This window comes from Exiguobacterium sp. EA-TM-5 (genome assembly GCF_053878415.1).
Window position 1 is genome coordinate 1,365,898 of the sequence record NZ_CM132670.1, and the last position, 57,671, is coordinate 1,423,568.

At 45.9% G+C, this 57,671-nt stretch carries 55 protein-coding genes, 1 tRNA gene and 1 other annotated feature (2 of these 57 only partly in view); of the genes, 49 read left to right on the plus strand and 7 right to left on the minus strand.

The annotated features are described in order from the left end of the window. The 6 genes from ACV3PA_RS06995 to trxA form a co-directional block, all read left to right on the plus strand. Positions 1-157: the 3' end of a YitT family protein gene (locus tag ACV3PA_RS06995; RefSeq protein ID WP_053454001.1), read on the plus strand. 737 nt of this gene lie to the left of the window's left edge; the window shows 157 of its 894 coding nt (coding positions 738-894); the start codon falls outside the window, past its left edge; its stop codon occupies positions 155-157. A 195-nt stretch (positions 158-352) separates the two neighbouring features. Further along, positions 353-2,026 (plus strand): AMP-binding protein, encoded by a 1,674-nt coding sequence (locus ACV3PA_RS07000; RefSeq protein ID WP_456125874.1) that lies wholly within the window; start codon positions 353-355, stop codon positions 2,024-2,026. A gap of 71 nt (positions 2,027-2,097) precedes the next feature. Further along, positions 2,098-2,676, plus strand: a complete 579-nt coding sequence (locus ACV3PA_RS07005) for a fatty acid metabolism transcriptional regulator FadR (protein ID WP_456125875.1) — start codon at positions 2,098-2,100, stop codon at positions 2,674-2,676. Between the two features lie 74 nt (positions 2,677-2,750). Continuing rightward, on the plus strand, positions 2,751-3,524 hold the full coding sequence (locus ACV3PA_RS07010) for an electron transfer flavoprotein subunit beta/FixA family protein (protein ID WP_023468996.1): 774 nt from the start codon (positions 2,751-2,753) through the stop codon (positions 3,522-3,524). Positions 3,525-3,537: 13 nt separating this feature from the next. Next, entirely contained in the window at positions 3,538-4,503 is a 966-nt protein-coding gene (locus ACV3PA_RS07015; protein ID WP_456125876.1) for an electron transfer flavoprotein subunit alpha/FixB family protein, read from the plus strand. 161 nt (positions 4,504-4,664) lie between these two features. Next, the gene (gene trxA / locus ACV3PA_RS07020; protein ID WP_023468994.1) at positions 4,665-4,976 is read left to right on the plus strand and encodes a thioredoxin; all 312 of its coding nucleotides are present in this window, start codon (positions 4,665-4,667) and stop codon (positions 4,974-4,976) included. 58 nt (positions 4,977-5,034) lie between these two features. Here the strand turns inward: trxA and ACV3PA_RS07025 are convergent, their stop codons facing one another. Further along, on the minus strand, positions 5,035-5,412 hold the full coding sequence (locus tag ACV3PA_RS07025) for a VOC family protein (RefSeq protein WP_053453997.1): 378 nt from the start codon (positions 5,410-5,412) through the stop codon (positions 5,035-5,037). A gap of 14 nt (positions 5,413-5,426) precedes the next feature. After that, the gene (locus ACV3PA_RS07030) at positions 5,427-6,749 is read right to left on the minus strand and encodes a dihydrolipoyl dehydrogenase family protein (protein WP_456125877.1); all 1,323 of its coding nucleotides are present in this window, start codon (positions 6,747-6,749) and stop codon (positions 5,427-5,429) included. 82 nt (positions 6,750-6,831) lie between these two features. Here ACV3PA_RS07030 and uvrC point away from each other — a divergent pair, with 82 nt between their 5' ends. Beyond that, complete coding sequence (uvrC, locus tag ACV3PA_RS07035) at positions 6,832-8,616, plus strand: excinuclease ABC subunit UvrC (RefSeq protein ID WP_053453995.1); 1,785 nt, start codon at positions 6,832-6,834, stop codon at positions 8,614-8,616. A gap of 41 nt (positions 8,617-8,657) precedes the next feature. On the opposite strand, the gene ACV3PA_RS07040 is transcribed toward uvrC, so the two are convergent. Continuing rightward, the gene (locus tag ACV3PA_RS07040) at positions 8,658-9,272 is read right to left on the minus strand and encodes a PH domain-containing protein (protein ID WP_023468990.1); all 615 of its coding nucleotides are present in this window, start codon (positions 9,270-9,272) and stop codon (positions 8,658-8,660) included. Positions 9,273-9,389: 117 nt separating this feature from the next. Then, positions 9,390-9,812: a DUF2507 domain-containing protein gene (locus tag ACV3PA_RS07045; protein WP_456125878.1), complete on the minus strand. Its 423-nt coding sequence runs from the start codon at positions 9,810-9,812 to the stop codon at positions 9,390-9,392. A gap of 210 nt (positions 9,813-10,022) precedes the next feature. Here ACV3PA_RS07045 and ACV3PA_RS07050 point away from each other — a divergent pair, with 210 nt between their 5' ends. From ACV3PA_RS07050 to ACV3PA_RS07175, 26 genes are all read left to right on the plus strand, one after another. Then, positions 10,023-10,640, plus strand: a complete 618-nt coding sequence (locus ACV3PA_RS07050; RefSeq protein ID WP_053453993.1) for a succinate dehydrogenase cytochrome b558 subunit — start codon at positions 10,023-10,025, stop codon at positions 10,638-10,640. Positions 10,641-10,659: 19 nt separating this feature from the next. Beyond that, positions 10,660-12,423, plus strand: coding sequence for a succinate dehydrogenase flavoprotein subunit (sdhA, locus tag ACV3PA_RS07055; protein ID WP_456125879.1), 1,764 nt, complete (start codon positions 10,660-10,662; stop codon positions 12,421-12,423). Further along, positions 12,423-13,229, plus strand: a complete 807-nt coding sequence (sdhB, locus tag ACV3PA_RS07060) for a succinate dehydrogenase iron-sulfur subunit (protein ID WP_023468986.1) — start codon at positions 12,423-12,425, stop codon at positions 13,227-13,229. The genes sdhA and sdhB overlap by 1 nt, the downstream gene beginning before the upstream one ends. Positions 13,230-13,285: 56 nt before the next feature. Continuing rightward, the gene (locus tag ACV3PA_RS07065; protein WP_053453991.1) at positions 13,286-13,741 is read left to right on the plus strand and encodes an acyl-CoA thioesterase; all 456 of its coding nucleotides are present in this window, start codon (positions 13,286-13,288) and stop codon (positions 13,739-13,741) included. Between the two features lie 65 nt (positions 13,742-13,806). Continuing rightward, on the plus strand, positions 13,807-14,070 hold the full coding sequence (locus tag ACV3PA_RS07070) for a phosphocarrier protein HPr (protein WP_012371023.1): 264 nt from the start codon (positions 13,807-13,809) through the stop codon (positions 14,068-14,070). An 87-nt stretch (positions 14,071-14,157) separates the two neighbouring features. After that, positions 14,158-14,964 carry a glutamate racemase gene (racE, locus tag ACV3PA_RS07075; RefSeq protein WP_053453990.1) on the plus strand — a complete coding sequence of 269 codons (807 nt, stop codon included), beginning with the start codon at positions 14,158-14,160 and terminating at the stop codon, positions 14,962-14,964. After that, the gene (gene rph / locus ACV3PA_RS07080; RefSeq protein ID WP_053453989.1) at positions 14,965-15,720 is read left to right on the plus strand and encodes a ribonuclease PH; all 756 of its coding nucleotides are present in this window, start codon (positions 14,965-14,967) and stop codon (positions 15,718-15,720) included. It abuts the gene before it with no gap. After that, entirely contained in the window at positions 15,717-16,310 is a 594-nt protein-coding gene (locus ACV3PA_RS07085) for an XTP/dITP diphosphatase (RefSeq protein ID WP_053453988.1), read from the plus strand. Before rph ends, ACV3PA_RS07085 begins: the two co-directional genes overlap by 4 nt. 5 nt (positions 16,311-16,315) lie before the next feature. Continuing rightward, the gene (locus tag ACV3PA_RS07090) at positions 16,316-16,825 is read left to right on the plus strand and encodes a metallophosphoesterase family protein (protein WP_053453987.1); all 510 of its coding nucleotides are present in this window, start codon (positions 16,316-16,318) and stop codon (positions 16,823-16,825) included. 73 nt (positions 16,826-16,898) lie between these two features. Next, positions 16,899-16,972, plus strand: a tRNA-Arg gene (locus ACV3PA_RS07095). A gap of 102 nt (positions 16,973-17,074) precedes the next feature. Further along, the gene (locus tag ACV3PA_RS07100; protein ID WP_235504901.1) at positions 17,075-17,599 is read left to right on the plus strand and encodes a hypothetical protein; all 525 of its coding nucleotides are present in this window, start codon (positions 17,075-17,077) and stop codon (positions 17,597-17,599) included. 29 nt (positions 17,600-17,628) lie between these two features. Further along, positions 17,629-18,615, plus strand: coding sequence for a hypothetical protein (locus tag ACV3PA_RS07105; RefSeq protein WP_456125880.1), 987 nt, complete (start codon positions 17,629-17,631; stop codon positions 18,613-18,615). A gap of 110 nt (positions 18,616-18,725) precedes the next feature. Beyond that, positions 18,726-20,018 carry a trigger factor gene (gene tig, locus ACV3PA_RS07110; RefSeq protein ID WP_456125881.1) on the plus strand — a complete coding sequence of 431 codons (1,293 nt, stop codon included), beginning with the start codon at positions 18,726-18,728 and terminating at the stop codon, positions 20,016-20,018. A 234-nt stretch (positions 20,019-20,252) separates the two neighbouring features. Continuing rightward, positions 20,253-21,518: an ATP-dependent protease ATP-binding subunit ClpX gene (gene clpX / locus ACV3PA_RS07115; protein ID WP_456125882.1), complete on the plus strand. Its 1,266-nt coding sequence runs from the start codon at positions 20,253-20,255 to the stop codon at positions 21,516-21,518. A gap of 69 nt (positions 21,519-21,587) precedes the next feature. Continuing rightward, positions 21,588-23,897 carry an endopeptidase La gene (lon, locus tag ACV3PA_RS07120; RefSeq protein ID WP_053453983.1) on the plus strand — a complete coding sequence of 770 codons (2,310 nt, stop codon included), beginning with the start codon at positions 21,588-21,590 and terminating at the stop codon, positions 23,895-23,897. Between the two features lies 1 nt (position 23,898). Continuing rightward, positions 23,899-24,480, plus strand: a complete 582-nt coding sequence (gene yihA / locus ACV3PA_RS07125; RefSeq protein ID WP_053453982.1) for a ribosome biogenesis GTP-binding protein YihA/YsxC — start codon at positions 23,899-23,901, stop codon at positions 24,478-24,480. 147 nt (positions 24,481-24,627) lie between these two features. After that, positions 24,628-25,770: an AI-2E family transporter gene (locus ACV3PA_RS07130; RefSeq protein ID WP_456125883.1), complete on the plus strand. Its 1,143-nt coding sequence runs from the start codon at positions 24,628-24,630 to the stop codon at positions 25,768-25,770. 213 nt (positions 25,771-25,983) lie between these two features. Then, positions 25,984-27,324, plus strand: a complete 1,341-nt coding sequence (hemA, locus tag ACV3PA_RS07135) for a glutamyl-tRNA reductase (protein ID WP_456125884.1) — start codon at positions 25,984-25,986, stop codon at positions 27,322-27,324. 83 nt (positions 27,325-27,407) lie between these two features. Beyond that, positions 27,408-28,334, plus strand: a complete 927-nt coding sequence (gene hemC / locus ACV3PA_RS07140) for a hydroxymethylbilane synthase (protein WP_053453979.1) — start codon at positions 27,408-27,410, stop codon at positions 28,332-28,334. Further along, positions 28,324-29,004, plus strand: a complete 681-nt coding sequence (locus tag ACV3PA_RS07145; RefSeq protein WP_053453978.1) for a uroporphyrinogen-III synthase — start codon at positions 28,324-28,326, stop codon at positions 29,002-29,004. The genes hemC and ACV3PA_RS07145 overlap by 11 nt, the downstream gene beginning before the upstream one ends. After that, a complete protein-coding gene (gene hemB / locus ACV3PA_RS07150) occupies positions 29,001-29,990 on the plus strand; it encodes a porphobilinogen synthase (RefSeq protein WP_023468970.1) in 990 nt (329 codons plus the stop codon). Before ACV3PA_RS07145 ends, hemB begins: the two co-directional genes overlap by 4 nt. Then, positions 29,987-31,297, plus strand: coding sequence for a glutamate-1-semialdehyde 2,1-aminomutase (gene hemL / locus ACV3PA_RS07155; RefSeq protein ID WP_456125885.1), 1,311 nt, complete (start codon positions 29,987-29,989; stop codon positions 31,295-31,297). Before hemB ends, hemL begins: the two co-directional genes overlap by 4 nt. Positions 31,298-31,351: 54 nt before the next feature. Then, positions 31,352-31,581 (plus strand) — a binding site (T-box leader). A 50-nt stretch (positions 31,582-31,631) separates the two neighbouring features. Continuing rightward, positions 31,632-34,268 (plus strand): valine--tRNA ligase, encoded by a 2,637-nt coding sequence (locus tag ACV3PA_RS07160; protein WP_053453975.1) that lies wholly within the window; start codon positions 31,632-31,634, stop codon positions 34,266-34,268. 54 nt (positions 34,269-34,322) lie between these two features. After that, positions 34,323-35,555, plus strand: a complete 1,233-nt coding sequence (locus ACV3PA_RS07165; protein WP_456125886.1) for a bifunctional folylpolyglutamate synthase/dihydrofolate synthase — start codon at positions 34,323-34,325, stop codon at positions 35,553-35,555. A gap of 83 nt (positions 35,556-35,638) precedes the next feature. Further along, positions 35,639-39,238 carry a DUF5057 domain-containing protein gene (locus ACV3PA_RS07170; protein WP_456125887.1) on the plus strand — a complete coding sequence of 1,200 codons (3,600 nt, stop codon included), beginning with the start codon at positions 35,639-35,641 and terminating at the stop codon, positions 39,236-39,238. A gap of 18 nt (positions 39,239-39,256) precedes the next feature. Further along, the gene (locus ACV3PA_RS07175; protein ID WP_456125888.1) at positions 39,257-39,943 is read left to right on the plus strand and encodes an ankyrin repeat domain-containing protein; all 687 of its coding nucleotides are present in this window, start codon (positions 39,257-39,259) and stop codon (positions 39,941-39,943) included. A 46-nt stretch (positions 39,944-39,989) separates the two neighbouring features. Here the strand turns inward: ACV3PA_RS07175 and ACV3PA_RS07180 are convergent, their stop codons facing one another. Genes ACV3PA_RS07180 through ACV3PA_RS07190 form a run of 3 tightly spaced genes read right to left on the minus strand, consistent with a single transcriptional unit; the run spans position 39,990 to position 42,690 of the window. Next, positions 39,990-41,561 (minus strand): type II secretion system protein, encoded by a 1,572-nt coding sequence (locus tag ACV3PA_RS07180; RefSeq protein WP_456125889.1) that lies wholly within the window; start codon positions 41,559-41,561, stop codon positions 39,990-39,992. Between the two features lie 18 nt (positions 41,562-41,579). Further along, positions 41,580-42,200: a prepilin-type N-terminal cleavage/methylation domain-containing protein gene (locus ACV3PA_RS07185; RefSeq protein WP_053453970.1), complete on the minus strand. Its 621-nt coding sequence runs from the start codon at positions 42,198-42,200 to the stop codon at positions 41,580-41,582. After that, positions 42,163-42,690, minus strand: coding sequence for a type IV pilus modification PilV family protein (locus tag ACV3PA_RS07190; RefSeq protein ID WP_053453969.1), 528 nt, complete (start codon positions 42,688-42,690; stop codon positions 42,163-42,165). The genes ACV3PA_RS07185 and ACV3PA_RS07190 overlap by 38 nt, the downstream gene beginning before the upstream one ends. Before the next feature lie 175 nt (positions 42,691-42,865). On the opposite strand from ACV3PA_RS07190, the gene ACV3PA_RS07195 reads away from it, so the two are divergent. The 16 genes from ACV3PA_RS07195 to minD form a co-directional block, all read left to right on the plus strand. Further along, entirely contained in the window at positions 42,866-44,215 is a 1,350-nt protein-coding gene (locus ACV3PA_RS07195) for a G5 domain-containing protein (RefSeq protein WP_456125890.1), read from the plus strand. 16 nt (positions 44,216-44,231) lie between these two features. Next, entirely contained in the window at positions 44,232-44,546 is a 315-nt protein-coding gene (locus tag ACV3PA_RS07200; protein WP_053453967.1) for a hypothetical protein, read from the plus strand. Between the two features lie 8 nt (positions 44,547-44,554). Beyond that, on the plus strand, positions 44,555-46,219 hold the full coding sequence (locus ACV3PA_RS07205) for a GspE/PulE family protein (protein ID WP_053453966.1): 1,665 nt from the start codon (positions 44,555-44,557) through the stop codon (positions 46,217-46,219). Next, positions 46,216-47,262 (plus strand): type IV pilus twitching motility protein PilT, encoded by a 1,047-nt coding sequence (locus ACV3PA_RS07210; protein WP_053453965.1) that lies wholly within the window; start codon positions 46,216-46,218, stop codon positions 47,260-47,262. The genes ACV3PA_RS07205 and ACV3PA_RS07210 overlap by 4 nt, the downstream gene beginning before the upstream one ends. Positions 47,263-47,266: 4 nt before the next feature. After that, positions 47,267-48,484, plus strand: a complete 1,218-nt coding sequence (locus ACV3PA_RS07215) for a type II secretion system F family protein (protein WP_035396632.1) — start codon at positions 47,267-47,269, stop codon at positions 48,482-48,484. Positions 48,485-48,621: 137 nt separating this feature from the next. Then, a complete protein-coding gene (locus ACV3PA_RS07220; RefSeq protein WP_456125891.1) occupies positions 48,622-49,092 on the plus strand; it encodes a type II secretion system protein in 471 nt (156 codons plus the stop codon). Between the two features lie 56 nt (positions 49,093-49,148). Next, the gene (locus tag ACV3PA_RS07225; RefSeq protein ID WP_456125892.1) at positions 49,149-49,904 is read left to right on the plus strand and encodes a prepilin peptidase; all 756 of its coding nucleotides are present in this window, start codon (positions 49,149-49,151) and stop codon (positions 49,902-49,904) included. A gap of 18 nt (positions 49,905-49,922) precedes the next feature. Further along, positions 49,923-51,641 carry a fimbrial assembly protein gene (locus ACV3PA_RS07230; protein ID WP_456125893.1) on the plus strand — a complete coding sequence of 573 codons (1,719 nt, stop codon included), beginning with the start codon at positions 49,923-49,925 and terminating at the stop codon, positions 51,639-51,641. Continuing rightward, positions 51,638-52,360 carry a hypothetical protein gene (locus ACV3PA_RS07235; RefSeq protein ID WP_456125894.1) on the plus strand — a complete coding sequence of 241 codons (723 nt, stop codon included), beginning with the start codon at positions 51,638-51,640 and terminating at the stop codon, positions 52,358-52,360. The genes ACV3PA_RS07230 and ACV3PA_RS07235 overlap by 4 nt, the downstream gene beginning before the upstream one ends. Before the next feature lie 107 nt (positions 52,361-52,467). Next, positions 52,468-53,043 carry a Maf family protein gene (locus ACV3PA_RS07240; RefSeq protein ID WP_456125895.1) on the plus strand — a complete coding sequence of 192 codons (576 nt, stop codon included), beginning with the start codon at positions 52,468-52,470 and terminating at the stop codon, positions 53,041-53,043. Positions 53,044-53,089: 46 nt separating this feature from the next. After that, positions 53,090-53,722: a RadC family protein gene (gene radC, locus ACV3PA_RS07245; RefSeq protein WP_053454560.1), complete on the plus strand. Its 633-nt coding sequence runs from the start codon at positions 53,090-53,092 to the stop codon at positions 53,720-53,722. A 162-nt stretch (positions 53,723-53,884) separates the two neighbouring features. After that, the gene (locus tag ACV3PA_RS07250) at positions 53,885-54,919 is read left to right on the plus strand and encodes a rod shape-determining protein (protein WP_023468951.1); all 1,035 of its coding nucleotides are present in this window, start codon (positions 53,885-53,887) and stop codon (positions 54,917-54,919) included. 14 nt (positions 54,920-54,933) lie between these two features. Next, on the plus strand, positions 54,934-55,818 hold the full coding sequence (gene mreC / locus ACV3PA_RS07255) for a rod shape-determining protein MreC (RefSeq protein ID WP_053453959.1): 885 nt from the start codon (positions 54,934-54,936) through the stop codon (positions 55,816-55,818). Further along, on the plus strand, positions 55,811-56,314 hold the full coding sequence (mreD, locus tag ACV3PA_RS07260; protein WP_035406481.1) for a rod shape-determining protein MreD: 504 nt from the start codon (positions 55,811-55,813) through the stop codon (positions 56,312-56,314). The genes mreC and mreD overlap by 8 nt, the downstream gene beginning before the upstream one ends. Before the next feature lie 3 nt (positions 56,315-56,317). Continuing rightward, positions 56,318-56,992, plus strand: a complete 675-nt coding sequence (locus tag ACV3PA_RS07265; RefSeq protein ID WP_053453958.1) for a septum site-determining protein MinC — start codon at positions 56,318-56,320, stop codon at positions 56,990-56,992. Between the two features lie 50 nt (positions 56,993-57,042). Beyond that, positions 57,043-57,671, plus strand: partial view of a septum site-determining protein MinD gene (minD, locus tag ACV3PA_RS07270; protein ID WP_029342255.1) — the 5' portion only. 175 nt of this gene lie beyond the right edge of the window; only the first 629 of its 804 coding nucleotides appear in the window; the start codon lies at positions 57,043-57,045; its stop codon lies off the right edge, out of view.

The window sequence follows — 57,671 nt, forward strand, 5'->3', positions numbered from 1 at the left end:
CACGAAACAAAAGAATGATATGTTATATATGATCGTCGATAAACGACAACTTGCGCCTTTGAAGCAAATCGTCGAAGCAGCAGACCCGCGCGCCTTCGTCGTCATTCATAAAGTACGGGAAGTCATTGGGGAAGGATTTACGTATCCATCTCGTTAAATCATGCAAAATCAGTATTCGTCCTCTTTCGAAAAGGAGAAGGGCGAATACTGTTTTTTTTGTATCGTGAATTCTGGTTGAAAGAATCAAAAAACCAGCAAATTCAATTTCTTTTTTTGGATTTTACTGGCATGTCGAATTGAAATCAACGTATAATAAAAATGAATAGTAATTCATTATCAGGGAGGGAAACGTATGGAATCCGTTTGGTTATCTGATTATCCAGAGCAAGTACCCGCATCGATTGATTATCGAGAAGTACCGCTTTATCAGGCGCTTGATGAGGCAGCGACTGATTTTCCGGAACAACGTGCCTTGAGTTTCTTAGGAAAACGTATGACATTTCGTGAAGTACGTGATGAAGCGCGTACCTTTGGAAGTCTGCTACAGGAACAGGGACTTAAAAAGGGAGATCGCGTCGGACTGATGTTACCGAACTGTCCCCAGTATATGATTAGTTATTATGCTGTCCTCTACGCAGGGGGAATCGTCGTCCAAGTGAACCCGCTCTATACGGACCGCGAACTCGAACAGATTCTCGTTGATTCAGGGGCGCATATGCTCGTGACACTCGATCTACTTTATCCAAAAGCATCTCGCGTCAAAACAGCGACTGCACTGAATACGGTCGTGACGACAAGTATCGCGGATTACCTTCCCTTCCCTAAAAATAAACTGTATCCCATTAAAGCACGGAAAGATAACAACATCATCATCGATACGACAGGTTCGATTCCATTTTTATCACTACGTGGGTATGAACCGATCGCACCAGTCACGATTCAACCGAAAGAAGATGTCGCTGTTCTTCAATATACGGGTGGAACGACAGGGGCTCCAAAAGGTGTCATGTTGACGCACTTCAATTTGAGTGCGAACGTCGAACAGATCGACAAATGGTTCTATAAATACAATCGAGGAGATGGACGAAAGCTGTTAGCCGTCGTTCCTTATTTCCATGTCTACGGGATGACGTGTAACCTCAACTTTGGTATTTTTAATGCGTATGAACAGATCATCGTTCCAAAATTTGATATCGAACAAGTACTGAAGACGATTCATAAAGAAAAACCGAATCTGTTCCCAGGTGCTCCGACGATGTATGTTGGTTTATTGAATCATCCGAAGCTGAAGAAATATGATCTCTCTTCGATTGAAGCTTGTATTTCTGGTTCAGCCCCACTTCCAGTCGAAGTGCAGGAAAAATTTGAAGCGTTGACGGGGGGGCGAATCGTTGAAGGATACGGTTTGTCTGAAACAAGCCCGGTCACGCATACGAACTGTATTTGGGACCGCCGAATTCCTGGAACGGTCGGCATTCCGGTACCTGATACGCAAGCGAAGATCGTCCAAGCGGATGGTGAGACGCCGGCTGCACCAGGTGAAATCGGCGAAATCATCGTTACAGGACCGCAAGTCATGAAAGGGTACTGGAAGCGACCAGAAGATACCCAAGCTGTTTTACGAAACGGTTGGTTGCATACGGGAGACCTTGGCTATATCGGCGAGGATCACTACTTCCGAATCGTCGATCGAAAAAAAGACTTAATCATTGCTTCCGGGTTCAACATCTATCCACGAGAAGTCGAAGAAATCTTATATGAGCATCCGGCAGTCAAAGAAGCGGTCGTCATCGGTGTTCCCGATGTTTACCGTGGAGAGACCGTCAAGGCGTTCATCGTCGTCAAGGATGAGATGACGGTCACGGAAGAAGAACTCGACCAATTCTGTCGAAAACAGTTGGCTTCATTCAAAGTACCGAAGCAGTATGAATTCCGCCAAGAGTTACCAAAAACGTTCGTCGGGAAGATTCTCCGTCGTGTTCTCGTTGAAGAAGAGCGTGCCAAACAACTCGAAGAAAGCAGTTGACAGGATAAAATGGCATGATAGAATAAATATGAATGAACCATCATTCATTTTATGCGTTAGGAGATAGTGGAATGAAACGAACAATGTCAAAGAGTGACCGCATCATTGATGCCGCTGTAAAAGTCATCGCCAAAAACGGCTACCATGGAGCGAAGGTGACTGCCATCGCAAAAGAAGCCGGTGTTGCGGATGGAACGATTTATCTGTACTTCAAGAATAAGGAGCACCTCTTGATTTCGCTCTTCCAAGCGAAAATGGGGAGTTTCATCGAATATTCCGAAGGACAAATCGCGAATTATACGTCAGCGACGGAACAGTTGGCAGCATTGATTGAAGCGCACCTCGAGCAATTATCCGTCGACTATGATTTGGCGGTCGTCACGCAGATCGAGTTACGTCAATCGAACCAAGACATGCGCCAAAATATCGCTGCTGTCTTGAAACCTTACTTGCATCTGATTGATCGGGTCGTCAAGCACGGAATGATGACAGGTGAGTTTTCAAACGAACTCGATTATCGATTGGCACGTCAGATGATTTTCGGAACGATCGATGAGGTCGTGACGAGCTGGATGGCAAGTGGATTCAAATATGAGTTGCTTGAGACACGCGACGGGATTCATCGGATGTTGATCAAAGGGCTGAGTTAAGCCCTTTTCATGAAAACAATCATGTAAGCGGATACAAAGGATGATGGTGAATAGACGACAAGGGGGAGCATGAGATGGAAATCTATGTACTGTTGAAACGCACATTCGATACGGAAGAAGCAATCCAACTCGAGAATGGTCAAATCGATGAGGATGGCGCAGAGTTCATCATTAATCCATATGATGAATATGCTGTAGAAGAAGCAATCCGTGTCCGTGATGCACAAGGGGGAACGGTGACGGTCGTGACGGTCGGACCGGAAGATGCGGACAAGGAATTACGAACAGCACTCGCGATGGGAGCGGATCAAGCCGTTCGTATCTCCATTGAAGATGACATTGAAGAAGCAGATCATTTTACGATTTCTGAAGTGCTCGCTGGTTATTTGAAGGAACAAACGGTTGATCTCGTCATCGCCGGAAACGTCGCAGTCGATGGAGGAAGCGGTCAAGTGGCACCTCGTGTCGCAGAATTGCTTGATATTCCTTACGTGACGACAATTACGAAGCTAGAGCTCGACGGAACGAAAGCTGTCGTGACACGTGACGCTGAAGGGGACACGGAAACGATTGAAACAACACTTCCGTTACTCGTGACGGCGCAACAAGGATTGAACGAGCCACGTTATCCAAGTCTTCCGGGGATCATGAAAGCGAAGAAGAAACCACTTGAAGAACTCGAGCTCGATGATTTAGAACTCGATGAAGACGAACTCACACCACGTCTAGAGACGATTGAACGTTTCTTACCACCGAATAAAGCAGCCGGTAAGATTCTCGAAGGTGAACTGAACGAGCAAGTCGCACAGCTCGCATCATTACTACGTAACGAAGCAAAAGTGGTCTAAGGGGGAGAAACGAATGACAAAAGCATTAGTACTCGCAGAATCACGGGACGGCAGTTTACGGAATGTGTCGTTTGAGGCAATCGCAGCAGCGCGACGTGTCGCAGATGAAGTCATCGCTGTCCTGATTGGACACGATGTAGCAAAAGATGCGGAAGCATTAGCGTCACGCGGAGCAGATCAAGTCCTCGTCGTCGAAGATGAACGTCTGTTGCATTACACACCAGATGGTTATGGACAAGTCTTTCTCGAGTTGATGAACCGGACGTCACCAGACGTACTCGTCTTCGGTCATACGTCGCTCGGGAAGGATCTATCGCCGAAGATTGCAGCAAAACTACAAGCTGGGCTAATCAGTGACGTGACGGCGATCGAAGGAGAAGGCGCGGATGCGTCATTCATTCGCCCGATCTACTCGGGTAAAGCATTTGAAAAAGTTAAAGTCGCAGAGGGCAAAACACTCTTTACGGTTCGTCCGAACAACATCGATCCACTTGAAGCAGGTAGTTCACAAGGGACGGTTGAATCCGTTACGGTCGAACTAAAAGATTTACGTACGATTGTCTCAGACATCGTACGCAAAGCCACGGGTGGCGTTGATTTATCAGAAGCAAAAGTCATCGTCGCAGGTGGGCGTGGTGTCAAGAGCTCAGATGGATTCGCCCCGTTACAAGAACTAGCAGATGTCCTCGGAGGAGCAGTCGGTGCTTCGCGTGGTGCCTGTGATGCGGATTACTGTGACTACGCGCTGCAAATCGGTCAGACGGGTAAAGTCGTTACGCCGGATCTGTACATCGCTTGTGGGATCTCAGGTGCGATTCAACACTTAGCAGGAATGTCGAATGCAAAAGTGATTGTAGCCATCAATAAAGACCCGGAAGCGAACATCTTCTCGGTTGCTGACTACGGCATCGTTGGCGATTTGTTCGACGTCGTTCCGCTATTGACAGCTGAATTCAAAAAAATGCTCGTTCACGGATGAGTTTGAACACCGGTGCCATCGTCATGGCGCCGGTTGTTTTTGCGGATTTTTCGCGTGAGCAGTTTCGTTTGTTGGAAGAGACTGCTATGATATACTCGAATCAATAAAGAGATCACCCATTTTTTTACCGGGTTGATCTACTCATTAGGAGGTTATGATCAATGGCAATCGTACACGCAACTAGCCAATCATTTAAAGAAGAAACACAAGAAGGACTCGTCCTTGTTGATTTTTGGGCAACATGGTGTGGACCATGTCGTATGCTCGCACCAGTTCTTGAAGAACTCGATGCTGACATGCAAGATGTAAAAATCGTCAAAGTTGACGTGGATGCAAACCCAGAAGTCGCTGGAGCATTCCAAGTACAAAGTATCCCGACACTCGTTCTCTTCAAAGATGGACAACCTGTCAACAAAACAATGGGCTTCATGCCAAAAGACGCACTTAAAGAATTCGTTGAAACATCTAACTAATTCTTTTCTGCATATCAAAATGGACCGCTCTGCATAGGCAGAGCGGTCCATTTTTTAATTACATTGGTGAACAAAGTTCGATGAGGTGACCATCAGGATCAAGAACGTACGCAACGACTTGCCCCCATGGTTTTTCAACAGGAGCGAGTACGGTCTCGTATCCCGCCTCTGCGACATTTATATAAAGAGCAGGGACGTCATCCGTGACAAATCCGATCTCTAACGTCTGTTGTACATTTCCACTTGGTATCGCGTAACCCGGTATCAACTGTTGCACATCTTCGCGTGTATTAAAAGCGAGTGTCGTCTGACCGGTTTCGAACTCGATGTAACTACCATGCTCCGCTTTAACGGATAAACCAAGAACGTCTCGGTAAAATGTTAAGGTCCGTGAAGAATCTTCGCTATAAAGAATCGTGTAGCCATATTGAATCATTAAAAGACCTCCTATCAATCTTCAAATAACGAAGCGATGTCTGAAGCGGGCGTTGGGTAAGCGAATCCAGTCTGCTGCATCGAAGTACTTGGAATTCGGTGCTGCATGGCAAACGAGAAGTAGTTTGCTAGTTCCGCTGCATGTACACCGATGAAGTGTGCGCCGAGCACTTGATCATCTTCACCAACAAGGACTTTCGCTCGAGCAAAACTATCTTTGATCCGTGCGTTCGTTTGCCAGGAAGATGTATCAATCAATCGACCACTGTAAGGGATACCGGCCTTTTTCAAAGAGGCTTCCGTTTCGCCGACGAGGGCTAGGTTCGGAGCGGTGAACACGACACTCGGTACCGGAAGTAGCTCCAGTTTCCGATTGTTCCCTTCAAGCATGTTATCAGCGGCGAGCCGTCCTTCCGTTCCAGCGAACGGTGTTAAGGCAGGATTCCCGCTGACAGCGACGTCTCCTGCAGCATAGATATGTTCCACAGAAGATTGGAGATATTCATTGACGTGTATTCCTTTTTCGTTATGCTCAACGCCAATTGCTTCGAGACCAAGCTGGTCGATACTCGCAACACGTCCAGTTGCGTTCAAGACGACGTCGGTCTTCAACACGTCACCGTTAGACAACCGAAGTGAGTCCTCTTCATAGGCGACGACTTCCGCCTCTTTGATGATCGAGATGCCAAGTGCTCGCGTGGCATCGAGTAAAACATCGACCAATTCACTTTCGAATTGTTTTAAAGGGTGAGAACGTAAGACGATCGTGACGTCTGCTCCAGCAATCCGAGCAAGATGTGCGAACTCAAACGAGATATAACCGCCACCGACACAGACGAGTCGTCGGGGAAGTTCTTTCAGTTCAAGAAACTCATTACTAGTTATGAAACGTTCGCTACCGGGTACAGATAATTCGCGAGGACGCAATCCAGTTGCGATTAAAAACTGCTTCCCTTCGATTTCTTCTTCACCAATTCGGAGACGATGCGAAGACACGAAATGAGGTTCGCCGTGGAAATAGTCGATGTCTGTTTCGGCGTACCGTTTTCGTGTTTGCTCAGGAATAGCACGTGTGTATTCATTCTTTCGCTCCATCAATTGGCGCCAATCAATCGAAATCAATCCTTTAACACCATATCCGAGCAAGCGCTCGACAGCATCTTTCGTTTCACTACCTGTTAGTAAGATTTTTTTTGCGTCACATCCGCGTTGTGCGCAAGTACCACCCGGAGTGAAGTTTTCAACGATGGCAACACGTAGTCCTTTTTCAATGAATTTATAAGCCGCTTGATTTCCAGCGGAACCCGTTCCAATCACAATGCAATCATATGTACGCATTTTTCATCCTCCATATGTCATAATCAATGTATGGTATTTACCCGAACGAATAAAACTAAAAACGGTGAAAGGAGACATTTATTTGGGACATCAAGAACATATTAAAGCGAAACTATCCCTTTTACCTGATGAGCCGGGATGTTATCTACACAAAAACGAATTTGGCGAAGTCATCTATGTCGGAAAAGCAAAAAATCTAAAGAATCGTGTCCGCTCCTATTTCACGGGAGCACATGATATTAAGACGGAACGTCTCGTCGCGGAAGTCCGTGACTTCGAATACATCATCACAGCGAGTGAACTAGAAGCGTTATTGCTTGAGATGACATTGATTAAAAAGCATGATCCGAAATACAATATCATGTTGAAGGACGATAAATCTTACCCGTACTTGAAAATTACGAATGAGACCTATCCACGATTGATTACGACACGTAAGTTAAAAAAAGACGGCGGACATTACTTCGGTCCGTATCCGAATGCGTATGCAGCGAACGAAACAAAACGTCTGTTAGATCGTTTATATCCGTTACGCAAATGTCAGCCGATGCCGAAGAAACTCTGTCTGTATTATCATATCGGTCAATGTCTCGGTCCGTGTGAAATCCCGAATCTTGAGTCGGAACAAAAGGCACTCGTATCGGAAATCCGACGCTTCTTATCGGGCGACACGAAAGAACTCGTTGAAAGCTTGAAGCACAAGATGGCAGAAGCGGCCGAGACGATGGAATTCGAACGTGCAGGAGAATTGCGTGATCAAGTGCGAGCCATTGAGTCGATCATGAACAAACAAAATATGATCACGGCGGATTTGACATCACGTGATGTATTCGGGATTCACGTTGATAAAGGCTGGATGTGTGTCCAAGTATTTTTCCTTCGCGGGGGGAAAATGATCGAGCGCGATGTCTCGCTTTTCCCGATTTATGGTACGCCAGCCGAGGAACTGGAGAGTTTCATCGTTCAATTCTATGAAAAGAACATCAAGCCGAGTGAAGTCTATGTACCACCACTCGTCAATCAGCTTCTCCTCAAAGAGGCGCTTTCAATCAAAATTCACGTTCCGGTCCGAGGATCGAAGCGGAAATTACTTGATTTAGCGACGAAAAATGCTGAAAATGCGATATCTGAACGCTTTGAATTGTTAGCAAAAGATGAGAAACGCACCGTGCAGGCAGTCGAGGAGCTCGCGAATGCAATTGATGTCCATCCATTATCACGAATCGAGATCATCGATAATGCGAACATCCAAGGAGCAGACGCTGTTTCGGCGCTCGTCGTCTTTGAAGACGGTAAACCACTCAAAAAGGAATACCGGAAATTCAAGATTCGGACAGTCCAAGGACCGGACGACTATGAATCGATGCGTGAGATCGTTCGTCGCCGTTATCGGCGATTGTTACTTGAAGGAGCGCGCCTTCCGGACCTCGTCTTAATTGACGGAGGAGTTGGACAGTTGAATGCTGCTTTAGAAGTCATTCAAGATGAACTTGGCTTATCCCTTCCGGTCGGTTCATTAAAAAAAGATGACAAACACCGAACGAGTCAGTTGTTATTTGGAGAAGATGCTCGTCTCATCGAACTAAGTCCTCGTTCAAGTGCGTTTTATCTACTGCAGCGCATGCAAGATGAAGTGCATCGGTTTGCTATCACGTTCCATCGCTCCCTCCGTTCAAAAGGAATGACCCGTTCCTTGCTTGATGAGATACCAGGAGTCGGACCGAAACGACGGCAACAGTTGATCCGCCATTTCGGATCGATGCGTAGTCTGCGTCGTGCGACGATTGAGCAGTTGGCAGAGGCGGGATTGCCCGTGAAATTAGCGGAAACCGTTGCCGAATATTTAAGTCAAGCGAATGAAGAATAAAAAAATGCCGTCCTCTTGAAGAGGGCGGCATTTTCAAAAGATTAGTTATTGATGTACTTCTCGTAGTATGAACCGAAGTCGCGCTGGTTCCACTGATGGTAGTGACCTTGAAGCCACTCGAAGGATTGTTCAGACAGTTCCTTGAACGTTTGCGGTACGTTCATGTCACCTTGGCGAAGACCACCGAGAATCGTGACCGAATGATTCAGTGAACTGTTAGCGAACTCAAGCATTTTTTGTCCTTCATACTGTTTTTCAGCGATAGCAAGAAGTGTTTTATAAAGATCTTTCACATGTTCGAGTTGTTTCTTATCGACATCGATTGAATAATGTTTTCCACCGATTTCGAATTTGATTTCGACATCAAGGTCGACCGTTCCAGCCGTTTCGAACATGACATGACGGATCGGATAATGGGCATATGGATAACGATACAAAACGCGTTTCGAACTGACGGCACTTTCACCATCTAGATGAATTAAAGCCAAGTTCGTAAAGCAATACTCATCAGATTTAGATTTAATCAGGAAATAGATTTTTTCGCCGTCTTCATGTAAAACATAATCGTCAGCGGCTGCCTTGTCGAAATCATCAGGGTGAATGACTTGTCCGATATCACTGAATCCTGTTAAATCGGCTGCTAATTTTTTGAACATGTGAAGTTCCTCCTCGCGATTTGTGTACGAATGATTTTACGATCACTTACTGCAAAAGGTTTCAAGTTCTTTTTCGATGTGAGAAACAAGGATTCCTGTCTGGAACTATGTAATAAATCAACCGAGTGGTTCAAGTGGATCTTTTGGATCGATCTGGACCGTAATCTGGATGAGTTCCTTATTCACCTCAGCGTATCCTTCCGCAACACACGCATTAAAACGCGAATGTTGTTCAGCGAGAAAACCAGCTTCGAGTTGGAAATAACCTTGTGGACGTTCGTCTCTCGTCGTTTCAGGCGGAGAAAGAATATACGAAGTGACAGTACCTTTCTGTTTCTTGACCTCAAGCATTCCCCAACCTGCTTGTTCGAAGAACGAAGATAACTCGGATTCGTCGACGACAGGGAATTGACGAGCCAAACGCTTGCCTGCCCAGTAAATGACTTGCCGATAATCCGATCCTAAAAGATCGGTCAGCACATAATCTCGGATCAATTCGATACCGAAAAGTGGTGTTTGATTTGGTGTAGCGTCCATCATGATTCACTCCTATCTGAGAACCATTATACCGAGATGATTCTTGTCGGTCATTGTTTTCCTAAAAAAATTTGCAGTTAAATGCAACGCCTCGGGTTGTCTTCTAAAAAGGACAGGAGTAGAATAAGTGATGAAAAGACGAATTTCCTTATGAAAGCGCTTTTCTACCAAAATGCGCCAACGGTTGATTGGCAAACAAAAGGGGGGATTTGGATGGCGAATCATCGTGATTTCGTGAGTCGTAAAATACACTCACTGCTCGGCGTCATTCCAATCGGGTTATTTTTACTTTCGCACTTAACGACGAACTACTTCATCGTACGTGGTGAAGAGGACTTCAATAAGGCCGCGGAATTCGTGGGGAGCGTTCCGTATCGATTGTTCTTAGAGATCTTTGTCATCTTCATTCCGATCATCTTGCATGGTGTCTACGGTGTATACATCGCATTCACAGGTTCTGCGAACACAGGACGTTATACATACTTCCGGAACTGGATGTATGTACTGCAACGCTTCAGCGGAGTGTTCCTCGTCGTGTTCATCACATGGCACGTTTGGGAAACACGGATTGCCGCTGCGATGGGAACAGCAGTCGATGCAAGTATGATGCAGAACATCGTCGATAATGGATTCATGCTCGCGTTTTATATCGTCGGGATCTTGGCGACGACTTTCCACCTAGCAAACGGACTTTGGACGTTCTGCATCACGTGGGGAATCACGCAGTCACCAGCATCTCAACGAGCGATGTCTTACGTGGCAGCACTCGTATTCATCGGTTTATCGTTTGTAGGCGTACGCTCGATCTTAACGTTTGCAGGCGTGTTGTAAGGAAAGGGGAACTGACAACATGGCGAACAAGAATCTTGTCATCATCGGTGGAGGGCTTGCCGGATTGATGGCTACGATAAAAGCAGCAGAGCAAGGCGTACCAGTTAAGTTATTCTCACTCGTACCCGTCAAACGCTCACACTCTGTTTGTGCACAAGGTGGCATTAACGGAGCAGTCAATACGAAAGGGGAAGGCGACTCACCATACCAACATTTCGATGACACGGTATATGGGGGAGACTTCCTCGCAAATCAACCACCTGTTCAAAAAATGGCGGAAGCGGCACCGAAAATCATTCATATGTTCGACCGAATGGGTGTCATGTTCAACCGGACACCGGAAGGGTTGCTCGACTTCCGACGTTTCGGTGGAACATTGCATCACCGGACGGCATATGCTGGTGCGACGACAGGACAACAACTGTTGTACGCACTGGACGAGCAGGTTCGTAAGTTCGAAGCGCAAGGTTTGGTAGAAAAATATGAAGGATGGGAATTCCTTCGTGCAATCATCGATGACAACGGCATTTGTCGCGGAGCGGTCTGTCAAAATCTCCGGACGATGGAGATCGAAGCATTTGCGGCTGACTCCGTCATCCTCGCGACAGGTGGTCCTGGGGTCATCTTCGGAAAATCGACGAACTCGGTCATCAATACAGGACAAGCAGCAGCTGCTGTCTATCGTCAAGGTGCGATCTATGCGAACGGTGAGTTCATTCAGATTCACCCGACAGCGATTCCTGGAGACGATAAGTTGCGTCTCATGAGTGAATCAGCACGAGGCGAGGGCGGTCGTGTCTGGACGTATAAAGACGGTAAACCGTGGTACTTCCTCGAAGAAAAATATCCGGCATACGGAAACCTTGTTCCACGAGATATCGCAACGCGCGAAATCTTCGACGTCTGCGTTAACCAAAAACTCGGCGTCAACGGAGAGAACATGGTCTATCTCGATTTGTCGCATAAAGATGCGAAGGAACTCGACGTTAAACTTGGTGGGATTCTTGAAATCTACGAGAAGTTCGTCGGCGACGACCCACGAAAAGTACCGATGAAGATCTTCCCTGCCGTTCACTATTCGATGGGCGGATTATGGGTCGATTACGATCAAATGACGAACATCCCTGGATTGTTCGCAGCAGGTGAATGCGATTACTCGATGCACGGTGGTAACCGTCTTGGAGCGAACTCACTTCTTTCAGCCGTATACGGTGGAATGGTCGCTGGACCATCAGCAATCGCATATATGAACGAACTTGAGACATCGGTTCATGAGATGAACGAGGAAGTTGTCGAAGCGCATAAAATTGAAGAGATCAATCGTTTCAACGACATCTTATCGATGGAAGGTACGGAAAATGCGTATCAAATCCACCGTGAGCTTGGCGAGATCATGACAGATAACGTCACGGTCGTTCGTTATAACGATAAGCTTGAAGAAACCCTTACAAAAATTAAGGAACTCCGCGATCGTTTCACACGCATTTCGGCAACGGATACAGCACGTTGGAGTAACCAAGGGGCATCGTTCATCCGTCAGCTCGATCATATGCTTGACTTAGCAGAGGCAATCACACTCGGTGCGTTGAAACGCGACGAGAGCCGTGGAGCACACTACAAACCGGACTTCCCGGAACGTAATGATGAACAGTTCTTGAAGACGACGATGGCGCGTTATACGAATGGTCATCCGGAAATCTTCTACGAAGACGTCGACACGTCGTTGATTCCACCACGGAAACGCGACTACAGCAAGAAGTCGAAGAAAGAGGTGAAAGCATAATGGCGACACCACTCGAATCATCTACTACGCAAAAATCGGTTCAATTCATCGTCCAACGTCAAGATGGACCAGATGGTAAACCGTATGATGAGGCGTTTGAAATTCCTTACCGTCCAAACATGAACGTCATTTCCGCTTTAATGGAGATTCGTCGAAATCCTGTGAATGCTGCGGGTGAAAAAACAACACCAATCAACTGGGATATGGGTTGTTTAGAAGAAGTTTGTGGTGCTTGTTCCATGGTCATCAACGGTACACCACGTCAGTCGTGTACGGCGCTCGTTGATAAATTGGAACAGCCGATCCGCCTTCAACCAATGCAGACGTTCCCAATCGTTCGTGACCTCCAAGTTGACCGTCAGCGCATGTTTGATGCGTTGAAAAAAGTCAAAGCGTGGGTTCCGATTGATGGAACATATGATTTAGGTCCAGGACCACGGATGCCAGAAAACAAACGTCAATGGGCATATGAGTTATCAAAATGTATGACATGCGGTGTATGTCTCGAAGCATGTCCGAACGTTAACGATCGTTCGACATTCATCGGACCGGCATCGATCTCGCAAGTCCGTCTATTCAACTCGCATCCGACAGGAGCTTTCCACAAGGAAGAACGTCTTGAGGCGTTGATGGAAGACGGCGGGATCATGCAGTGTGGTAATGCTCAAAACTGTGTTGAAGTTTGTCCGAAGGGAATTCCGCTGACGACTTCGATTGCAGCAATGAACCGTCAGACAACACTTCACTCATTCAAGAAGTTCTTCGGTAGTGACGAAGGACGGACAGGTGAAGCAGTTAGTTCATGATTTATCAAAGAAGGAGCTTGCTCCTTCTTTTTTCATTCAGACAGGAGGAACTCATTGTGCGCGTACCAGCTTATATTCCAGAACTCGAGTCATGGCTTGAACAGATGAAACACGGAACGCGGCTTGACGTCGCCGTCCGGTTCGCGGAGACTGATGCCTACGGTCATATGAATAACCGAGTACCATTTGTCTATTTCGAGGACGTTCGGACATTGATGTTAGAAGAAACCGGGTATTCGCTTGCAGACGATGGGATCATCGTCGTTGCGGATGCCCAGTGTAACTACATTCGCCAAGTCTATCCACGGGCGCGTCTCTCTGTCTATGCATACCCGGTACACGTCGGCAGTGCATCGTGTGACGTACATTACGCAGCGTTTGATGAGCAGGAGGAACTGATGTTCACAGGACGGACATCAATGGTCCAAATCGACCGTTCCGGGAAAGCATTCCCATGGAGTGAAGCGTATAAAAATTCCTTGCAGAATCGATTCGAATCCGTTATCATTTGATAATGAGTTCACATATTCGAAAACGACTCACTAGTACGTTATTAGTGAAGGGAGATTTCTTAATCATGGAAAAAACATTCAAAGTCATCGCGGATTCAGGCATTCACGCTCGTCCGGCTACTCAGCTCGTCAACACAGCTTCTAAATTCCAATCAGACATCAACTTGGAATACAACGGGAAGACTGTCAACTTGAAGTCAATCATGGGTGTTCTTTCACTCGGAATCGCGAAAGATTCAGATATCAAAATCGTTGCAAACGGTGACGATGCTTCTGAAGCAATCACGACTCTTTCAGATATGCTGACAAGCGAAGGTCTTGCTCAGTAATCCTGTAATCGTACATTCTCGGACGCCGGTCTTGCACCGTCGTCCTTTTTTGTTACCATAAGAGTAGTGAGAAAGAGGTGGAGAAGAGTGAATCGAGCGATTGGAGTACTAGATTCCGGAGTCGGTGGTTTGACGGTCGCACGTGAGTTGATGCGACAGTTGCCCCATGAGCGAATCATTTATGTCGGGGATACTTTACGGTGTCCGTATGGTCCACGCCCTGAAGAAGAGATTCGTGAGTTTACGTGGGAGATGATTGATTATCTCGTACAACAAGATGTGAAATTGATCGTAATCGCCTGTAACACAGCAACGGCTGTTGTTTTAAAAGAAGCGCGAGAACGTTTAAATATACCTGTTATCGGTGTCATTGATCCGGGTGCGCGAGCAGCCGTCAAGGTGACGCGTACGAAACGAATTGGTGTCATCGGAACGAAGATGACGATTACAAGCAATTCCTACGAGAAGGCGTTACGCCACGTCGAAGGGCAAGTCGTCGTTGAATCGTTAGCTTGCCCACCGTTCGTTCCGCTCGTCGAGTCGATGCAAACGGATGGTGCTTACGTTGAGCGTGTCGTCGCCAATACGTTACGACCATTGATAAATTATGATATGGATACATTGATTCTCGGGTGTACGCATTATCCGCTTCTAGCAGATGTGATTGGACGGGTCATCGGACCAGGCGTCCAGCTGATTTCTTCGGGAGACGAGACGGCACTTGAGGTAGCAGCACTACTTGATTACAATACGATTTCAGCAGATGTGACACAAATACCGGAACATCGTTATTATGCAACAGGCGATATTCGTTCATTTGATCAGATTGCGACGGACTGGCTCGATCAGCCGATACACGCAGAACGCATCGTGCTTGGAACGGAGGAAGATTAAATGCGAATAGACCAACGAACGGCGGATCGTATCCGACCTGTTCAGTTATCGATTGATATCAATAAACACGCAGAAGGTTCGGTTATGATTGAACTGGGCGATACAAAAGTTCTCTGTACGGCAACCGTCGAAGAAAGAGTGCCACCGTTCTTGCGCGGTAAACGCCAAGGCTGGATCAACGCGGAGTATTCGATGTTACCGCGGGCAACCGCTCAGCGGACAGCACGAGAAGCCGTTCGTGGTAAGCAGACGGGACGGACGATGGAAATCCAACGTCTGATTAGCCGCTCGCTTCGGGCGGTCGTCGATTTAGAAAAACTTGGCGAACGAACGATCTGGATCGACTGTGATGTCATTCAAGCAGATGGTGGCACACGGACCGCATCAATCACGGGTGGTTTTTTAGCACTCGTCCGAGCGGTCGATCAATTGATTCAAGCCGGGAAACTGACGGATACACCCATCAAGGAAGGTATCGCAGCGATTTCGGTTGGAATCGTTGAGTCGAATGTCTTGCTCGATCTTTGTTACGAAGAGGATGCTGCGGCTGAAGTCGACTTCAACCTCGTCATGACGTCATCTGGTAAAATCGTCGAGATGCAAGCGACGGGAGAAGAATCAACATTTTCTCGTCAAGAGATGCTCGATATGCTCGAACTTGGGGAAAAAGGTATTAAGGAACTGATTGAAGCCGGTCGTGATGCACTCGGTGTGTCATGGTGGTATGTAGGAGAAGAAGTGGGGGAACATAGATGAAAATCATCGTTGCAACACATAACGCGGGAAAAGTGAAGGAACTCGAAAGTATGCTCGGGCGTCTCGGTTACACGGTCGAGTCGTTACTTGATCACGCGGATGCACCAGAAACGGATGAGACGGGTGAAACATTCGAGGAAAATGCACTCTTGAAGGCAACAGAAGCTGCAGCGTACTTCGGTCATGCGGTACTTGCTGATGATTCAGGTCTTGAAGTCGATGCCTTAAACGGGGCCCCAGGAGTTTACTCGGCACGATTTGCTGGGCTTGCAAAGTCGGATACGGCAAACAATGCCTTGTTACTTGAGAAATTACACGATCTACCGGAAGAAAAACGGACAGCACGTTTCGTTTGTGTACTTGCTCTCGCAAAACCCACAGGTGAGACATTGACGGTTCGCGGCACGATGGAAGGGCACATCGGTTTTGAGGCGAAGGGTTCGAACGGTTTCGGTTATGATCCGTTATTCGTCACGGAGAGCGGAAAAACTGCTGCTGAGTTGACGAAAGAAGAGAAAGCAATGATTAGCCATCGTGGCAATGCATTGCGTAAGCTCGAACAGGATTTAACTACCTTCTTAGGAGTGTGATGAAGATGAGAGCGTTGATCGTTAGTGATAGCCATGGACTAGAACAAGAATTGCTTACGATTTTCGAACGTCATCAAGACGTGGATGTAGCATTTCATTGTGGAGACTCCCAATTGACGCGTGACATCGAATCATTATATCCATATCGTGTTGTGCGAGGAAATTGTGATTATGGACACGACTTTCCGGAAGAAGTCACGTCAGAGATGGACGGGCGTGCGGTACTTTGTGTTCATGGGCATCGGCAAGACGTCAAATATAGTCTAGATGTTCTGCAGCACCATGCGAACGAAAAGAAAGCTGACATCGTGTTGTATGGTCATTCTCACGTCGCAAAGGCAGAATATCGAGATGGTGTCTTATTCATCAATCCAGGATCGATTCGGATGCCACGCCATCGACCAGATAAGACATATGCGATTCTAGAAGTGGATCAAAACCGTTATTCTGTCGATTTTCTTGATGTAAATGGTGACCCGGTAAATGCGCTCCATCTGGACGGAACATTTTTGTAATAAAATAAATGCAATATTTGTAATGTGATTGACACGAAAGAATTGTTCTAGTATAGTTTATTCGTGTTGACACGTCCCAATAGCTCAGCAGGATAGAGCAACGGCCTTCTAAGCCGTCGGTCGGGGGTTCGAATCCCTCTTGGGACGCTATAATTAAAATAGAGACTGCCCTTACGAGGGTGGTCTCTTTTTTTTATTCCGATTTTCGATTATAATTAAGGTATCATGAACTCGAAAGGGATGAATGCGATGTGGAAGAAAGTTGGAGCAGTCCTAGTACTAAGCACGTTTCTTGCTGGATGTAGTGAGATTTCAAATACAGTCGACGATGCAAAGCAACAAGTGAATGATGTGAAGAATAGTGTTGATTATGCAGGAGAACTCCAAGGGATTGCGAAAGACACGGCACAAGTTACGTCAGATTTATCCGCTTCTTTGAATGAGGCCGCTACAACAGCACGTGAATCGGCGAATCCAGAACAAGCACTGGATCAACAAATCGAGAAGTTGAAGGAAAACGGAACAATTGATCAATTCAATCAAGAACTAGATCAAATCGATCAACGCTTAGCGGGGCTTGAAAATCCACCGCAAGAGTTGCAGAATTTAAGTGCAAAACTGGAACAGTACGTGAATCAGTCGGAAGATATCACACGACTTCTTGAGACAGACGTCTCTCTTGATACGTTAAATCGTCTTGGCATTGAACAAGCAGGGAAACTGCAAGAAGCAATCACGAACTGGACATCTTTACTCGATCCGTTTACGAAATAAGCAGTTTTAGTATAAAGGAGTGACGGAATATGGGGACATCGCGCTGGATGGAACATGAACTCGAAGCAGCACAAGCGCGGATTCTTCGCTTGACCGCTTCTGAGCAAGAACAATTGATTGTGGAATTAGAGACGGATCAACTGACAGGAGAAGATGTCTTATACCGACTCTATATCATTCAACCACTCTTACTGAACGATCGTGAACGATTTGAAACTGTAGCAGAACGATTTCTTGACGTTGAGGGTGTTGAGCAAGTGCTCGCACTCTTTCTTTATGAGCTGGGAGAACGCTATCCGATGAAACTCGCACTGCGCTCGGCATCACCCTACTTACCGTATGGATTGGCGCTTCGATTAGACGAGATCAAACAGCAGATGAGCGTTCGAAAACAAAAGTCGTCTACGGTTCAGACGAGTAACATGACGCAGTGCCCGGTTGCGCCCGGAACAGAGCTGATGCATGTGTTACGACATGGGAATTGGGTTGAACAGATGCGCTGTCTGACGGGTGCTGAATTCGAACGAACACCTTCGCTCATGGAATACATCACAGACAAGTATTTTCATGCTCAAGAGACAGCGCATCAAAGTCTACTCGTCATCGATCAATTATTAGGAAGCGTGCTTGATCATTTGACATATCCGACAATGATTCAGGTGCCACACTTAGATGTAGACTGGACGATTTCATCACGCCAAGATTTAGAAGAAGTGTTGCTTGCCCATCAACAGGAGCAACAAGCGTTACTCGCATCGATGCACATGCTACAACGAATGGATCCGTTTCGGGCATTGCTCGTCTTAAGGTCGGATCAATTGGTTCATCTTGAAGAACGAGAGCTCATCGGATCAGATATGGAGAATTGGTTCTCGGCGTGCGAAGAACTCGCAGGTCTAACATTTGAAACCGAAGACGCGGGACGTGTCTTAAGTCCGCTAGCACAGCAGTTATATCGAGCGTCACATATTCTTTATCCGGAAGTCATCGCATTCGAGCAAATTTACTTCGATTGAGACATCTGGAAACGATTCGTTCAACAGTGGTAATCGTCAGAACGATTGTGCTATAATGTGACTTGTTGTACACACATGTACGCTAATTGACAATTTTGGAGGGACTCAGCATGACTGCAAAATGGGAAAAACAATCAGGTAGCCTCGGCGTCCTCACGTATGAAGCGCCTGCTGAAGCATTTGATAAAGCGGTAGACCAAGCGTTCAAGAAAGTCGTTAAGACTTTGAACACACCAGGTTTCCGTAAAGGAAAAATGCCACGCGCAATGTTCAACAAAATGTACGGTGAAGAAGCACTGTACCAAGATGCACTCGATATCCTTTATAAGGACACAATCGAAGGTGCAGTCGTCGAATCAGGAATCGAGCCAATCGCGCTTGAAAACATCGACGTTGAAACACTCGAAAAAGGCAAGCCAGTAGAATTCAAAATCACGTTCGTCATCGAGCCTGAAGCTACACTCGGTGAGTACAAAGGTCTTGAGTACACAGCAGTTGAAACGAACGTTACTGACGAAGACGTCGACGCTGAACTCAAAACATTACAAGAACGCGGTGCAGAACTCGTCGTTAAAGAAGATGGCGTCATCGAGAATGGCGATACAGTCGTATTCGACTTCGCAGGTTTCGATGGGGAAAACCAATTCGACGGCGGAACTGCTGAGAACTACTCACTCGTCATCGGTTCTGGAAACTTCATTCCTGGATTCGAAGAGCAGATGGTCGGTTTAAAAACTGGCGAGCAAAAAGATCTTGAAGTGACATTCCCTGAGGAATACCACGAAGCATCACTCGCTGGAAAACCAGTTACATTCAAAGTAACAATCCATGAAGTCAAAGCTCAAGAGCTCCCTGAATTGACAGATGAGTTCGCTAAAGAGATGGATGAAGAAGTTTCTTCACTCGACGAGTTGAAAACAAAAATCCGTACACGTCTCGAAAACACACGCAAACAAGAAGCTGATGCTTCAATGCGCGATGAGTTAGTCGAAGCGGCTACGAAAAACGCAAAAGTTGATCTTCCAGAAGTCATGGTCGAAAACGAAGTTGAGCGTATGGTCCAAGAGTTCACACAACGTATTCAATCACAAGGTATCGACCTCAACATGTACTTCCAGTTGACTGGAACGACAGAAGAGGCAATGCGTTCTGAAATGAAAGAGCAAGCGGAAGAGCGCGTTAAAGCACGTCTCGTCCTCAAGCAAATCGTTGCTGACGAAAAAATCGAAGTAACAGACGAAGAAACACAAACTGAACTTCAATCAATGTCAGAACTCTACAACATCCCTGCAGATCAACTTGAAACGATGCTTGCACCACAAGGTGGACTTGAAACGCTTAAAGGCGATCTTCAATTCCGTAAAGCTATCGATGTTCTCGTCGACAACGCAAAAGCAAAATAAGCCATTTCATGGTTTTCGATCGACTTCAAGCCCAATTTCTGGTCTTGGAGTCGATTTTTTTGTACGATAGGTCAAACAAGGACAAACAATCCTTGGTTCAGGACATCAAACTGTAAATCGTTCGTCCAGGATTTGAAAGACTTTCCTTGTTCATGCTACAATCATAAATAGTAAAACGTGAGACGGGATGCTACAGGCGTCCATACAATTTCCACGTTAAAGGGGTGGACCTTTATGTTTAAATTCAACGAAGAAAAAGGTCAGCTAAAATGTTCTTTCTGTGGAAAGACACAAGAACAAGTACGCAAACTTGTTGCTGGACCTGGCGTTTACATTTGCGACGAGTGTATCGAACTCTGCAATGAAATCGTAGAGGAAGAACTCGGTACAGAAGAAGAAGTCGAGCTAAAGAATGTTCCGAAACCGCATGAAATTCGTACGACACTTGACGATTATGTCATCGGTCAAGAGAAAGCGAAAAAATCGTTATCTGTAGCGATGTATAATCACTACAAACGAATCAATGCTGGTGGTCGCGCGGATGATGTCGAGCTCTCAAAATCGAATATCGTCATGATCGGGCCAACAGGTAGCGGTAAAACACTTCTTGCCCAAACGATGGCACGTATCTTGAACGTACCGTTTGCGATTGCAGATGCAACAAGTTTGACGGAAGCAGGTTATGTCGGTGAAGACGTCGAGAACATCCTGTTGAAACTCATCCAAGCAGCGGATTACGATGTCGAGAAGGCTGAAAAAGGAATCATTTACATTGATGAGATCGATAAGATTGCTCGTAAATCAGAAAATCCATCAATCACACGTGACGTTTCCGGTGAGGGTGTTCAACAAGCCTTGCTGAAGATTTTGGAAGGAACGGTTGCAAGTGTACCGCCACAAGGTGGCCGGAAACATCCGCATCAAGAATTCATTCAAATCGATACGACGAACATCTTGTTCATCGTTGGTGGAGCATTCGATGGTATCGATCAGTCCATCAAACGTCGTCTCGGTAAAAAAGTCATCGGCTTCGGAAACGATTCAGAGAACCGTAACCTCACACAAAAAGAAATTCTAGCAGCTGCATTGCCAGAAGATCTTCAAAAGTTTGGTTTGATTCCTGAGTTCATCGGTCGTTTGCCAGTCATGGCGACACTCGAGCCACTGGATGAAGAGGCACTTGTTCAAATCTTGACGAAACCGAAAAACGCCCTCGTTAAACAATATAAGAAAATGCTTCAACTTGATGATGTCGAACTCGACTTCACGGAAGATGCACTTCTTGAGATTGCGAAACTTGCGATCCAACGTAAAACAGGTGCGCGTGGTCTTCGTTCGATCATCGAAGAAACTATGCTAGATATCATGTTCGAAATCCCATCGCGTGAAGACATCGCGAAAGTCATCATTAAAGCAGAAACGTTGACTGGTAAACGTGGTCCAACGCTTGAGTTGAAAGATGGTACAATTGAACATGGGAAAGAAAAAGAAACGGCGTAACACCGTGACAAATCGGCTCGGAGGCTACTTGTACGCCTTTCCGAGTCTTTTTGTTTAGGAGGAATTCGAATGAAGAAAAAACAATATCCACTTTTACCTTTACGCGGTGTCGTCGCGTATCCGTTAATCGGGTTGACGATTGATGTAGGGCGTCCCGTGTCTTTAAAAGCATTATTAGCATCAAAGGAACACGAGATTGATCTCGTCGTCGTCACGCAACGTGACCCGGAAGCAGAGCCGTCTGTTGACGGATTACATCAAGTCGGTACACTCGTCCAAATCGCGAAGATGAGCGAACTGGGTAATGATACGGTTCGTGTCCGTGTCATCGGGAAGGAACGCGTCCGGATTGAAAATGTCGAAGAGACAGACGAAGGCTACCAAGCCGTCATCGAACCAATCGAGAAGATGGACATCAAAGGGGCAAAACAAGAAGCGCTCGTCCGTCTCATCAAAGAACAGTTTGGTCAGCTCGTTTCCCGCATCAAAGGCATCGGAACGGATGAGCGTCGTCGCTTTGAGACCTATGAACGCCTCGATTCACTGACGGACTATATCACGTCGAAGTTACCGATCGATATCTCGAAGAAACAGGAGTTCCTTGAACAACAAGATCCTGTCGAGCGAGGATTGATGTTGCTTGACGTCATGAAACATGAATATGAAGTCGTCGAACTCGAACGTGAGATGCGTGAGCGGACGAAGAAGACGATTGAACAATCACAACGCGAGTATTACTTGCGGGAACAATTGAAGACGATTCAACAAGAACTCGGCGGCGAGTCCGCTTCTGTTGAAAGTGATGCAACGAAATACCGGGAGCAGTTAGCGATGCTTGATTTACCAGAAACGACGGTTGCGAACGTCGAGAAGGAAATCAGTCGTTTAGCCGTCGTACCAGCGACGAGTCCGGAACATGGTGTCATTCGCAACTACCTCGAATGGTTCTTCTCGTTACCGTGGAACGAAGCAACGGACGATTTCTTGAACGTCTCAGCAGCTTCGGAACAGCTCGACGAGGACCATTATGGTTTAGAGAAGGTCAAAGAACGGATTCTTGAGTATCTTGCTGTTCGTCAGTTGACGGATTCGCTACGCGGTCCGATTCTTTGTCTGTCTGGACCTCCAGGAGTCGGGAAAACGTCACTCGCACGATCCATCGCAACAGCACTCGAGCGGAAATTCGTTCGTGTCTCACTTGGTGGTGTACGTGACGAAGCAGAGATTCGGGGACATCGCCGGACATATATCGGTGCAATGCCAGGGCGAATCATTCGGGGCTTAAAACAAGCAGGAACGAACAACCCAGTCTTCTTACTCGATGAAATCGATAAGATGTCAAACGACTTCCGTGGCGATCCGTCGTCAGCAATGCTTGAAGTCCTTGACCCGGAACAAAACAACAGCTTCTCGGATCACTATATCGAAGAACCGTTCGATTTATCGAACGTCCTCTTCATCGCGACAGCGAACGATGTCTCGAATATTCCAGGACCGTTGCTTGACCGGATGGAACTGATTCAAATCGGTGGCTATACGGAACAAGAGAAGACGGAAATTGCTGTTCGTCACTTGTTGTCAAAACAACTTGCTGAGCACGGCTTGAAAAAGAGTCAATTGACGGTCAAAGCAGATGCCCTAGAAGAAGTCGTCCGGCGTTATACACGAGAAGCAGGTGTTCGGAATCTCGAACGCGTTCTCGGATCACTTTGTCGGAAAGCGGCGAAACAAATCGCGATGGGTGAGAAGAAGCGTGTGACGGTGACGAAGCGTAATCTAGATGATTTCTTAGGTAAGCCGATCTACCGTTATGGTCAAGGTGAGCTCGAAGATATGATTGGCGCAGTGACTGGTTTAGCGTATACTGCTTTTGGGGGCGATACGTTGACGATCGAAGTCAGCCTTGCTCCGGGTAAAGGGAAGTTGCAGTTAACTGGGAAACTCGGAGACGTCATGCAAGAGTCGGCTCAGACCGCGTACAGCTTCGTCCGAGCGAACGCGACTTCACTTGGCATCGAACCGAACTTCTACGAAACGCAGGATATTCACATTCACGTTCCTGAAGGTGCCGTACCAAAAGACGGTCCATCTGCTGGAATCACACTCGCGACGGCATTGATTTCCGCCTTGACGAAGCGTCCGGTACGCCGTGACGTCGGGATGACAGGTGAAATCACGTTACGTGGACGTGTCTTACCAATTGGTGGATTAAAAGAGAAGTCGCTCGCAGCGCATCGTGCTGGCTTGACGACTGTTCTTCTACCACAAGATAATACGCGGGACATCGATGATATCCCGGAAAGCGTCCGCGCAGGAATGGAATTTATTCCGGTCGCGACGATGGAGCAAGTGCTCGAACATGCATTAAAAGGAGAGTAACATGAAAATTTATAAAGCTGATTTTATTACGAGTGGCGTCAATCCGGAACATTATCCGGAGCCATTGTTGCCAGAAGTGGCACTCGCAGGACGATCGAATGTCGGAAAGTCCTCTTTCATCAACAAATTGGTCCAACGTAAAGCGCTCGCGCGGACGTCTTCAAAACCAGGTAAAACACAAACATTGAACTTCTTTAACATCAATGATGAAGTCATGTTCGTCGACGTACCCGGTTACGGCTATGCAAAAGTATCGAAGACGGAACGCGAAGCGTGGGGCAAGATGATGGAGAAGTACTTCACACAACGCGAAATTCTCAAAGGTGTTGTCCAACTCGTCGATATTCGTCACGATCCTTCTGCGGATGATGTAACGATGTATGATTTCTTGAAGTATTACGATCTACCGGTCATCGTTGTTGCGACAAAACTCGATAAAATCAAAAAGAGTCAACGTGATAAACATATCGCGGCAATCAAACGTAAGTTGCAATTTGACGGTCAAGATACCTTGATTCCCTTCTCATCTGAAACAGGAGAAGGCGTCGATGAAGCATGGGAAGCGATTTATCGCTTGCTATAAATTTATTTTTAACCTATGAAATCAGTAAGATTTCGTAGGTTTTTTTTATGTATTTTACATATGATATGTTTTATGAAAAAACTATTATTTCGTAATATAGTGTGTGAAAATAACTATAGTTATCTAATAAAAAGGAGAGTGAACAGTTTGGATTTGCTTCGAAACAAATGGTTTAAAGCATTAATCTGGATCTTAGTGATTTTTCTCGTCATCTGGGTTGGAACGAAGATCTCATTTTTATTCCAGCCGATTCGTGTCATGTTGGCATTAATCTTCCCGCCACTGATCATCGCGGGGATCTTCTATTACTTTACGCTCGGTATCGTTGATGCGTTACAAAAGCGGGTCAAAAAACGTGGACTTGCCGTGCTGATCGTCTTGCTTGGTTTCATTACGATTCTGACGATTGCCGTTGCGTCGATTGGACCGATTTTAGTCGAGCAGGTGACAGATTTTGCAACGAGTATTCCGACGCTCGTCGTCGAATTGCGTGATCAAACTTTAAATTTACGCGATCAATTGATGAACAATCGTTTCATCTCGACATGGGTACACGAGAATACGGACTTATTTGACAAGTGGACGAATGAAGCAACATCGTATATCGGTACGGTCTTTAAGTCCGTCTCGACGTCAGTTGGAACGATTTTCGGTGTCATCTCTTCGACCGTCTTAATCATTGTCTTAGTGCCGTTCATCTTAGTCTACATGCTGCTCGATGGTTATAAATTTCCAGACTCCGTCGTGAAACTGTTGCCGAAAAGCTATGAGACGGAAACACGTAAAATCTTGCACGACATGCATGTGACAGTAAAGCACTATGTCAACGGACAGGTCATCGTCTCGATTTGTGTTGGTGTGATGTCATTGATCGGTTTCTTCATCTCCGATATTCAATATGCGTTACTACTTGCCCTATTCTGTACGGTCACGAATATCATTCCGTATCTTGGACCTTACATTGGTGCCGTTCCGGCAGTTATCGTTGGGTTCATCGATGATCCGATTAAGGCGGTCTATGCGATCATTACGATCGTCGTAGCACAGCAAATCGAATCAAACTTGATCTCGCCTTATGTTCAAGGGAAAACGCTCAAGGTTCACCCGTTAACGATCATCATCGTCTTACTCGTTGCCGGAAAAATTGGTGGCATCATCGGTGTTATCTTAGCGGTTCCGACATATGCAGTTTCAAAAGTTGTCGTTCAGAACATCGCCCGGATCTACCGTTTGCGTCAACAACGTCTCGACGTACCAGACGTGACGGTTTCACCCGAATCATTGAAGTAAGTGTAACCCTCTGCTCTTTTTAGGAGCAGGGGGTTTGTGATTTTTACGAGAGAGGGATAAGGTAGAAGAAGAGAAAAAATGAAGAAGATTTCACAACTTCGACTCATTTTAGTTTATAAATTGATTGGAATCTTTTTTATAATGGTTATAATGTAGGATAGAGAACGAAAAGATAGATCGGAACGAAATCTTTGGACGTAAGGGGTAGAGCGCATGCATATCGTAGTGGTCGGCTTGAATAACAAAACAGCGCCAGTATCAATACGCGAACAAGTCTCATTCGGGGAGCATGAGATGAAGGGAGCGGTCGTCGCATTGCGCGATGAAAAAAGTATTTTTGAGAGTGTTATCGTCTCGACATGTAACCGGACCGAATTATATGTCGTAACGGATCAACCACATACAGGACGTTATTATACAAAACGTTTCCTCGCGAACTGGTTCGGTTTGACGATGGAAGAACTCGAACCGTATCTCTTCATTCACGAAGGATTCGATGCGATGAAACACCTGTTCCGCGTAACAAGTGGACTTGATTCCATGATCGTCGGTGAGACGCAAATCTTAGGTCAAGTCAAGACGAGCTTCTTCATGGCACAAAAGCTTGAAACAACAGGAACGGTCTTTAACAAACTCTTTAAAGAAGCGGTCACGCTCGCCAAACGGGCTCACGCAGAAACTGGAATCGGTGAAAATGCCGTTTCTGTCAGTGCTGCTGCCGTCACGCTTGCCGAACAGTTACTCGGATCGCTTGAAGATAAATCAATCGTCGTCATTGGTGCGGGAGAAACCGGCGAACTGACGACGCTCAACTTATATGAAGCTGGTGCACGTGACATCACGGTCTTTAACCGGACGTTAGCAAAAGCAGAAGAGGTCGCGAATCGGTTCGAAGGATCGGCACATTCGATTAATGAGATGCAGTGCGGTTTGCTTCGGGCAGACATCGTCATCTCTTCAACGGGTGCAAAACGTGCCATCATTAAACGAGAAGACATCGCGGCAGCACAGCTGTTCCGGCACGATCGCCCATTCCTATTGATCGACATCGCCGTTCCACGCGACATCGAACCGACTGTTGGCGATTTGCCAGGCGTTCATTTATACGACGTGGATGATCTTACATCGATCGTTCAACAAAACATGGCGGAACGGATGAAAGAAGCCGCGAAGATTGAACAACGGATCGAAGCAGCGATTGCCGAGTTTGAAGGATGGATGACGACACTTGGTGTCGTACCAATCATCACGGAACTCCGAGATCAAGCATTACGGATTCAACAAGAAACGATGCAGAGCTTGGAACGGAAATTACCGGAGATGTCAAAACGCGAAAAAACTGTCATCGGCAAACACATGAAATCAATCATCAACCAGTTGTTACGTGAACCGTTGTCTTATATCAAAGATGCGGCAGCGAAACCAGATGCGGATGAGCGGATTGCACAGTTCATGGATACGTTTGCATTAAACGAAGACTTGTTCGAAGGTCTTGAAGAAGACGTCATGACGTCAGAAGAGACAACACCTTCAGCAAAAGCTGTGAACCGGTGAACAAAGCACGATTTGTGTTACAATAGAAAATGCATGGGGCGGACTTGTGCCGCCCCTTTATCATTGTACAGGGGGATTTTAGCATGCGAAAAATCATTGTTGGATCGCGAAGCTCGAAGCTAGCGATGACACAGACGAAATGGGTCATTGACCAGTTGAAACAAGCCGGCGCACCGTATGAGTTCGAAATCAAGAACATCATCACAAAAGGGGACCGCATTTTGGATGTGACGCTCTCGAAAGTCGGCGGAAAAGGATTATTCGTAAAAGAGATCGAACAGCAGATGATTGATGAAGAAATCGATTTTGCCGTTCATAGCATGAAGGATTTACCTTCTGAATTGCCAGACGGTCTTATCATCGGTGCAACACCGGCACGTGTTGATGCCCGTGATGCCTTGATCACGAAAACAGGAGAAGGTCTTGCTTCCTTGCCGGAAGGTGCGATCGTTGGTACGAGTAGCTTACGTCGCGGATCGCAATTGCTAAAACTCCGCCCTGATTTAAAAATCGAATCGATTCGTGGAAACATTGATACACGACTCGATAAATTAAAAAATGGTCCGTTTGACGGGATTCTGCTTGCAGCAGCTGGTCTACAACGGATGGGTTGGTCTGAAGACGTCGTTTCGGAATATCTTTCAACAGAAGACATGATTCCAGCCGTCGGTCAAGGGATCCTCGGTATCGAATGTCGGGAACATGACCAAGAAGTACGTGATCTCTTGCACCTGATCCATGATCAGATGACAGAAAAAGTGGCTTACGCAGAGCGTGCTTTCCTAGCAGCGATCGAAGGTAGCTGCCATGTTCCTGTTGGTGGATTCGCAACGATCAACGAAGACATGTCAACGACACTTGTCGGATTCATTGGATCTGTTGATGGAGAGCAAATCTTACTCGAGCGCGAATCAGGTCTTGATCCGATGCAACTCGGTCAAGATGTGGCCGAACGTTTGCTTGCTTCGGGTGGTCGTGAGATTCTCGCGACACTTCCGGATGACTTATAAGCAGGTTCTGTTTACAGGGAGTCGGCCACCGACGAACGAGCAGGTGGCTCGACTACGCGCATTTGCGATTGAGAGTGTACACTATCCGGTCATTGAAACGCGACCCGTTTCGTTTACGTTGCCTCAGGGAATTGATTGGCTCGTCGTGACGAGTCCGAATGGTGTCCACCGGATTGCTGACGCGTTGTCTGAATTAACACAGACCAAGATCGCGGTCGTCGGTCGAAAGACGGCAGACGTGCTTTTAAAGTACGGACGACAAGCTGATTTCATACCTTCGACTTTTACAGGAGATGCGCTCGTCGAAGAACTTGTGCCACACTTATCTGACGATGATCACATCGTGTTTGCGCGCGGAAATCGGTCGCGTCAAGCGCCAGTCGATCAGTTACGGAAACTGAATCGATTCACGATTGAAGATATCATCACCTATGAAACCGTCACACGTCGACTACCTGAAGCACTTGTCAGAACTGCCACCTATATTGGACTGCAGAGTCCTTCTGCTGTCGAAGCGATTGCGCCGTTAGTCCCACAGACGATATTCATCGTCATCGGGACGATCACGGAGCAAGCAGCAAAAGCAGCCGGACTTCAACCGATCCATGTCGCCCGTGAATTCACGGTTGATGGCATGATTGATCGTATCATTGAGGAGGAATCAGCATGAACACATTAGAATACGCACGTCACCGTCGTTTACGTCATACCGCATCACTCCGGTCACTCGTCCGCGAGAACCAATTGCATAAATCGGATTTGATTTATCCGATCTTCGTCGCTGAAGGCGAAGATATCAAACGCGAAGTCAGCTCGATGCCTGGCGTCTTTAACTTATCACTCGATCATCTGACGGCTGAGATTGAAGAAGTCGTCGCACTTGGAATCGAATCCGTCATCTTATTCGGTGTTCCGCACGACCACTTAAAAGACGAGCAAGGATCAGGCGCGTTTCACGATCATGGGATCGTTCAAGAAGCGACACGTCTCGTTAAAAAGGTTGCACCGCAGCTAACGGTCATTGCCGACACATGCTTATGTGAGTATACGTCAACGGGTCACTGTGGTATCGTCGCGGACGGTACGGTCGATAATGATGCATCATTACCGCTCCACGTCAAAACAGCTATCTCACAAGCGCGGGCGGGTGCTGACGTCATCGCTCCATCATCGATGATGGACGGATTCGTCGCAGCGATTCGTCAAGGGTTGGACGAGAACGGCTTCAGCCATATTCCGGTCATGAGCTATGGCGTTAAATATGCATCTGCTTATTATGGTCCATTCCGTGACGCGGCAAACTCGGCACCAGGAGAAGGCGACCGGAAAGGTTATCAAATGGATCCAGCAAACCGTCGTGAAGCGTTCCGCGAAGCAACAGCGGACGTCGATCAAGGAGCGGACTTCATGATCGTGAAACCAGCGCTCGCGTTCATGGACATCATTCGTGATGTGCGCGAGCGGATCGATTTACCGATTGTTGCGTATAACGTATCAGGTGAGTATGCCATGGTGAAAGCCGCAGCCTTAAACGGTTGGATCGACGAAGAACGAATCGTCCTTGAGACGATGCTTGGCTTTAAACGAGCAGGCGCTGATTTAATCATCACCTATTTCGCAAAAGACATTTGTCGTTACCTGGAGGGGTCGAAATGAGCTTAATTAACCAGAACTCAAAATCAAAAGCAGCATTCGAGCGGGCACTCCCGCTCATGCCGGGTGGCGTTAACAGCCCGGTTCGTGCTTATAAATCAGTTGGGATGACACCGATCTTTGCAGATCACGCAAAAGGTTCGAAGCTCTATGATATCGATGGGAAAGAGTACATCGATTACGTCTTGTCATGGGGGCCGATGATCCTTGGTCACGCCGATCCAATCGTCACGTCGGCAATCCAAGAACAAGCGACACGTGGGTGGAGTTATGGGACACCAACAGAAATCGAATCAGCGATGGCGGAAGTCGTCATTAGCCGTGTACCATCGATTGAAGTCGTCCGGATGGTCAACTCAGGTACGGAAGCAACGATGGCAGCACTTCGTCTTGCACGTGGATATACAGGTCGGACGAAAATTCTCAAGTTCGAAGGTTGTTACCATGGTCATGGTGACTCGCTCTTAATCAAAGCAGGTTCAGGTGTCGCGACACTCGGACTACCGGATTCACCAGGGGTTCCAGCACAAATCGCTAGCATGACGTTGACAGTTCCGTACAACGATTTAGACGCTGTCCGGATTGCGTTCGAAAAACACGGCGACGATATCGCTGGTGTCATCGTCGAACCGGCTGCTGGGAACATGGGCTTCGTCCCACCAGAACCAGGATTCCTCGAAGGCTTACGGGAAATCACATCAGAAAACGGTACATTGCTGATCTTTGACGAAGTCATGACTGGTTTCCGTGTCGGCTTCCACTGTGCCCAAGGATACTTCGGTGTCACACCAGATATCACATGTCTCGGAAAAGTCATCGGTGGCGGAATGCCGGTCGGTGCTTACGGCGGACGTCGTGACATCATGGAGCAGATCGCACCACAAGGTCCAATCTATCAAGCGGGTACGTTATCCGGAAATCCACTTGCGATGGCAGCTGGTCTAGCGACATTGACACAGCTGAAACCAGAGCACTACGAAGAGTTCGACCGGAAAGCAGGTCGTCTGTCAGAAGGCTATCTGAATGCTGCAGCGAAATATAACATTCCGTTGACGACGAATCGGGCGGGCGCGATGTTTGGTGTCTTCTTCACAGATGAGCGCGTCACGAACTTCGAAAAAGCGAAATCATCGAACCTTGAGATGTTCCGTTCGTATTATCAAAAAATGGCGGCACGTGGAGTCTTCTTGCCACCGTCACAATTCGAAGGTCTGTTCCTATCGATTGCCCATACGGACGAAGACATCGAGCGGACGATCGAAGCTGTCGAATTGACGTTCAAGGAACTCCAAATCGAATTCGGTCGTTAAGCAGTTCTTGACGATTACTTGAAGTCTCGGCTAAAATAAGTAAAGAAGAAAATGGCAACAGCGATGACGGGAAGAGTAGTCCTGTATTCGTACCGGTATAGAGAACACATCCTTGGCTGAAAGATGTGACGGACGAACAGGAGGAAGGTCACCCCACGAGCTGGTATCGTGAGTCTTACGAGCGATATCCGTCCTCCACACGTTACGTGGCTCGAGGGCATCCGATTTTGGATGAACTAAGGTGGTACCGCGGAGAAAAGCAACGGCTTTCTTTCGTCCTTAGCATAGGACGAGAGAAGCCGTTTTTATTATGGACAAAAAGGGAGCGATCAGGATGCAGGAATTATCAATGCCAACGAAGTATGATCCGCAGGCAACGGAAGAAAAATGGTACGACTTTTGGGTGAAAGGTGACTATTTCAAAGCCGATCAGGATCCAGAGAAAGAGCCATACACGATCGTCATTCCACCACCGAACGTCACAGGGAAATTGCATCTCGGTCATGCTTGGGATACGACGTTACAAGACATGTTGACACGGATGAAACGGATGCAAGGGTTCGACGTCCTTTACTTACCAGGAATGGACCATGCTGGTATCGCGACTCAAGCAAAAGTCGAACAAAAATTACGGGCAGAAGGGCAATCACGTCTTGAAATGGGTCGTGAGAAATTCCTCGAGCAATCGTGGGCATGGAAAGAAGAGTACGCCTCAACAATCCGTGCACAATGGGCAAAACTTGGTCTTGGACTCGATTACTCGCGGGAACGCTTCACGCTTGATGAAGGATTGTCAGAAGCGGTTCAAGAAGTCTTCGTTAAACTTTACGAAAAAGGCTTAATCTACCGCGGCGAATATATCGTCAACTGGGACCCAGCAACGAAAACAGCAATCTCAGATATCGAAGTTATCTATAAAGACATCGAAGGTGCCTTCTATCACTTCAGCTATCCACTAACGGACGGTTCAGGTCACGTGGAACTGGCGACAACACGTCCAGAGACGATGCTTGGTGATACAGCAATTGCCGTTAACCCGAAAGATGAGCGTTATGCTCACCTTGTCGGAAAAACGATTACGTTACCAATCGTTGGTCGCGAGATTCCGATTGTTGCTGATGATTATGTCGACATGGAGTTCGGTACAGGCGTCGTGAAAATTACACCAGCCCACGATCCGAACGACTTCGAAGTCGGTAACCGTCACGAGTTACCACGTGTCCTCGTCATGAATGAAGACGGAACGATGAACGAGAACGCAGGTAAATACGAAGGCATGGATCGCTTCGAATGCCGTAAACAAATCGTTGAAGATTTAAAAGCAGCAGGCGTTTTGATTAAAATCGAGCCACACTTACACTCTGTCGGTCACTCGGAACGTTCCGATGCAATCGTTGAACCCTATCTCTCACTCCAATGGTTCGTTAAAATGGAACCACTGGCACAAAAAGCACTTGAGGAGCAACAAGGACCGGACAAAGTCAATTTCGTTCCACAACGCTTTGAAAACACGTATGTACGCTGGATGGAAAACATCCGTGACTGGTGTGTCAGCCGCCAACTATGGTGGGGACATCGGATTCCGGCTTGGTACCATAAAGAAACGGGCGAAGTCTACGTTGGTAAAGAAGCGCCAACTGACATCGAGAACTGGGAGCAAGACAACGATGTCCTCGATACGTGGTTCTCTTCAGCGCTCTGGCCGTTCTCGACGATGGGTTGGCCGAACACAGACGCAGCGGATTATCAAAAATACTTCCCGACATCGACACTCGTTACGGGTTATGACATCATCGCTTTCTGGGTATCACGGATGATCTTCCAATCGTATGAATTCACGGGACAACGTCCATTCCAAGACGCCTTGATCCACGGATTGATTCGTGATTCGGAAGGACGCAAGATGTCGAAATCACTCGGTAACGGGATTGATCCGATGGATGTCATCGAGAAGTACGGTGCTGATTCACTGCGTTGGTTCTTAACGACAGGATCGACACCAGGAAACGACCTTCGCTTCTACTGGGAAAAAATCGAAGCAACATGGAACTTCTCGAACAAATTGTGGAACGCTAGCCGTTTTGCTTTGATGAACATGGATGGTCTAACGTTTGATCAGATTGATTTAACAGGTGAGAAATCACTAGCAGACAAGTGGATCCTGACACGCTTACAGACAACGATCGATGACGTGACACGTCTGTCGGATAAATACGAGTTTGGTGAAGCAGGACGTATTCTTTACCACTTCATTTGGGAAGATTTCTGTAACTGGTACATCGAAATGGCGAAGTTACCACTCAACGGGGAAGACGAAGCAGCGAAGCAGACGACACGTTCGGTTCTCGCCTATACGCTCGACCGGATCATGCGCTTGATGCATCCATTTATGCCGTTTATCACGGAAGAAATCTGGCAGCACTTACCGCATGAAGGTGAAACGATCACACGTGCCGCATGGCCAACACGTGATGCGTCACTCGACTTCCCGGAAGCTGTTCCAGCCTTCGAGGCGGTTCAAAACGTTATCCGTTCAGTTCGTAACATCCGCGCTGAAGTCAACGCACCGATGTCGAAACAGATTCAATTATTCATCTCGACGAACGATGCACGCGTTCAAGACGACTTGTCGTCAAACAGCTCGTACTTGCAAAAGTTCACGAATGCGTCTGAACTCCGGATCGAAGAACAGATGCCAGCACCAGAAAAAGCGATGAGTGCAATCGTGACGGGAGCAGAATTATTCATCCCGCTCGCAGACTTGATCAACATCGAGGAAGAAATCGCGCGCTTGAATAAAGAACTCGTCAAATATACGAAAGAAGTCGAACGGGTCGAGAAAAAACTCAACAACCCTGGCTTCGTCGGTAAAGCACCAGCACATGTCATTGATGAAGAAAAAGCGAAGGCGCTTGACTACACGGAAAAACGTCAAGCTGTCGAAGCACGCATCAACGAACTCTCACATTAATAACAGCAGTGGCTCAAGTCTCCTTGAGCCACTTTTTTTAAAGGAGCGAACAGCATGAGGACGCGAGAAGATGTATTGGATTGGTTATCGAGTTTACTAGCATTCGGTGTCAAACCGGGTCTTGAACGGATGCAGGCGATGCTACTGGAATTACAGATTGACCCGGACGCGATTCCAACGATTCATGTCGCCGGCACGAACGGGAAAGGATCGACGGTTGCGTTCTTACGTGAGATGGGGATTGCGGAAGGATTGCGGATTGGAACATTTACGTCGCCGTACATCATTCAGTTTGAGGAACGGATTATGTTAAACGGAGTGCCGATTGCGGAAGACGATCTCGTTGCGGCTGCAATCGCCGTTCAGTCTGCTATTCAGCATATCGATCCGGCACTCGGTACGGTAACTGAGTTCGAAGCATTGACGGGACTTGCCGTCTATTACTTTGATCAGATTCGACCCGACTTTGTCATTTATGAAGTCGGACTCGGTGGTCTGTATGACTCAACGAATGTCTTCACAAAGCCGGTCGCCGCGATCATCACGTCAATTGGACACGACCATCAAGCAATTCTCGGAGATACGCTCCAAGAGATCGCGTTACAAAAGTTCGGCATTATCAAACAAGGGACACCAGTCATCGCCGGGAAACTGCAAGAAGAACTGACGGTACCGTTAATGGCGTATTGCGGCGACCGAAATGCGACATTGAAATGGAGCCAGGAAGCCATCATTCGCTACCGATTAAAAGAGACGGGGACCTGGGCGACATATGATGGGATTCCTGAGACACGTCTTGGTCTAGAAGGCCATCACCAAGTTCATAATGCGGCGAATGCCGTCATCTGTGCGCGACGACTCGGGTGGTCGAAAGCGGCGATCCGAAAAGGACTGCGGGAAGCAAAACATCCGGGGCGATTTGAAATCATCTCGCGTAAGCCACGAATCATTCTCGATGGTGCGCATAATCCGGAAGGGATCACGGCACTTGTTGAACGGTTAAAAGAGGAATCGAAGCCGGTGACATTGCTCTGTTCGATTTTGCGTGACAAAGACCGAGAGGCAATGCTTGCGCAGTTACGTAGCATTACATCAGATATCTATGAGACGACATTTGATTTTCCTAGAGCTCGTACGATAGAGGAGTTACAACAAGATGGTGGAAACGTGACGACAGTTGAAGCGTTCTTCGCTCAATTAAATAAGAAACGGACATATGTCGTGACAGGATCGCTCTATTTCATTAGTGAAGTGCGGCAAATGTACACAAACTCTTTTACAAAATAGGGAAAATGCGATTTCACTCGTTATAATGAAATTGGGGAAGTATAGTCCCGGATTTCAAAGACATGATGAGGAGACGATGAGCGATGAGACAGTGGGTCCGATTGTTAATAGCAAGCTTACTGATTTTTTCAAGCTTTACGTATATACATGAACCGCATTCAAAAGCGGCAACAGGAGAAAAATTCAAGATATTAGAAATTCGCGATGATTGGTCGACGACGAACCGGATTGATCCGGGAACGTCAATTACATCGTTGTCATTGTTAAAAGAACTGAATACAAGTCAATACGAAATCAAGATGATGACGGTCAAAGAGTTAAATGCGTCTCGTTTCCCACTTGATGGTGCATTTGATGCGATCGTTTTTGATCCATCTATTTTTACTGGAACAGACCGTTATTCGATTACAGTATCTGATTCGAAATCCAAACAGCATAATACCAGTAAAATCGAAAATGATATTACAAAGTTAAAAGCGAATGAAATTTTGAAGAACTATATTCAAAAAGGTCTGCCAGTCTTTTTACACTCTGATGTGCTGACACATGCGACGAGTAATTTTACTTCGATTTTTAAGCCGAGTATGACGACTGGATCTTCGATTGCGTATACCGATATGAAGCAAGTTGTACTTCGTTTACAATCAGAAAAAATCGAGCGACCACGTCTAAGTAAAGTAGCAGTCTCACAAAATGGTCTTTCGTTAACAAAAGTTGATAAATCCGCTCCCGCATCACCTGATAAGGCAATCGACTTCAACTATTCGCTCGATCAATCCTCAGCCAATACGCGCGTTCAGTTGTATATTGATTTCAATAGTAATGACCAGTTCGAGGAATCAGAAAAAGTCGATGAAAAACCAGCGATGGTTTCTGGCTCATTATCCTATCAATTTGATGCACCGAGTTATACAGGACCACGGAACTGGATGATTAAAGTCGTAAGTGAAGACGGACTAACAGATTATAAGGTAGGAAGTTTCTTGATGAAAGACCAAGTGGCAGAAGCGAAGATTCTACAAGTCACTCGTTCGGGATCAACCGGCTCCATTAATGGATTCATGTCGGGCTCGCTGTTGAAACAAGATGGATTATATGACTTTAATGTCGAAGTATTATCTGCAACAACATTCAACTCGGATTTTCAAAAGAAAAATTTAAATACAAATTATGACATGTTGATTTTCGGGTTCCAAGATTCATATGGTGCTGCTGCACTTAGTGATCCTGCATCTAATGCAATTCTTGACTTTACGAATACCGGTCAAGGATTGATGTTGACACACGATACGATTTTCAGACCAGCTCAAACCGATAAACCCGAATTATTCTGGGAAACGAAATTTGCTGACCTCGCTGGTCAAAAGAACTTTACAAATATGGGATACGGGGCGCAACGACCATCAGGACAGGCAGTCAAACAAAATGCTGGGGTCATGACATCGTATCCATTTGCTTTAGCAGATACAGTAGCAATTGCAACGACCCACAATCAATACTTTGGCTTGGATCTTGAGCAACCGGACCTCATTCCGTGGTATAACATCCGCGAAAAAGATATGAGTACCTCGAACCAGGCAGCTGGTCGAACGATTGGGGACGCACGCAACCACTACTATATGTACACAAAAGGAAACGTTACGTATTCTGGAGCAGGACACACAACAAAATTTGATCAGCAACAAGAAAAAGAACTGTTCTCAAATACGATGTATCGCGCTTTCATCGGTGCGAACCACAAGCCATTAATCAAGAATATCTTGCCAACGGACAAATCGAGCTATCTTGAGAATGAGCCGTTGACGATTTCTTATCAAGTCAACGACTATGATCTGCAAGATCGTGAGCTAAAGACACGGATCTATATTGATAATGAGAAAGTCTTTGAAAACAATAAGTTGAAGAACAACTCATTCGTCAGTCAATCCTTCGAATCAAAATTAAAAGGTAAAACAAGTGTTACGATTCGAATCGAAGCAGAGGATCAGCGGGGAGCTAAGGCAATCGAGACACGGACCGTACAAGTTGTTCGACCTGCTGTTTCTGCTCCTTTCGTATTATCTCGTTCTATTGATCCGGCTACTATTCCTAATGGTGAGATGGCTGAAATTTCATATACCATTAAAACAACACCTATGAAACAACAAGAAGCTATTGGGGAGAATGGCTATATCAAAGGAAAATTTTCTGTGACGATGGAAAATATACTGTTCAATGAAAAATTACCGAGTAATTTAGAAGTGGTTTCAACTAGTGGGTTAAAGGATGCTATTATTTCTGGACAGTCTATAAAAGGCTACGCACCAAACATTGAATACGATGAAGCACTTGACGGCATTTACCAAGGGCAGTGGGTAGCTAAACAATCAGAAATAACATTTAAAGTAAAAGTAAAAGCTAAAGAATCTGCGGGAATTTACACGCTCGATAAAAAAGATAATGTGCTAACATCAACTAAAAATGTCTATAAAAACGAAACAAATCGTTCAGATAAACTAACGACAGTAAATAATGATCCACAAGTATTTCCTACACTTGGCTACGCATTGACACCGGCATTTGCGACAAGTGCGAAAATTCCATCCGTCAAGATGGATATTACGACATCATCGTATAAGGTCTTGCCAGAGATCAATCCTACAGGTAGTCAATATGGAACGTTAAAATGGTCGATCGTCGATCCGACGATTGCTTCGATTGATGAAGCAGGGGTCATTAAACCGAAAAAAGTCGGTACGACACAAATCAAATTAGTCGTTCCTGTAGGTAATGGAAAAGAACTCACAACGACATCTGATCTCGTGATCAATGATGTATTTGGGGGATTAATCGTAAGAAATGTACCAGATACACTGTACGTCGGTGAAACGAAATCCATGACGGGCATCGCCTCGATGATTTCAGGAAACGAAACACCGATTCAATGGATTATCACAAATGATTCGCACGTCAAAACGAACGGTTTATCGAAAAACACATTAGATTTGACCGGGAAAACACCGGGAACAATCACGGTTAAAGCTGTCGTTCCGGCAGAAGCAGGAAGTTCAACATACCTTGCCCAGTCTACGACCTATACAATTCAAGTGAAGTTACCGGAACTATCGGTCGCTCCAAGTAATCTAGAACTCTGGGTCGGATCAACACAGGATGTGACGGCAACATTCAAACCGAATTACCCGTTACCATTTACGACGTCTACGTTGAGTAGTGCGATTGAACTGACACCAACGACGAACGGTTATACGATTACAGGTAAGACCGGTACTCCAAATGGTGCTGTCGAAGCGTTACTCACATTAACGAACTTCTCAGATACGGTAGCGAAGACACTCGTTCGAGTCCGTGAGAACCCGATTAATGTATCGGCTGATGATTTAATCATGACGATGAAGGATGAAAACAAACGGCCACTCTTAGGATGGTTCCCGGAAACGACGACTGAACGATTTTATCGGATGGAAGTGACACAAGGGAAAGAGTATGTCAAAGTCGATCCGACTGGTCAAGCTTTGCAACCGTTACGTCCTGGTGTGGCTCGAATTAAAGTAACTGTGCTAAAAGAAAATAAAGATGTGTTGGAAGTCTTGAAAAATGATCAGAAAGCACCTTTGAGTACAACATTTAAGGTGACGATTGGTTCAGATTCAGGATCAACCGACTTGGATGGAGATGTATATTAAAAAGTGGGGAAGTTGGATATGAAACGAAAACGCATCGTTGTCATCCTTTTGATCGTGATTTTGACTGGAGTCGGAGTTACAAGTTACGTCATCCAATCGAATCGAAAAACTGAACTAGAACAGGCGTTACGTTCAGAGAAGCCTATGGAATTAGCATCCGCGTTAAAAAGTTCAGACATGTCTACATCGGAAAAAAATCGTTATATTGGTCGTTTTCAAGAGACGCTTGCATTTGAAAAGGCTGAATTGCTATTAGATTCTAAGACATCTCAAAATCAAATGAATTGGTTTTATGCGGCGCAGTTTGCTCCTCGAGATACAGTGGCTACTTGGCTTAAAAAGGGAGCAAAAGTTAATCAGTTAAATCAGAAGAAACAATCTGTTCTTCATGTGGCAACGAGTGTGAATCGTTCCAGTGATGCGTATGCTTTACTCGTCAAGCGCGCAACGTCTAAAGATTTAAATCGAATCGATGCGTACGGCCATACACCCTTATTTTATGCCACACTTGACCAAAATGAGACAGTCATCGAGTTACTTCTAGGGGCTGGTGCCGATCCGAACCTAGGAAAAGAACGTCCGATCTATGAGACAGTCAAACAAAATCGAAAAGATTTATTTGAATTGTTAAAGCAGCATGAGGCAAAAGTGGAAACAAAACAAGTAAAGAAGATTGCAAAAATGTATCGCGCAACGACATTTTAAGCAATAACAAAGACCCCCTCATCGAGTTGATGAGGGGGTCTTATGATTACTGTTGAATGCGTTTTGGTGTTTCGACATACATTTGGACAGAGCGATTTAAAGGTAATAAAGAAGTTGGATTTTTCAAAACGGTTGCATCATAGGCCATGCGTAATCGAGAAGCTTTAGCATCCGAAGATTTATTGGCGATCATGAGTCGTTCTAGATCCGTCACATTGGCAGGAAACTGATTCTCTGCTAAATCGAGTTTTCCACGATAGGCGTTTACTTCTAGTTTCCCTCTCGTAAAGATTCCACCATGTACGTTCATCGTTGACCCGACAGAGTAGATCGTATTGATTTGATCGTCATCGCTGTAAAGGAAAGCATTTAAGTCGGGTGTAGTCGTTCGGGGTGTTGAAAATTTATTCACCCGGTTAATGACGAGTGTTCCTTTACTCAGTAGGATTAAAGTGTTTTGTTTCGTTGAGGAAGCGAGACCTTGGATATTCGCATCATCGAGACGACTTGTACCTGTCGTATAAATCGTTGTCGCAAAACCAACATTCCCTCGAACGAGAAGGTTACCTAAGACGACAAGAGGACGTTTGATTTCTAATGGTTGGTCAACAGGATTTAGAGAAGAAATCGTCAGATTCCCATTAATGATTAAGGGCTCTAGTGTTTCTTGCACTAAATCATCTGTCAATGTAATCGTATTGTTTGTGTTCGGTGCTGGGCTAATCATCTGTCGTTTCGTATCAAGTGTCGTTAAAAAAGGACCAGGCAAGACAGATTGTGGAATAGCGGAATCTTTTAAGGACGTAGTAATTTGCGCAAGAGGTGTATTTGTCGGTAACTTCAAAAAATCATTCAAGGCATAGTTGAAGTCAAATGGAACGAGTGCTTCTTTCGTTGCGACTAATTCGGTTGAAGCTTTGGGGTCAAAAATACTGCGGTCACATGAGAAATAATCTTCGCATTGAAGTAAGGGTAGATTTTTTTCTTGAAAAACGCGTACTTGACCAGCGACATAGGGCAGTGCTTGTGTATTCGTGAACTTACCATTTTCATTATTGTATTTAAAATAAGGAGTAGCGGTTGCTTTCAAAGGATTTCGCGAGAAGATATTACCTTCAATCAAAGGTGCACCGTTGAGGATGACTTGATTATCCGAGCCGAGTGTATAGTATAAAAAACTCGGAATGGCAGATAAATACACACGTTGACGGTACGTTTTACGAATCGCAGGTTGGTCTCCTTTTTGTTTCGTGACCGATGCTGTTAAATCTAACGCTTTGACTCGGATATTTGAAGCGGTATCGTTCACTTCGATGGTGACATTTGGAACGATAGATTTTAAAGGTGAAATGATTGAACTGTTCAAGTTATTGAATAAAGTTTGAGACGACGTTGTCGGTGAAGTGCCAGTTGTCTTGACAACGATTTGCTGTAATGCAGCAACGGCTTGATCCAAATCATTTTGAGTGGATGTCTCAACGTCGATATCTGTTTCGCGGATCTCAGTTAATCGTGTGGACTGTAGACTGATACCAATCGTGGCTATGGCAAGAACGGAAAGTACCGTTAGCGTGACGAGTACGAATAATAAAGTATAACCTTGTTCGGATTTACGCATGATTAATTCCTTTCTAGATCAAAATCCAATCGTACTCGTGAAGGTTTGTACTTCTTCTTGATCAGTTGACTGGATTCGAGTCGTGATGGTCAAAATCCCATGGATGACATAACGACCAGGATACGTACTTCCGGTGATCGTTTGATATTCAGGACTAGATAATGTGAAGGTTTGAAAAAGTTCGGATTGCTCATCGATCGATTGCGGCTCTGACGTATAGACAAGTTTATCGCCTTGTTGCTGTTCGGTCAGGAACGTATATGTAACAGGTTTTACGGTAGATGTGGATGCTGAAGCCTCTTCTGTTGCATTGAACGGTTGAAATCCACTAGCTCGTTCGAGTAATCCCGTGTCATTGTTCAGCGTAGGCAATGTTCTTTTATAAAAAGAGAGCGTTTTCGCTTCATCGATGCGAATCGCATCAAAGCCACTGACCTCATTTAAAATGATGCCGATTCGACTATCCGCTTCACTACGTAATTCACTAATGATACCAGTCGCTCGAAAACTTTTCGTTCCGGAAATGAACACCGTTAAGATGACAGCACTGAAAATAGAAGCAACGACGATTGAGACAAGTAGTTCGACGAGTGTGAATCCTTCACTTTGTTGTTGGAAAGCTTTGGTTGAGCGTCGCATTCGTAATCGATCCTTTCAAAGTCGTAATCGGTTCAGTCGTTCCTTCTACATACACGTATACATAAAGATCGAGTAGATTTGGATTCACTTCACCTTCCATTTTATGAGGTGTCACACTGTACTTCACATCAAATGAAATATTGTTGATTTCAGGATCAGTAAAAATTGACGTGCAAATAGCCGATACACCACAAGAAGGAGTGCCGGGTTCTGGAATCACGTAATTTCCATTCAGATAAACGGCATTCAGTGCTTCTTGAGATAATGAAACAAAAGAAAAGGCTTCATTCGTTTTCGCTTCAATCGCTTCTCGCTTTATGTAAGAAGTAGCATTTTTAGCTAAATAGTTCGCAAACGTCAATTCCGTGCTAGTGCGTGATGCTGAAAGAGATTGCGAAAAGATACTGATCAATGAGACAGAGATAATCGACAGAATCGTAATACTGACAAGAACCTCGATTAATGAAAATCCGTCTTGTTTGTGTTGCATATGCTCACCTCTTCATTTCTATCGGAAAAAACATCAATTGGATGAAGTTCAAAACCTACAGACATTCACAGTTAGAGAAAAGAATTGTCAGGATAGACTTATGTTTCATCATGATATTCATTATAATGGAAATACTAGGCACCTGAAATGATTAATTCATACAGAAAGGAAACAGATGATGATCAATCCAAAGCGTTTTGTTATACATACACTTTTACTCGTCTTACTCGTAGCTTTGATTTATGTACCATCGTTCGCCTTAATTTCTTTTACCGGAAAGGCGACCGAACAGACGACTTTTTCTGAAACAGCTAAAGTTGGATCTGTTCCCGTAAGCGGGATGAGTCGTAAAGAAGCTGAATCTGCAGTCCAAAAAGCGATTACAGAATGGTCCAAAAAAACACCGTTGACGACGGGTACAGGAGAAGAAACTTTACCGGTACCAACTGAATTAGTGACATTTGATTCTGAGGAATCTGTTAAAAAAGCATCTCTGAAAACGGGGGGAGACTTAATTCTCTCAATCGATGAGGAAATGCTACAAAGTTTCCTATCTACACAACCTGTCAGCTATTCGAAAGAACAAACGGAAGCATTTAAAACATGGTTAACGAATACAAGCAAGACATTAGCTGAAGGGAATTTTGATCCTTCACAAACGTCAGTGTCGTCTGCTGAAGGTGAGGTCGTATCGAGTGTCACGTTCTCAACACGTTCAGCAGCAGAGGAACAGATGATCACAAGTATGGCTAACGTCGAAATTAAGCCGGATCAATTAATGAATGTAAAAACGTATGGCATGGATCCAATTGCTGCTTCTTACGTTGGAAGTAAATTATACGAATTGTTCGCAAAAACACCATTTGAAATCGTGGAACGGATGCCACATGCGACACTCCCCGATGATATTACGCTAGGATACGATGTCAAAATTGACGAAAAAACAGATTTTGCTGTTCGAAATACGCAAGCATCGATTTATCGCCTCGTCGCCACGCAAGAGGGAAGCGACGTGACGATTGAACTACGCGGAGCCCCAATAAAAGAGGCAGTGACTGTTGTGATGGAAGGTGAAAAGACGATTCCATTTAGAACCATTACACGTTACTCAGCTACTCTTTCAGCCGGGACGACAAATGACACGCAAGCCGGTGAAGAAGGGAAATCGATTGAAGTCTACCGTGTAATGAAAACAGCTAAGGGCGAAAAGAAAAAACTACTTTTTTTAGATTTTTATGCAGCGGTGCCAGCTGTCATCACAAAGAGTAGTCAAGAAGAACAAGCTCCTGTCGTGGTTCCACCAACCGAAGAAACGCCATCTGAAGAAACACCACCTGAAGAAACGGATTCAGAAACATCAACTGATCCGAATTCTGAAGATCCACAAACGGATGGAACAGTTGAAACGCCAGAGACACCTACTTCACCGGACAGTCCAGATTCACCAGCGACACCAGATGAGAATGATCAAGGTGATCCCGCTTCACCGGTAGAAGATGAGTCGACAGGAGAAGCTGTCGGCTAAACGAGGAGGGAAGAGTATGAATTGGACGACGATTGCAATTGAACTTGGAATCATCATCGGACTTGCGACAATCATTTGTGGATTGATGTTTGCGGTGACGATTCCATATGTGACCTCGATTCAGGCGAAGTCAGTATTATCTATCGCAGCGATTATCATTGTGACACTGATCTATTTCAGTGTTCAGTTGGATTGGATTAGTAATCCCTTTGTAGCAATCGGTATGGTATTACTGTGTGTCGTAACGGGAGGCGTTACGAGTCTGATTGATGAAAAGAAACAAAAGCGAACTGTAATGATTGAAGACGAATCATGGCATGCGGAAGGATGACGGACTAAATGGCGATGAAGCGAAAACGACTCGGTGAAATGTTAATCGAAGAGAGTTTAGTGACAGAGAGTCAAATCGATGAGGCACTTTCTGTAAAACGACCAACTGAAAAATTGGGTGACGCGTTACTCCGCCTCGGTCATTTGACGGAACAACAGTTACTAGAAGCGCTCCATCATCAATTAAAGATTCCGATCATTCAACTGTATAATTATCCGGTCGATGTCGCGGTAACAAAGTTGATTTCGAAAGAATTAGCGCAGCGACATACGTTAGTTCCGGTCTATCGTGAAGGGAATCGTTTATTTATTGCTATGGCGGATCCGATGGATTTGATTGCAATCGATGATTTACGGATGCAGACGGGTCTAGTGATTGACGTAGGTATCGCGACACGGGACGAAATCAGACGAACGATTTTGAAATATTATGATATCGATTCATCGCTACGCGATTTGTTGGAGTCTGATGATATGACTGAGATGGACCAGTCGCGCGACGTGGTGACTCGTGAAGATGCACCGATCATTCGACTCGTTAATCAAATTTTAGAAAATGCGATTGCGCAACGGGCATCCGACATTCATATGGATCCACAGGAAACATCGATGACGATTCGAATTCGAATCGATGGAGAACTTCGAACTGAAAACAATTATCCGAAGCAGATTCAAAGTATTTTAACGACACGGATCAAGGTCATGAGTGAGCTTGATATTACTGAATCCCGGTTACCGCAAGATGGACGAATTAAATATGTATTTAATGGACTAGCCTACGACTTCCGTGTTTCTACATTACCTACCGTATACGGGGAAAAAGTCGTTATTCGAATTCTTGATAGTTCCAATTCGAATATTTCAATCTCTAAAATTGGCTTCAGCTCACGGAATGAATCGCAGTTCCGAGAAATGTTAAAACGACCGAACGGTATTATTTTGATTACCGGACCAACCGGTTCAGGGAAATCATCGACGTTGTATGCGGCATTAAATGAGTTGAATGACGAGTCACGGAACATCATCACCGTCGAAGATCCTGTCGAATATCAAGTGGATGGCATCAACCAGGTCCAAGTTAATGCGAAGATCGGCTTGACGTTTGCGAGTGGTCTCCGTTCGATTCTCCGTCAAGATCCGAACGTCGTCATGGTCGGTGAGATTCGCGATATTGAAACAGCAGAAATTTCGATTCGTGCTTCTTTGACAGGACACTTAGTTCTATCGACGCTCCATACAAACTCAGCAGTTAGTTCAATTACACGATTAATCGATATGGGCGTTGAATCGTTCCTCGTTGCAGCTTCGCTTAGTGGATTAATCGCACAACGACTCGTCCGCCGTGTTTGTCGGGACTGTGGAGAAGTCCATCCGCTGTCAACGCGGGAACAGGAACTGTTTGATCAAGAAGGAATCGAGGCGACGACTGTCATGCGAGGACGTGGCTGTTCTTCTTGTAACATGACTGGATATCGCGGACGTGTCGCGATTCAGGAAGTCATCATGATTGATGAAGTCTTGCGACGCATGATCATGAATCAATCGACGGAAAGTGACGTGACCGCATACGTTAAGTCGCAAGGTCAACGTTTCTTGCTTGCCGATGGTCTATCGAAGGTAGCAGATGGCATTACAACGACTGAAGAGATTTTACGGACGGTGATTTCAGAATGAATCAAACGATGGAACGTGCCCAAATCGAAGATATTCTTCGGTCTTCGAAAGAACGGGGGGCATCCGATGTCCACTTAACGGCCGGATCCCCACCTGTTTTTCGAATCAATGGGACGTTGACGCCATATGGATCAGAGAAGATGAAGCCTGTCATTATTGATGGATTTGTCCAATCTTTGATTACGGAAGACATGTATCAGCAACTGAAACAAGATCGAGATATTGATTTTTCATTTGGTGTGACGGGTGTTGCACGATACCGGGTCAATTGTTTTTATCAACGAGGAGCATTATCAATGGCCTTTCGAACAATCCCGACAGAAGTTCCCTCACTCGAACAGCTGGGACTTCCTCCGGTAATCAAGCGTTTTCTGACGAAGCCACACGGTCTCATTCTTGTGACCGGTCCGACTGGTTCCGGTAAGTCGACGACGCTTGCTGCGATGATTAACGAAATCAATCAAACGATGTATAAACGAATCATTACACTGGAAGATCCGATTGAGTACTTACATAGTCATCGAAAAAGCTTAATCGACCAGCGTGAGATTGGAATTGACGCACCTCGTTTTTCGACGGGATTGCGTTCAGCACTTCGTCAGGACCCGGATGTTATTTTACTGGGAGAAATGCGCGATCTTGAAACGATTGCTACAGCGGTAACGGCTGCAGAAACGGGTCATCTCGTCTTTGCGACGGTGCATACAGCAACAGCTGCGTCGACGGTCAGTCGAATCATCGATGTATTCCCGTCGGAGCAACAAGATCAGATTCGGGCACAGCTAGCGAACGTATTAGCAGGCGTCATCTCGCAACGCCTCATGCCACGATCAGATGGAACGGGACGTGTTGCGGCCTTAGAAATTATGGTTGATACACCAGCCGTCTCCAACTTGATTCGGACGGGTAAGGAATATCAGATTCAATCCGTTTTACAGACGGGTAAACAATATGGCATGCAAACGATGCAGATGGCTTTACAAGATTTGGTCAGCCGCGGTTTGATTCCGGCATCTGCTGCAACACCATACATATCGGGGTGAAGGGATGGCAGTATTTATTTACGAAGGTCGAACGATGGCTGGAAAACGAAAGAAGGGCAAGATCACTGCCTTGTCAAAGCGAGAGGCGGCAGAACGTCTTCGAACGGATCAAATTGCCGTAACATTGCTTGAAAAACAAGAATCAAAAGGGTTAAATACCGAGATTACGTTTTTAAGTGCTAAACCTAAGATTGAACACCTCGTCATGTATGCGCGTCAGTTTGCGACGCTCGTCCGCTCAGGTGTTTCGATTGTGAGAGCAACCGAAATTCTACGTAAACAAACAGAATCAAAACCACTCGAGCGAGCGCTTGTCGAAGTAGAAGATGATTTGCGTAGTGGGATTCAGTTTTCCCAGGCAATCGAAAAACATCCTCGTGTATTCGATACGTTTTTCGTCAGTATGGCGATGGCGGGGGAAGCGAGTGGTAATCTCGAAGAGGCGTTAGATAATATCGTGACGCAGTTACAAAAGCAATACGAGATCAAACGAAAAGTCATCTCCGCTTTAATCTACCCGGCGGTTGTCTCGCTTGTCGCAATCGGCGTCGTGGTCTTCCTAATGATGAATGTTGTACCGACGTTTGCCTCAATCTTTGATCAGCTTGGTAGTGAATTGCCCTTGATTACGAAACTCGTCGTTGCAGTATCTGACTTTTTCGTCGCCTATTGGTGGGTACTGCTATTAATTGCATTTGGTTTGATCGGACTATTGTATTTTAATCTTAAGAATGAGCGCCAGCGTCTCTTCTTTGACCGTTTCTTGTTAATGATTCCAGTCTTCGGACCGCTGATTCAAAAATCACAAATCGCTCTGATGACACGTGGTCTATCCGTATTGCTTAATGCGTCGGTGCCGATTTTAGCATCCCTTGATATTACCGAACGAATCGTTACGAATCGGATCATCCGTAAAGGAATCGCTGGTGCGAATGAAGCGATGTCGCGTGGTATTCCGATGCACGAACCTTTGGAGCGAAACAAATATTTCCCGCCACTCGTCACGCAGATGATTGCGATTGGGGAAGAGTCAGGTCGCCTCGATTCGATGTTGACAGAAGTCGCGAACTTCTACGAAACCGAAGTTGAAACAACGACGGATCGTTTGAAATCGATCATCGAACCGTTATTGATCGTTGTCTTAGCTGCGATCGTTGGCGTCATCGTCATTGCTGTCGTCGTACCAATGTTTAAGATTTATTCTGACATTCAAGCAAGTTGACAATTGTAAAAACATTTACCTGTTGTTAAAAAAAGACATAAACTACAAAAAATGTGGTGCTACTATAATAGTATTCGTTTGGATAGTAAGTCCTACTAACCAAGAACAGTAAAAAAGCACTAGGGAGGCATAATGAAATGATCGAACGGTTAAAAGAAATCTGGTTAGATGCAAAACAAATGCGCGATGAGCGCGGACTGACATTGATTGAGTTACTCGTCGTTGTCGTTATCTTAGGTATCATCGCAGCAATCGCTGTCGTCGCAATCGGTGGATTGATTGAGAACTCACGTAAGGATGCAGTTGTTTCTGATGCGAAGCAATTAGTATCTGCTGCGAAGTTATATACTTCTTCGAATCCAATCAAAGCTGGAGAAACGGTTGTAATGGGAATTGAGAAATCAGGAGAAAAATTTGCTACAACTGATGGTGTAGTACTCGATAAATATATCGATAGCATGGAAGATCCATTCGATTCTCCTAAGGCATACACGGATGCATTTGTATCTGTAACAGAAACTGGTGGAAAGTATACTTATTCTGTAACCCTTAAGGGGGATAAAGCCTACTTCACAAATAAAGCTCCATCTGAACTAAAACGTTGGTAATCTTCCCCCCTACTCGGGGGTTTTTTTCTGAACTTTTTTGAAAGGGAGGTCGTGTTATGACGATCGTCTTCACGGTATATTTTTTCTTGTTAGGTTTGTTGATCACATCGTTTACGAATGTCGTTGGTTTGCGTGTTCCGGTCGGGGAGTCGATCGTTCATCCACGTTCCCATTGCCCGACCTGTGGACATGTGCTTGGACCACTCGAACTGACGCCAGTACTCGGATATGTAGTACTCGGTGGGAAGTGTCGTTCTTGTGGACAGTCGATTTCACTCAAGTATCCAGCGCTTGAACTACTTGGTGGCGTGCTCTATGCGTATGCATTTTGGCAGTTCGGTTGGTCGATGGAACTTGCGCTGACACTCGCTCTGACTAGTCTATTGTTTATTCTTACAATGTCTGATCTTGCGTACATGCTTATACCAAATAAAATTTTACTGTTCTTTTTACCAATTGCCTTGATTGTGCGCTACCTTTCTCCACTTGAAAACTGGTATAATCCAATTATTGGAGGAATCGTTGGATTCGTTCTATTGTTCATCATTTTTCTTGCCTCACGACGCGGCATGGGAGCAGGAGATGTCAAGCTCTTCGGACTACTTGGGATTTTTCTCGGACCGCTTCACGTCGTTATTGCTTTATTTGTCTCAGCATTTGTTGGTTCAGTGATCGGACTGACGCTTCTTGGACTTGGACGCGTCAAGCGAAAACAACCGATTCCATTCGTTCCATCCATTGCGATCGGGACATTACTTACATATTATTTTGCGGATGATTGGGTGTCGTGGTACCTCGATTTACTGCTTTAAGAAAGGAAGAACGTACATATGACGCAACGGCGTAAAGGTACATATGTTTATTTTAATTTTACGGACGTCGCTATTTTTGGTGCGGTCGTCAAAAAAGGTGTCTTGAAACGACGCGCTGTCGTGTCTCTTCCGGCAGGTACCTTACAGGGCGGATGGCTTCAACCGGAAGCTTCGCTCGATTTGATTTTTGATAGTCTGTTGACGAAATTGAAGGTTCCACGCGGATCGAAAGCCGTTCTTGCGCTAGATGGTTCACTCGTACTTGCGCGGAAGCTTGATATTCCGGAGACAATTGCGACGAATCAAATTCGGGGTTATTTATTCATGGAGATTGGTCATAGCATCGTCCTTCCCTTTGAAGAACCATACTTCGATTACACTGTCCTTGAAGACGGTGAAAAGCGTGAAATCATGCTGTATGCAGCCCCGAATGAAGCGCTGAAACAATATACGCAATTGTTTAAACAAAAACATCTTCGGTTAGTGGCTGCGGAACCACAACCACTGGCAACCTATTTTGGTCTTGAAGCGCACTATCCGGCAGCGGATACCGATACGCTACTAATTTGGAATGCGAACGCAACGAACCATCAATTGATTATTATCGAAGACCGTGTACCACGTCTGATTCGTTCGGTAGATACGTTTTCGGCAGATGCTTGGGATGTAGATGTCATCGAGGATCAATTGCATTACCGCTATCGATCGGATGATCAGACGGTTGAACTTGTCTTGGATGAAATGCTGCTGGAATTTTCACGGGTACTGGATTTTTATCGGTTCTCGCTCGCTCGAGAAAGTCGAGAAATTAAGACAGTCGTCTTGGCAGGAGACTTCCCGTTTCGAGATGAATTAGCGACGCGATTCCGCTCGAACTTTGATCTTCAGTTAGATGAAGTGCCGGACATGATGACGATTGACAGTCAATCGGTTCCACGCATCTATTTACCGATCGTTGGTCTAGCCACTGTGCGACCGGATCGTATCAATCTTTTACCGGAAAGTGACGAGGCACCGAAATATCCGCTTGTCGCTTCGCTGATTTTATTGTTATTTGGTGGATTAATTGGTGGTTATTTATACTGGCAAACCGATCAGTTCGCTAACCGGGTGGAATCCGTAGACGATCAGATTCAAATCGTTCGACAATTACAATCTGAATCCGATCAGTCGTCTAAACAAGAGGTCGTTCAATTGAAGCAGACAGTCGAGTCACTCGAAGAGGCGCCTAAGCCTGCTGTGCCAACACTTGAACGGATTACACGTTACTTACCGGAACGCGGCTATATACTTCAATACGCCTATGGAGCAGATGATGCGGTATCCATGACGGCTCAGTTCGAGACACTCGATGAATTGAATGATTTTTATCGAGAATTATTGACTGATAAAGTGTTTTCCGTTACGACGCTTGCGAGCGTGACGACGAAAACGATGAACGAAAAAACGGATGTCGTGACAACGACAACGGTTGATCCAGCGACCGGTCAAGAGATTCCAACGACGGAAATTACTCCGAACGATGACACGAAGACAGAAGAACCGCGATACATCGGTCAGTTTTCTATGAATGTCAATCCTGAGGAGGTTGTTAAGGGAGAGACCAATGAGGCAGACCCAGCAGTACCGAAAGAAGATAAACCATCTGAGCCAGAAGTTGAAGGAGACGGTCAAACACCGGATGATCCTTCAGGAGAAGTCATCTCTACAGAGGTTGAGGAGGTGCCTGAAAATTGAAGCGATATAGTAGCTACCTCCTTCTCTTTTTATCGATCCTCATCGTTTTAGGTGGTGTAGGGTATTTTGGATATACGACGTATATGACACATCAAACCTTGCAACGGAAAGAGGCGACACTTAAACGGGAGCAAATGGCGTTAGAGCAAGCAAAAGCAAACGAGCAAAAAGTGGACGTAGCAGAATCTAGCTTTTTACAGCAAAAAGTGCCTGTGACTGCATCGAATGATGATGTTATCGACGCGATTAATGCAGCAAGTCAGATTGCTGGAGTGAAAGTACAGTCAATTACATTTGGTCAGTCTACAGAGACGACACCACAGTCGCCTGTCACGTCAACGCCTGCTGTTGATGGAGCGATGGCGACCGAGTCTGATCAAGCGACCACACCTACAGCGACTACTCCGTCTACAAATGCAACACCGTTACCGGCTTCCTTGACGATTGAAGCACCGTCTTATCTTGAGTTGGTGGCATTCCTCAAGCAAATTGAACGAACCGATCGGATTACGATTCTTCGTCAGATTCAGTTGACTGGTCCAGAAGAACAAGGACCAGGCGGTGGAGCGATTCAATTGGAAAACGAAATGCTATCTTTCACGGTCGAAATCGAATCCTATTACCGTCCGGATTTAACGAAGTTGACGCCTGATAAACAGACGCCACTTAAAGAGAAGACACCAAAGTCAGATCCTTTTGTTGATGTGACAGGAAATTAAGATGAATTTGGCGGTTCCTACTCTGTTAGGGACCGCTTATTTTTTGTTAGACTAAACGATGACTCGAATTATCCGATTCGAAATTAACGGGAAAGAACGTGATACTAATGGTAACGCAACCACACTTGATTTTAGCGTCGGCTTCACCACGCCGGACGGAGCTCTTGCAACAAATTGGAATCGCTCACGCAGTCGTCCCAGCAAATGTTGTCGAAGAGGCACCGTACCCGATGTCACCACACGAATACGTTCGTCATTTGTCGCAAAAGAAAGCGCGCGCAATTACGGCAGAAAGTGTCATTCTGGCTGCCGATACAGTCGTTGCCATTGACGATATGATTCTCGAGAAGCCGTCAGATATGATCGAGGCACGAGCGATGCTCGCACGTCTGTCGGGACGCGCTCATGAAGTCGTGACAGGGGTGACGATTCGCTTTGGTGAGAAGGAAGAGACGTTCGACGTGACGACACACGTCCGTTTTGGTGCATTGCCGGACGAATGGATCGAAGGCTATATCGCGACGACTGAGCCCTACGATAAAGCAGGAGGGTATGGCATCCAAGCGATGGGTGGTCTGTTCGTCGAAGCAATCGAGGGCGATTATTATAATGTTGTTGGATTGCCAATCCACGAGATCACGAAACGTCTCGCGTCCTTTGAAATCAAGCCGATGTTTGCGTAATCCTGAAACAGAGAGGTCGGATGCTGTGATTGAATGGCCGAAAGATATGGTTCAGTTGAAAGGCTTGGCACAGGCGACGACAGTCGAGTTGCTGGCGTGCCTCGTCCGAAGTGGGACGCGCGACCGGACACCGCTTGAAATCGCGGAAGAATTGCTACACATTTATCCTTCGTTGATTGAACTCGAGGCAGCCGGAGTCGGAGGACTCGAAAAAGCACCTGGAGTCGGGAAGGCCAAGGCATTACAAATCATGGCGGGACTGGAACTCGGTCGTCGTCTCGTCACGGAACCGAAGTGGGTTCGACCGACGATCCGTTCACCGGAAGATGCTGCAGAATTATTGCTTGAAGAGATGCGTCTTTATCAGCAGGAACACTTCATCTGTTTATATTTAAATACGAAAAATGAGGTCGTCTCGAAAAAGACGTTATTCATTGGAGGATTGAACACGTCGATCGTCCACCCACGAGACGTCTTCCGGGAAGCGATTCGCTGCTCGGCTGCGAACTTTATCGCCGTCCACAATCATCCGTCTGGTGATCCGACTCCGAGTCGCGAAGATATTGAGGTTTCAGAACGGCTCGTTGAGGCAGGACGCCTCGTTGGAATTAGTTGTCTTGACCACATCATCATCGGGCATGGACAATTTATTAGTATGAAACAGCGCGGATTTATGTAAGAATAACGTCTGAAGGGAAAGATTCGATTCTTTCCGTTAGACGTTTTTTTGTGTGTTTTCTAAGGCGAACTGTAAACAAGCTGTAACGTTTTAACGCTTTCCAATGAAGGCTTTTCCGTTATAATTAGTGAAGTGTATTCTCAGAGAGGGGTTTTTTGAATAATGTTTGGATCATTCAGCCGTGAAATCGGCATTGACTTAGGTACGGCTAACACACTTGTATATGTAAAGGGGCAAGGGATTGTTGTTCGCGAACCGTCTGTCGTCGCATTCCGTACAGATACAGGAAAAATTGAAGCTGTCGGTAACGCGGCGAAAAACATGATTGGTCGTACGCCGGGTAACGTGACTGCACGACGCCCGATGAAAGACGGGGTTATCGCGGATTATGAAACAACCGCTACGATGATCAAATATTTCATGGATCAAGCTTCGAAGAAAAAAGGCTTATTCTCTTCAAAAACGAACGTCATGATTTGTGTACCAAGCGGTATCACATCGGTCGAAAAACGTGCCGTTGAAGATGCAGCGAAACTCGCAGGTGCGCGTGAAGCGTACACAATCGAAGAACCATTTGCAGCAGCGATCGGAGCGGGTCTTCCTGTTTCAGAACCAACAGGCTCGATGGTCGTCGACATCGGTGGTGGTACGACAGAAGTTGCGGTCATCTCACTCGGTGGTATCGTAACGAGCCAATCGATCCGTGTCGGTGGCGATGAGATGGATGAATCGATCATTCGTTACATCAAATCGAAATACAACTTGATGATCGGGGAGCGGACAGCTGAGACGTTGAAAATGACGATTGGTTACGCTCGCATCGATGAAGAGTCAGAAAATGAAACGATGGAAATCCGTGGACGCGATCTTGTGACAGGTCTTCCAAAACAAATCGAAGTCACAAGTGCTGAAATTTGTGACGCACTTTCGGATACAGTAGATGCGATTCTTGCTGGTGTGAAGCATACACTTGAGCAGACACCTCCTGAATTATCAGCAGACGTCATGGACCGCGGAATCGTCTTGACAGGCGGCGGGGCACTCTTGAAGAACCTCGACGCTGTCATTGAAGACGAAACACGTATTTTGACACTCGTTGCAGAAAATGCACTCGATTGCGTCGCAATCGGTACAGGAAAATCACTCGAGATGATGAATGTCCTTCGTTCGAAATCAGGCATCTCGCAAAAAAGATAAGGACGGGATGAGCGATGAAGCGATTTTTAAATAATCGAAAACTGCTCATCACACTCCTTAGTTTTCTCCTTTTGGTGATCTTGATCGGAATTTCGCTGCAAGGGCGTAACCAATCCCACTGGTATCAAAGCTTCGTGCGGGATACTGTGGGCGTCGGTCAACGCCTTTTCGCGACACCGATTGGCTGGATTGATGATACGGTCACTTCGATTAAAGAAGTGCGTGACGTGTACAAAGAGAATGAACACTTGAAATCACGCTTGAGTGACTATGCCGGTAACGCCGTCAAAGTCCGTGATCTTGAACGTGAGAATAAAGAATTGAAAGATATGCTCGACCTGAACGGATCGATTCGCGACTACAAATTGTTACCAGCAGAGATGATCGGTCGGACATCGTCCGAATGGCAACGGTTCGTCACAATCAACATCGGAGAACAAAAAGGAGTCAAGCCGAACATGGCCGTCGTAACAGCAGATGGACTAATCGGTCGCGTCATCCAGGCGAGCGCTTATACTTCCCTCGTGCAGTTAATGTCAGATACGAGTCGGACGAATAACGTCTCGGCAACGGCAGACGACACGAAAGGAAAAGGAGTCTTCGGAACGATCGAAGGTTTTGATGATGAGACGAAATTACTCAAGTTCACGAAAATTCCGAACGACGCGAAGCTGAAAAAAGGGCAGACCGTTACGACGTCTGGTCTCGGGGGGAAATATCCGAGCGGGATCGTCATCGGAAAAATCGAGGAAGTGAAATCCGATCAGTATGGGGCTTCGAAAATCGCATACGTCAAACCGGCAGCAGACTTCGAACAGTTCGGTCATGTCTTCGTGATTGAACGCGAAGCGAAGGAACCTTTCGCTGAGACCGATAAGGGAGGGGACACTCGTGAATAACGTTAAGTTGTTTTTCGCCGTGTTCCTTCTTTTTATCTTAGAAGGGACGTTGTTTGCAGGACCTCTTGGAGATGGGTCGCCGTACGTCATTCATACAACTTTGATTGGGTTGATGTTTCTCGGTCGGTACGGAAAACTTGAACAGGCACTTGGATTCGGTCTCGTCTTTGGATTGCTATATGATTTCGTTTATTCAGACATCATTGGTATTTACTTATTTGCGTTATCCGCCATTCCGCTTTTTAGTAGCTTCGTGCTAAAATATGTAAAGGAGAACGTATTGACGATTCTCGTCACGTTCACGTTTAGTGCCATTTTGTATGAACTCGATATATATTTCTTCACGGCTTCGGTCGTTGGTGTCGGCGTTTCCTTCCAGGAACTTGCGACACAGATCATTCCAAGGAGTCTGGTTGCCCAGCTAATCGGGATCATCATCTTGTATTATCCGATGACCCGACTCGTGCAATCTACCCTTGACGAGAAAAGAGGATGAGTCATGATTGAGCGTAAACGTTATGTAACGATGAAAGGTCATCGTGGTGGCCTCGCCGTCTATGTGAATGAAAGGTGCAGTGTGGATGAATTTCTTGACGATTTAGAGTTGACGCTTGCGGACAAATCCGTCGAGAACGGACGCGCCGTACCGATCACCTTCTTCTTCGGTCGACGTTATGTCGATGAAGGAGTGTTGACGGCCGTCGAATCTATCGTCGCGCGACATGATTCCTTCTCTTTCAAAGGTTACGACAGTGAGTGCATCACGAAGGACGAGGCAAAAGCCTTGTACGGTGAGCGAACGTTCCACTACTTCGGTGGAACGGCACGCAGTGGGCACGTATTAGACGTCGAAGGTTCGATCGTCATTATCGGAGATATCAATCCGGGAGCGGTCGTCCATGCGACAGGAAGTATCTATTGTCTCGGTGCTTTGCGTGGTACCGTTCATGCAGGTAAGGGTGGTAATACGGAAGCGGTCATCGCGGCGAGTGTGCTTCAACCGAAATGGGTCGCGGTCGCTGGAACCATCCATGAGGAACCGGATGACGCACCGATTCCTGCTCTTGACATGGGTTGTGCATTTTTAGGCGAAGACGGGGTCGAATTTTCCCGCCTTCAAACCGTTCCGCTTGCGCGGATGGATCAGTTTGCGATTGATAGTGAAAGAGGGTGACGGATATGGAACAAGTGAAAGAACAGGTACATATGGAGGCGAAGACGAACATGGGACGCGCCATCGTCGTCACATCCGGGAAAGGTGGCGTCGGAAAAACGACGACGACTGCAAATATCGGAACAGCACTTGCGTTGATGGGACATTCGGTTTGTCTCGTCGATACGGATATCGGGTTACGCAATCTGGATATCGTGCTTGGTCTCGATAACCGGAGTATCTATAACATCGTTGACGTCGTGACAGGGCAATGTAAGTTGCACCAAGCGCTCGTCCGCGATAAACGTTTTGAAGAGATGTATCTGTTGCCTGCTGCTCAATCAAAGGATAAGTCCTCCGTCACACCCGAACAGGTGAAGGCAATCATCGATACACTGAAACTCGAATACGACTTTGTCTTGATTGACTGCCCAGCAGGAATCGAACAAGGGTTTATGAATGCAATCGCTGGAGCGGATGAAGCCGTCGTCGTGACGACACCAGAAAAAGCAGCCGTCCAGGATGCGGACCGGATCATCGGAATGCTCGAGCGTTCAGAACGTAACATTGTTCCAAAACTCGTCATTAACCGGGTCCGTTCACACATGATGGCGTCTGGTGATATGCTCGACATCGATGAGATCATGCGTATCCTCTCGATTGATCTGCTTGGTCTGATCATCGATGATGAGGAAGTCAT

Bases quoted from the DNA above. Each gene is read 5' to 3' on its own strand.
- ACV3PA_RS07250 (WP_023468951.1), top strand. From the start codon at position 53,885: ATGTTTGGATCATTCAGCCGTGAAATCGGCATTGACTTAGGTACGGCT.
- ACV3PA_RS07025 (WP_053453997.1), bottom strand. From the start codon at position 5,412: ATGATTCAATATGGCTACACGATTCTTTATAGCGAAGATTCTTCACGG.
- ACV3PA_RS07160 (WP_053453975.1), top strand. From the start codon at position 31,632: ATGCAGGAATTATCAATGCCAACGAAGTATGATCCGCAGGCAACGGAA.
- lon (WP_053453983.1), top strand. From the start codon at position 21,588: ATGAAGAAAAAACAATATCCACTTTTACCTTTACGCGGTGTCGTCGCG.
- ACV3PA_RS07030 (WP_456125877.1), bottom strand. From the start codon at position 6,749: ATGCGTACATATGATTGCATTGTGATTGGAACGGGTTCCGCTGGAAAT.
- mreC (WP_053453959.1), top strand. From the start codon at position 54,934: ATGAAGCGATTTTTAAATAATCGAAAACTGCTCATCACACTCCTTAGT.
- ACV3PA_RS07145 (WP_053453978.1), top strand. From the start codon at position 28,324: ATGACTTATAAGCAGGTTCTGTTTACAGGGAGTCGGCCACCGACGAAC.
- ACV3PA_RS07215 (WP_035396632.1), top strand. From the start codon at position 47,267: ATGGCAGTATTTATTTACGAAGGTCGAACGATGGCTGGAAAACGAAAG.
- hemL (WP_456125885.1), top strand. From the start codon at position 29,987: ATGAGCTTAATTAACCAGAACTCAAAATCAAAAGCAGCATTCGAGCGG.
- ACV3PA_RS07010 (WP_023468996.1), top strand. From the start codon at position 2,751: ATGGAAATCTATGTACTGTTGAAACGCACATTCGATACGGAAGAAGCA.
- sdhA (WP_456125879.1), top strand. From the start codon at position 10,660: ATGGCGAACAAGAATCTTGTCATCATCGGTGGAGGGCTTGCCGGATTG.
- ACV3PA_RS07200 (WP_053453967.1), top strand. From the start codon at position 44,232: ATGAATTGGACGACGATTGCAATTGAACTTGGAATCATCATCGGACTT.
- ACV3PA_RS07240 (WP_456125895.1), top strand. From the start codon at position 52,468: ATGGTAACGCAACCACACTTGATTTTAGCGTCGGCTTCACCACGCCGG.
- ACV3PA_RS07205 (WP_053453966.1), top strand. From the start codon at position 44,555: ATGGCGATGAAGCGAAAACGACTCGGTGAAATGTTAATCGAAGAGAGT.
- ACV3PA_RS07180 (WP_456125889.1), bottom strand. From the start codon at position 41,561: ATGCGTAAATCCGAACAAGGTTATACTTTATTATTCGTACTCGTCACG.
- ACV3PA_RS07265 (WP_053453958.1), top strand. From the start codon at position 56,318: ATGATTGAGCGTAAACGTTATGTAACGATGAAAGGTCATCGTGGTGGC.
- ACV3PA_RS07165 (WP_456125886.1), top strand. From the start codon at position 34,323: ATGAGGACGCGAGAAGATGTATTGGATTGGTTATCGAGTTTACTAGCA.
- ACV3PA_RS07090 (WP_053453987.1), top strand. From the start codon at position 16,316: ATGAGAGCGTTGATCGTTAGTGATAGCCATGGACTAGAACAAGAATTG.
- tig (WP_456125881.1), top strand. From the start codon at position 18,726: ATGACTGCAAAATGGGAAAAACAATCAGGTAGCCTCGGCGTCCTCACG.
- ACV3PA_RS07105 (WP_456125880.1), top strand. From the start codon at position 17,629: ATGGGGACATCGCGCTGGATGGAACATGAACTCGAAGCAGCACAAGCG.
- clpX (WP_456125882.1), top strand. From the start codon at position 20,253: ATGTTTAAATTCAACGAAGAAAAAGGTCAGCTAAAATGTTCTTTCTGT.
- hemB (WP_023468970.1), top strand. From the start codon at position 29,001: ATGAACACATTAGAATACGCACGTCACCGTCGTTTACGTCATACCGCA.
- ACV3PA_RS07225 (WP_456125892.1), top strand. From the start codon at position 49,149: ATGACGATCGTCTTCACGGTATATTTTTTCTTGTTAGGTTTGTTGATC.
- ACV3PA_RS07085 (WP_053453988.1), top strand. From the start codon at position 15,717: ATGAAAATCATCGTTGCAACACATAACGCGGGAAAAGTGAAGGAACTC.
- ACV3PA_RS07015 (WP_456125876.1), top strand. From the start codon at position 3,538: ATGACAAAAGCATTAGTACTCGCAGAATCACGGGACGGCAGTTTACGG.
- ACV3PA_RS07190 (WP_053453969.1), bottom strand. From the start codon at position 42,690: ATGCAACACAAACAAGACGGATTTTCATTAATCGAGGTTCTTGTCAGT.
- ACV3PA_RS07100 (WP_235504901.1), top strand. From the start codon at position 17,075: ATGTGGAAGAAAGTTGGAGCAGTCCTAGTACTAAGCACGTTTCTTGCT.
- ACV3PA_RS07220 (WP_456125891.1), top strand. From the start codon at position 48,622: ATGATCGAACGGTTAAAAGAAATCTGGTTAGATGCAAAACAAATGCGC.
- ACV3PA_RS07230 (WP_456125893.1), top strand. From the start codon at position 49,923: ATGACGCAACGGCGTAAAGGTACATATGTTTATTTTAATTTTACGGAC.
- radC (WP_053454560.1), top strand. From the start codon at position 53,090: ATGGTTCAGTTGAAAGGCTTGGCACAGGCGACGACAGTCGAGTTGCTG.
- ACV3PA_RS07005 (WP_456125875.1), top strand. From the start codon at position 2,098: ATGAAACGAACAATGTCAAAGAGTGACCGCATCATTGATGCCGCTGTA.
- hemC (WP_053453979.1), top strand. From the start codon at position 27,408: ATGCGAAAAATCATTGTTGGATCGCGAAGCTCGAAGCTAGCGATGACA.
- ACV3PA_RS07070 (WP_012371023.1), top strand. From the start codon at position 13,807: ATGGAAAAAACATTCAAAGTCATCGCGGATTCAGGCATTCACGCTCGT.
- hemA (WP_456125884.1), top strand. From the start codon at position 25,984: ATGCATATCGTAGTGGTCGGCTTGAATAACAAAACAGCGCCAGTATCA.
- ACV3PA_RS07045 (WP_456125878.1), bottom strand. From the start codon at position 9,812: ATGATGGACGCTACACCAAATCAAACACCACTTTTCGGTATCGAATTG.
- rph (WP_053453989.1), top strand. From the start codon at position 14,965: ATGCGAATAGACCAACGAACGGCGGATCGTATCCGACCTGTTCAGTTA.
- ACV3PA_RS07000 (WP_456125874.1), top strand. From the start codon at position 353: ATGGAATCCGTTTGGTTATCTGATTATCCAGAGCAAGTACCCGCATCG.
- trxA (WP_023468994.1), top strand. From the start codon at position 4,665: ATGGCAATCGTACACGCAACTAGCCAATCATTTAAAGAAGAAACACAA.
- ACV3PA_RS07195 (WP_456125890.1), top strand. From the start codon at position 42,866: ATGATGATCAATCCAAAGCGTTTTGTTATACATACACTTTTACTCGTC.
- ACV3PA_RS07040 (WP_023468990.1), bottom strand. From the start codon at position 9,272: ATGTTCAAAAAATTAGCAGCCGATTTAACAGGATTCAGTGATATCGGA.
- ACV3PA_RS07185 (WP_053453970.1), bottom strand. From the start codon at position 42,200: ATGCGACGCTCAACCAAAGCTTTCCAACAACAAAGTGAAGGATTCACA.
- ACV3PA_RS07170 (WP_456125887.1), top strand. From the start codon at position 35,639: ATGAGACAGTGGGTCCGATTGTTAATAGCAAGCTTACTGATTTTTTCA.
- ACV3PA_RS07210 (WP_053453965.1), top strand. From the start codon at position 46,216: ATGAATCAAACGATGGAACGTGCCCAAATCGAAGATATTCTTCGGTCT.
- sdhB (WP_023468986.1), top strand. From the start codon at position 12,423: ATGGCGACACCACTCGAATCATCTACTACGCAAAAATCGGTTCAATTC.
- ACV3PA_RS07050 (WP_053453993.1), top strand. From the start codon at position 10,023: ATGGCGAATCATCGTGATTTCGTGAGTCGTAAAATACACTCACTGCTC.
- ACV3PA_RS07175 (WP_456125888.1), top strand. From the start codon at position 39,257: ATGAAACGAAAACGCATCGTTGTCATCCTTTTGATCGTGATTTTGACT.
- yihA (WP_053453982.1), top strand. From the start codon at position 23,899: ATGAAAATTTATAAAGCTGATTTTATTACGAGTGGCGTCAATCCGGAA.